Origin of the sequence: Bacillus sp. Marseille-P3661 (assembly GCF_900240995.1) — a bacterium.
GTDB lineage: Bacteria > Bacillota > Bacilli > Bacillales > Bacillaceae_J > OESV01.
Genome location: NZ_LT965953.1, coordinates 1,038,088 through 1,095,758, shown reverse-complemented (window position 1 = coordinate 1,095,758; position 57,671 = coordinate 1,038,088). Strand labels below are relative to the sequence as shown.

General features: G+C 35.1%; 64 protein-coding genes, 2 pseudogenes and 1 riboswitch (2 of these 67 only partly in view). Of the genes and pseudogenes, 9 read left to right on the top strand and 57 right to left on the bottom strand.

Annotated features, from left to right (window positions below; translation table 11 throughout):
- The 12 genes from C1724_RS05135 to C1724_RS05080 all read right to left on the bottom strand — a co-directional run.
- Positions 1 to 520, bottom strand: partial view of a SpoIIIAH-like family protein gene (locus C1724_RS05135; protein WP_102345637.1) — the 5' portion only. Its footprint begins 50 nt before the window's first position; the window shows 520 of its 570 coding nt (coding positions 1-520); the start codon lies at positions 518 to 520; the stop codon falls past the left edge of the window.
- Positions 521 to 523: 3 nt separating this feature from the next.
- Entirely contained in the window at positions 524 to 1,189 is a 666-nt protein-coding gene (gene spoIIIAG / locus C1724_RS05130) for a stage III sporulation protein AG (protein WP_102345636.1), read from the bottom strand.
- Between the two features lie 2 nt (positions 1,190 to 1,191).
- Positions 1,192 to 1,815, bottom strand: a complete 624-nt coding sequence (gene spoIIIAF, locus C1724_RS05125; RefSeq protein ID WP_102345635.1) for a stage III sporulation protein AF — start codon at positions 1,813 to 1,815, stop codon at positions 1,192 to 1,194.
- A gap of 4 nt (positions 1,816 to 1,819) precedes the next feature.
- Positions 1,820 to 3,028, bottom strand: coding sequence for a stage III sporulation protein AE (spoIIIAE, locus tag C1724_RS05120; protein ID WP_102345634.1), 1,209 nt, complete (start codon positions 3,026 to 3,028; stop codon positions 1,820 to 1,822).
- 35 nt (positions 3,029 to 3,063) lie between these two features.
- Positions 3,064 to 3,453, bottom strand: coding sequence for a stage III sporulation protein AD (gene spoIIIAD / locus C1724_RS05115; RefSeq protein WP_258000358.1), 390 nt, complete (start codon positions 3,451 to 3,453; stop codon positions 3,064 to 3,066).
- A gap of 36 nt (positions 3,454 to 3,489) precedes the next feature.
- Complete coding sequence (gene spoIIIAC / locus C1724_RS05110) at positions 3,490 to 3,693, bottom strand: stage III sporulation protein AC (protein ID WP_102345632.1); 204 nt, start codon at positions 3,691 to 3,693, stop codon at positions 3,490 to 3,492.
- A 20-nt stretch (positions 3,694 to 3,713) separates the two neighbouring features.
- Complete coding sequence (gene spoIIIAB, locus C1724_RS05105; RefSeq protein ID WP_102345631.1) at positions 3,714 to 4,226, bottom strand: stage III sporulation protein SpoIIIAB; 513 nt, start codon at positions 4,224 to 4,226, stop codon at positions 3,714 to 3,716.
- Complete coding sequence (spoIIIAA, locus tag C1724_RS05100) at positions 4,223 to 5,137, bottom strand: stage III sporulation protein AA (protein WP_102346743.1); 915 nt, start codon at positions 5,135 to 5,137, stop codon at positions 4,223 to 4,225. Before spoIIIAA ends, spoIIIAB begins: the two co-directional genes overlap by 4 nt.
- Before the next feature lie 154 nt (positions 5,138 to 5,291).
- Positions 5,292 to 5,573 carry a YqhV family protein gene (locus tag C1724_RS05095; RefSeq protein WP_102345630.1) on the bottom strand — a complete coding sequence of 94 codons (282 nt, stop codon included), beginning with the start codon at positions 5,571 to 5,573 and terminating at the stop codon, positions 5,292 to 5,294.
- 223 nt (positions 5,574 to 5,796) lie between these two features.
- Positions 5,797 to 6,354: an elongation factor P gene (gene efp, locus C1724_RS05090; RefSeq protein WP_102345629.1), complete on the bottom strand. Its 558-nt coding sequence runs from the start codon at positions 6,352 to 6,354 to the stop codon at positions 5,797 to 5,799.
- A gap of 85 nt (positions 6,355 to 6,439) precedes the next feature.
- The gene (locus C1724_RS05085) at positions 6,440 to 7,501 is read right to left on the bottom strand and encodes a M24 family metallopeptidase (RefSeq protein ID WP_102345628.1); all 1,062 of its coding nucleotides are present in this window, start codon (positions 7,499 to 7,501) and stop codon (positions 6,440 to 6,442) included.
- Between the two features lie 172 nt (positions 7,502 to 7,673).
- Positions 7,674 to 8,180 carry a YqhR family membrane protein gene (locus tag C1724_RS05080; protein WP_102345627.1) on the bottom strand — a complete coding sequence of 169 codons (507 nt, stop codon included), beginning with the start codon at positions 8,178 to 8,180 and terminating at the stop codon, positions 7,674 to 7,676.
- Positions 8,181 to 8,663: 483 nt separating this feature from the next.
- On the opposite strand from C1724_RS05080, the gene C1724_RS05075 reads away from it, so the two are divergent.
- The gene (locus C1724_RS05075; protein ID WP_102345626.1) at positions 8,664 to 9,071 is read left to right on the top strand and encodes an SA1362 family protein; all 408 of its coding nucleotides are present in this window, start codon (positions 8,664 to 8,666) and stop codon (positions 9,069 to 9,071) included.
- A 14-nt stretch (positions 9,072 to 9,085) separates the two neighbouring features.
- Here the strand turns inward: C1724_RS05075 and C1724_RS05070 are convergent, their stop codons facing one another.
- From C1724_RS05070 to C1724_RS05045, 6 genes and pseudogenes are all read right to left on the bottom strand, one after another.
- Positions 9,086 to 9,982, bottom strand: coding sequence for a patatin-like phospholipase family protein (locus C1724_RS05070; RefSeq protein WP_102345625.1), 897 nt, complete (start codon positions 9,980 to 9,982; stop codon positions 9,086 to 9,088).
- Between the two features lie 175 nt (positions 9,983 to 10,157).
- Positions 10,158 to 11,183, bottom strand: a complete 1,026-nt coding sequence (gene splB, locus C1724_RS05065) for a spore photoproduct lyase (RefSeq protein WP_102345624.1) — start codon at positions 11,181 to 11,183, stop codon at positions 10,158 to 10,160.
- 208 nt (positions 11,184 to 11,391) lie between these two features.
- A pseudogene (locus C1724_RS05060) lies at positions 11,392 to 13,158 on the bottom strand (vitamin B12-dependent ribonucleotide reductase); the annotation flags it as partial.
- Positions 13,159 to 13,428: 270 nt separating this feature from the next.
- Positions 13,429 to 14,313 (bottom strand): hypothetical protein, encoded by an 885-nt coding sequence (locus C1724_RS05055; RefSeq protein ID WP_180994123.1) that lies wholly within the window; start codon positions 14,311 to 14,313, stop codon positions 13,429 to 13,431.
- Positions 14,314 to 14,411: 98 nt separating this feature from the next.
- Positions 14,412 to 15,206, bottom strand: a pseudogene (locus C1724_RS05050) (ribonucleotide reductase N-terminal alpha domain-containing protein); the annotation flags it as partial.
- Positions 15,207 to 15,572: 366 nt separating this feature from the next.
- Positions 15,573 to 16,409: a lipoate--protein ligase family protein gene (locus C1724_RS05045; RefSeq protein ID WP_102345621.1), complete on the bottom strand. Its 837-nt coding sequence runs from the start codon at positions 16,407 to 16,409 to the stop codon at positions 15,573 to 15,575.
- 273 nt (positions 16,410 to 16,682) lie between these two features.
- On the opposite strand from C1724_RS05045, the gene C1724_RS05040 reads away from it, so the two are divergent.
- Positions 16,683 to 17,060 (top strand): rhodanese-like domain-containing protein, encoded by a 378-nt coding sequence (locus tag C1724_RS05040; protein WP_102345620.1) that lies wholly within the window; start codon positions 16,683 to 16,685, stop codon positions 17,058 to 17,060.
- A gap of 60 nt (positions 17,061 to 17,120) precedes the next feature.
- On the opposite strand, the gene gcvPB is transcribed toward C1724_RS05040, so the two are convergent.
- From gcvPB to gcvT, 3 genes are read right to left on the bottom strand one after another with little or no spacing between them, the layout of a single operon-like run.
- On the bottom strand, positions 17,121 to 18,602 hold the full coding sequence (gcvPB, locus tag C1724_RS05035; RefSeq protein WP_102345619.1) for an aminomethyl-transferring glycine dehydrogenase subunit GcvPB: 1,482 nt from the start codon (positions 18,600 to 18,602) through the stop codon (positions 17,121 to 17,123).
- The gene (gcvPA, locus tag C1724_RS05030) at positions 18,595 to 19,941 is read right to left on the bottom strand and encodes an aminomethyl-transferring glycine dehydrogenase subunit GcvPA (RefSeq protein ID WP_102345618.1); all 1,347 of its coding nucleotides are present in this window, start codon (positions 19,939 to 19,941) and stop codon (positions 18,595 to 18,597) included. The genes gcvPB and gcvPA overlap by 8 nt, the downstream gene beginning before the upstream one ends.
- Before the next feature lie 11 nt (positions 19,942 to 19,952).
- On the bottom strand, positions 19,953 to 21,056 hold the full coding sequence (gene gcvT / locus C1724_RS05025) for a glycine cleavage system aminomethyltransferase GcvT (protein WP_102345617.1): 1,104 nt from the start codon (positions 21,054 to 21,056) through the stop codon (positions 19,953 to 19,955).
- A 271-nt stretch (positions 21,057 to 21,327) separates the two neighbouring features.
- Positions 21,328 to 21,446: riboswitch (glycine riboswitch) on the bottom strand.
- Positions 21,447 to 21,577: 131 nt separating this feature from the next.
- Here gcvT and C1724_RS05020 point away from each other — a divergent pair.
- Positions 21,578 to 23,263 carry a DEAD/DEAH box helicase gene (locus C1724_RS05020; protein WP_102345616.1) on the top strand — a complete coding sequence of 562 codons (1,686 nt, stop codon included), beginning with the start codon at positions 21,578 to 21,580 and terminating at the stop codon, positions 23,261 to 23,263.
- Positions 23,241 to 24,032 (top strand): YqhG family protein, encoded by a 792-nt coding sequence (locus C1724_RS05015; protein ID WP_102345615.1) that lies wholly within the window; start codon positions 23,241 to 23,243, stop codon positions 24,030 to 24,032. The genes C1724_RS05020 and C1724_RS05015 overlap by 23 nt, the downstream gene beginning before the upstream one ends.
- Before the next feature lie 70 nt (positions 24,033 to 24,102).
- Here the strand turns inward: C1724_RS05015 and C1724_RS05010 are convergent, their stop codons facing one another.
- From C1724_RS05010 to comGA, 15 genes are all read right to left on the bottom strand, one after another.
- Positions 24,103 to 24,672 (bottom strand): 4Fe-4S dicluster domain-containing protein, encoded by a 570-nt coding sequence (locus C1724_RS05010; RefSeq protein ID WP_102345614.1) that lies wholly within the window; start codon positions 24,670 to 24,672, stop codon positions 24,103 to 24,105.
- 1 nt (position 24,673) lies between these two features.
- Positions 24,674 to 24,937, bottom strand: a complete 264-nt coding sequence (locus C1724_RS05005) for a chaperone NapD (RefSeq protein ID WP_102345613.1) — start codon at positions 24,935 to 24,937, stop codon at positions 24,674 to 24,676.
- Positions 24,938 to 25,012: 75 nt separating this feature from the next.
- Positions 25,013 to 25,435, bottom strand: a complete 423-nt coding sequence (locus C1724_RS05000) for a nitrate reductase cytochrome c-type subunit (protein WP_102345612.1) — start codon at positions 25,433 to 25,435, stop codon at positions 25,013 to 25,015.
- Positions 25,436 to 25,447: 12 nt separating this feature from the next.
- Positions 25,448 to 28,000, bottom strand: coding sequence for a nitrate reductase catalytic subunit NapA (gene napA, locus C1724_RS04995; RefSeq protein WP_102345611.1), 2,553 nt, complete (start codon positions 27,998 to 28,000; stop codon positions 25,448 to 25,450).
- Between the two features lie 57 nt (positions 28,001 to 28,057).
- Complete coding sequence (locus C1724_RS04990; protein ID WP_102345610.1) at positions 28,058 to 28,654, bottom strand: 4Fe-4S dicluster domain-containing protein; 597 nt, start codon at positions 28,652 to 28,654, stop codon at positions 28,058 to 28,060.
- A gap of 313 nt (positions 28,655 to 28,967) precedes the next feature.
- Positions 28,968 to 29,162, bottom strand: coding sequence for a twin-arginine translocase TatA/TatE family subunit (tatA, locus tag C1724_RS04985; RefSeq protein WP_102345609.1), 195 nt, complete (start codon positions 29,160 to 29,162; stop codon positions 28,968 to 28,970).
- 184 nt (positions 29,163 to 29,346) lie between these two features.
- Complete coding sequence (gene moaA / locus C1724_RS04980) at positions 29,347 to 30,402, bottom strand: GTP 3',8-cyclase MoaA (RefSeq protein ID WP_102345608.1); 1,056 nt, start codon at positions 30,400 to 30,402, stop codon at positions 29,347 to 29,349.
- Between the two features lie 108 nt (positions 30,403 to 30,510).
- Positions 30,511 to 30,696, bottom strand: coding sequence for a YqzE family protein (locus C1724_RS04975; protein ID WP_102345607.1), 186 nt, complete (start codon positions 30,694 to 30,696; stop codon positions 30,511 to 30,513).
- 90 nt (positions 30,697 to 30,786) lie between these two features.
- Positions 30,787 to 31,176: a competence type IV pilus minor pilin ComGG gene (comGG, locus tag C1724_RS04970; protein WP_180994122.1), complete on the bottom strand. Its 390-nt coding sequence runs from the start codon at positions 31,174 to 31,176 to the stop codon at positions 30,787 to 30,789.
- Between the two features lie 96 nt (positions 31,177 to 31,272).
- Positions 31,273 to 31,662 carry a ComGF family competence protein gene (locus C1724_RS25435; RefSeq protein ID WP_180994121.1) on the bottom strand — a complete coding sequence of 130 codons (390 nt, stop codon included), beginning with the start codon at positions 31,660 to 31,662 and terminating at the stop codon, positions 31,273 to 31,275.
- Positions 31,663 to 31,690: 28 nt separating this feature from the next.
- Complete coding sequence (locus C1724_RS04960; protein ID WP_102345604.1) at positions 31,691 to 32,023, bottom strand: type II secretion system protein; 333 nt, start codon at positions 32,021 to 32,023, stop codon at positions 31,691 to 31,693.
- Positions 32,007 to 32,450 (bottom strand): competence type IV pilus minor pilin ComGD, encoded by a 444-nt coding sequence (gene comGD / locus C1724_RS04955; RefSeq protein WP_102345603.1) that lies wholly within the window; start codon positions 32,448 to 32,450, stop codon positions 32,007 to 32,009. Before comGD ends, C1724_RS04960 begins: the two co-directional genes overlap by 17 nt.
- A gap of 2 nt (positions 32,451 to 32,452) precedes the next feature.
- Positions 32,453 to 32,764 (bottom strand): competence type IV pilus major pilin ComGC, encoded by a 312-nt coding sequence (gene comGC, locus C1724_RS04950; protein WP_102345602.1) that lies wholly within the window; start codon positions 32,762 to 32,764, stop codon positions 32,453 to 32,455.
- 75 nt (positions 32,765 to 32,839) lie between these two features.
- Positions 32,840 to 33,883 (bottom strand): competence type IV pilus assembly protein ComGB, encoded by a 1,044-nt coding sequence (gene comGB / locus C1724_RS04945; protein ID WP_102345601.1) that lies wholly within the window; start codon positions 33,881 to 33,883, stop codon positions 32,840 to 32,842.
- Positions 33,870 to 34,934 (bottom strand): competence type IV pilus ATPase ComGA, encoded by a 1,065-nt coding sequence (gene comGA / locus C1724_RS04940; RefSeq protein ID WP_102346741.1) that lies wholly within the window; start codon positions 34,932 to 34,934, stop codon positions 33,870 to 33,872. The genes comGB and comGA overlap by 14 nt, the downstream gene beginning before the upstream one ends.
- 262 nt (positions 34,935 to 35,196) lie before the next feature.
- On the opposite strand from comGA, the gene C1724_RS04935 reads away from it, so the two are divergent.
- On the top strand, positions 35,197 to 35,895 hold the full coding sequence (locus C1724_RS04935; RefSeq protein WP_102345600.1) for a helix-turn-helix transcriptional regulator: 699 nt from the start codon (positions 35,197 to 35,199) through the stop codon (positions 35,893 to 35,895).
- 158 nt (positions 35,896 to 36,053) lie between these two features.
- On the top strand, positions 36,054 to 36,299 hold the full coding sequence (locus tag C1724_RS04930) for a DUF2626 family protein (protein WP_102345599.1): 246 nt from the start codon (positions 36,054 to 36,056) through the stop codon (positions 36,297 to 36,299).
- 109 nt (positions 36,300 to 36,408) lie between these two features.
- Here C1724_RS04930 and C1724_RS04925 read toward each other — a convergent pair whose 3' ends face one another.
- Positions 36,409 to 37,527, bottom strand: coding sequence for a class I SAM-dependent methyltransferase (locus C1724_RS04925; protein ID WP_258000357.1), 1,119 nt, complete (start codon positions 37,525 to 37,527; stop codon positions 36,409 to 36,411).
- A gap of 163 nt (positions 37,528 to 37,690) precedes the next feature.
- Positions 37,691 to 38,326 (bottom strand): MBL fold metallo-hydrolase, encoded by a 636-nt coding sequence (locus C1724_RS04920; protein ID WP_102346739.1) that lies wholly within the window; start codon positions 38,324 to 38,326, stop codon positions 37,691 to 37,693.
- Between the two features lie 250 nt (positions 38,327 to 38,576).
- On the opposite strand from C1724_RS04920, the gene C1724_RS04915 reads away from it, so the two are divergent.
- A complete protein-coding gene (locus C1724_RS04915; RefSeq protein WP_102345598.1) occupies positions 38,577 to 38,762 on the top strand; it encodes a DUF2759 domain-containing protein in 186 nt (61 codons plus the stop codon).
- Positions 38,763 to 38,943: 181 nt separating this feature from the next.
- Here the strand turns inward: C1724_RS04915 and C1724_RS04910 are convergent, their stop codons facing one another.
- The 13 genes from C1724_RS04910 to C1724_RS04850 all read right to left on the bottom strand — a co-directional run bounded on the left by C1724_RS04910 (position 38,944) and on the right by C1724_RS04850 (position 50,832).
- Positions 38,944 to 40,062 (bottom strand): hypothetical protein, encoded by a 1,119-nt coding sequence (locus C1724_RS04910; protein ID WP_102345597.1) that lies wholly within the window; start codon positions 40,060 to 40,062, stop codon positions 38,944 to 38,946.
- Between the two features lie 205 nt (positions 40,063 to 40,267).
- Positions 40,268 to 41,455 (bottom strand): M14 family metallopeptidase, encoded by a 1,188-nt coding sequence (locus tag C1724_RS04905; protein ID WP_102345596.1) that lies wholly within the window; start codon positions 41,453 to 41,455, stop codon positions 40,268 to 40,270.
- 57 nt (positions 41,456 to 41,512) lie between these two features.
- Positions 41,513 to 42,478, bottom strand: a complete 966-nt coding sequence (locus C1724_RS04900; protein ID WP_102345595.1) for an ROK family glucokinase — start codon at positions 42,476 to 42,478, stop codon at positions 41,513 to 41,515.
- An 85-nt stretch (positions 42,479 to 42,563) separates the two neighbouring features.
- Positions 42,564 to 42,776: a YqgQ family protein gene (locus C1724_RS04895; RefSeq protein WP_102345594.1), complete on the bottom strand. Its 213-nt coding sequence runs from the start codon at positions 42,774 to 42,776 to the stop codon at positions 42,564 to 42,566.
- Between the two features lie 171 nt (positions 42,777 to 42,947).
- On the bottom strand, positions 42,948 to 44,432 hold the full coding sequence (locus C1724_RS04890; protein ID WP_102345593.1) for a spore germination protein: 1,485 nt from the start codon (positions 44,430 to 44,432) through the stop codon (positions 42,948 to 42,950).
- Positions 44,433 to 44,483: 51 nt separating this feature from the next.
- Entirely contained in the window at positions 44,484 to 46,013 is a 1,530-nt protein-coding gene (locus tag C1724_RS04885; protein ID WP_374703421.1) for a rhomboid family intramembrane serine protease, read from the bottom strand.
- Positions 46,014 to 46,021: 8 nt separating this feature from the next.
- Positions 46,022 to 46,750 (bottom strand): HAD family hydrolase, encoded by a 729-nt coding sequence (locus C1724_RS04880; RefSeq protein ID WP_102345591.1) that lies wholly within the window; start codon positions 46,748 to 46,750, stop codon positions 46,022 to 46,024.
- A 269-nt stretch (positions 46,751 to 47,019) separates the two neighbouring features.
- Positions 47,020 to 47,205, bottom strand: coding sequence for a hypothetical protein (locus tag C1724_RS04875; protein WP_102345590.1), 186 nt, complete (start codon positions 47,203 to 47,205; stop codon positions 47,020 to 47,022).
- 144 nt (positions 47,206 to 47,349) lie between these two features.
- Positions 47,350 to 48,363 carry a ThiF family adenylyltransferase gene (locus C1724_RS04870; protein WP_102345589.1) on the bottom strand — a complete coding sequence of 338 codons (1,014 nt, stop codon included), beginning with the start codon at positions 48,361 to 48,363 and terminating at the stop codon, positions 47,350 to 47,352.
- A gap of 9 nt (positions 48,364 to 48,372) precedes the next feature.
- Positions 48,373 to 49,137, bottom strand: coding sequence for a DUF92 domain-containing protein (locus C1724_RS04865; RefSeq protein WP_258000356.1), 765 nt, complete (start codon positions 49,135 to 49,137; stop codon positions 48,373 to 48,375).
- Between the two features lies 1 nt (position 49,138).
- On the bottom strand, positions 49,139 to 49,708 hold the full coding sequence (locus C1724_RS04860; protein ID WP_102345587.1) for a 5-formyltetrahydrofolate cyclo-ligase: 570 nt from the start codon (positions 49,706 to 49,708) through the stop codon (positions 49,139 to 49,141).
- A 73-nt stretch (positions 49,709 to 49,781) separates the two neighbouring features.
- Complete coding sequence (rpmG, locus tag C1724_RS04855; RefSeq protein ID WP_102345586.1) at positions 49,782 to 49,931, bottom strand: 50S ribosomal protein L33; 150 nt, start codon at positions 49,929 to 49,931, stop codon at positions 49,782 to 49,784.
- 133 nt (positions 49,932 to 50,064) lie between these two features.
- Positions 50,065 to 50,832, bottom strand: a complete 768-nt coding sequence (locus tag C1724_RS04850; protein WP_258000279.1) for a hypothetical protein — start codon at positions 50,830 to 50,832, stop codon at positions 50,065 to 50,067.
- A 277-nt stretch (positions 50,833 to 51,109) separates the two neighbouring features.
- Here C1724_RS04850 and C1724_RS04845 point away from each other — a divergent pair, with 277 nt between their 5' ends.
- Both C1724_RS04845 and C1724_RS04840 read left to right on the top strand, forming a co-directional pair.
- On the top strand, positions 51,110 to 51,346 hold the full coding sequence (locus C1724_RS04845; RefSeq protein ID WP_102345585.1) for a hypothetical protein: 237 nt from the start codon (positions 51,110 to 51,112) through the stop codon (positions 51,344 to 51,346).
- A 31-nt stretch (positions 51,347 to 51,377) separates the two neighbouring features.
- Complete coding sequence (locus tag C1724_RS04840; RefSeq protein ID WP_102345584.1) at positions 51,378 to 51,923, top strand: endolytic transglycosylase MltG; 546 nt, start codon at positions 51,378 to 51,380, stop codon at positions 51,921 to 51,923.
- A gap of 64 nt (positions 51,924 to 51,987) precedes the next feature.
- Here the strand turns inward: C1724_RS04840 and phoU are convergent, their stop codons facing one another.
- The 6 genes from phoU to C1724_RS04810 form a co-directional block, all read right to left on the bottom strand.
- The gene (phoU, locus tag C1724_RS04835; RefSeq protein WP_258000278.1) at positions 51,988 to 52,641 is read right to left on the bottom strand and encodes a phosphate signaling complex protein PhoU; all 654 of its coding nucleotides are present in this window, start codon (positions 52,639 to 52,641) and stop codon (positions 51,988 to 51,990) included.
- A 42-nt stretch (positions 52,642 to 52,683) separates the two neighbouring features.
- Positions 52,684 to 53,517 carry a phosphate ABC transporter ATP-binding protein PstB gene (pstB, locus tag C1724_RS04830; RefSeq protein WP_102346737.1) on the bottom strand — a complete coding sequence of 278 codons (834 nt, stop codon included), beginning with the start codon at positions 53,515 to 53,517 and terminating at the stop codon, positions 52,684 to 52,686.
- 99 nt (positions 53,518 to 53,616) lie between these two features.
- Entirely contained in the window at positions 53,617 to 54,501 is an 885-nt protein-coding gene (gene pstA / locus C1724_RS04825; protein ID WP_102345582.1) for a phosphate ABC transporter permease PstA, read from the bottom strand.
- A gap of 1 nt (position 54,502) precedes the next feature.
- Positions 54,503 to 55,432 carry a phosphate ABC transporter permease subunit PstC gene (gene pstC / locus C1724_RS04820; protein ID WP_102345581.1) on the bottom strand — a complete coding sequence of 310 codons (930 nt, stop codon included), beginning with the start codon at positions 55,430 to 55,432 and terminating at the stop codon, positions 54,503 to 54,505.
- Between the two features lie 129 nt (positions 55,433 to 55,561).
- A complete protein-coding gene (locus C1724_RS04815; protein ID WP_102345580.1) occupies positions 55,562 to 56,584 on the bottom strand; it encodes a PstS family phosphate ABC transporter substrate-binding protein in 1,023 nt (340 codons plus the stop codon).
- Between the two features lie 239 nt (positions 56,585 to 56,823).
- Positions 56,824 to 57,671, bottom strand: the 3' portion of a protein-coding gene (locus C1724_RS04810; protein ID WP_180994119.1) for an MFS transporter. Its footprint extends 451 nt past the window's final position; only the last 848 of its 1,299 coding nucleotides appear in the window; its start codon lies off the right edge, out of view — the gene reads right to left on this strand; the stop codon is at positions 56,824 to 56,826.

The following is a 57,671-nucleotide window of genomic DNA, read 5'->3' as shown; positions in this document are numbered from 1 at the left end:
CACGAACAAGTCGCATAATATCATTCGCATCTTTCTGTGTACTTTCTGCAGCTTTTACAATTACACGGACCTGATCTTCTTCTGCTTTAACAAGTGCATCAGCAAATTTGTCATTAGCTAGAATCATTGTTTCTAATATCGCTTCTTTTGTTGCTAGAGCATGTAACTCTTCCATTTTATCTAATGCTTCACTTCTTTTTTCAGCGGTTACGTCACTAGACGCAGCGATAGCCTGCAACTCTTCTTTTTCCATCGCTCTTTGATCGTCAATTGCCATGCGTAATGCTGTAAACATACCATCTGCAGACATACCAGTTTCAATCGATTCTTCCATTTCCTCAATTGAAACTTCCATTCCCTCCATATTTGTTTGACTTTCTTCTTCTTCAACATTCTGTTCATTTGTCATTAATGCATAATCATCTGTAGGTTTATTTGGCGAAGTAATATAGTACACTGATAACACAATCACTAAGCTTAACATTGTTAATAACCATACTGTTTGTTTTTTTAATAACATTTATTATTCCCCCTTGGTCTTTTTTGGTAAAACAGATACTCGATGGCTTGGTACATCCAACACTCTAGTAACAGCCTCTACAACCATTTGCTTAACTTTTAAATTATCAACTCCCTTAGCCACTACCAGAACTCCTCTTATCGCAGGTTTTTCGGTTTTTATAGTAATAGGAGTTTCTTTTTCACCATTTCTAACTATCACAACCTGTTCATCACGAGACATATCTTCTACGTTTCTTTTTCCCCCTTCACGATCAACCTCTTCTGTTTTTTGGGTCTGTACAACAGTATTTTTTTCGTATACTTTTAATTCTGTTGCATCAAGATTAACCATGACTGTCACATCTTCTACCCCAACAACACTATCCAGTGTTTCTTTAAGTTGATTTTCATACTCTGCTTCATAATCTGCTATGGCGTTAGAACCTTCAGTACTTTTTTGTCCGAAGACAGGTTGTTCATTATCGTTTGATTGAGCGGCATCAAAAACCGGAACGGCTGAATCATCCTTTTCGTTTGAAGGTAAGAGGTTGCTAATTAGCATAAAGGCAATTCCAATTCCTAATATTAGTAATACATAATTTGAATATTTCTTATCTTTAGGCTCTTGATCTGATTTTTTCAACAAGCCTTTAAGCCAAGTAAAAAAATCTTTATTTTTTTCGTTCATTACTAAGACTTCCCTCCCTCCATTACGACTTCAACTTTTTCTCTGTCAATCTGCCAAGTTTCTGATAATAACTCCTGGACACCTGTCAGAGACTTAAGATCAATTTGGGTAAGCGGCTGAGATGTATCTATTTTTATTTCATTGATCACTGGAATACTACTTTCAGGCTGAGATTCTGTATCTACCTTATTTATGAACACTTTAACTGTTTGAAGGTGTTCTTGTGTTAATTCTTCTTCTCCCTCCTCAAATTGTAGTTGAACTGTATCAATTTGATAGCCATGGTTTACCATTAATTCCTCCTCTACAATTGATTTCATATGGACAGCCATTTGTTCTAAAATATATGCACGTTGTGAGGCTTGTATTTCTTTTTTCTTATTTTCTATCAAATTTTCTACTTCTTTTTTTTCTTGAATACCTGGAAGCTGTATCGAACTCAGGATATTTTCCATATCTGTATTAAATACTTTCAGAATTGGATTTAAAATAATGATAATTAATAATAAACCAATTACCATTTTGGTATATCGCTGGATATTCGAGTTAGGTAGCAACAAATCAATAATGATGGCTAATAAAACAAATAAGATTATATTTGTAATCCATTCATATAAGAATTCCACTTCATCACCTCATCATCATTGAAATATTGCCAGCGCTAACAATGATAGTTATCGATAAGAAAAACATTAAAGATACAATAGCAAGGGCAGCAAAGATATAAATAACACTTTTGCTTATAATGTCTAAGCATTGTATCACGGGTCCGCCACCCAACGGCTGCAGTAATGCTGCAGCAATTTTATATATAAATGCAAGTGTTAAAACTTTAATGGCTGGAAAGATAGCCATAATTAACAAGATAGCTACACCTACAAGACCTATGGTATTTTTAAGTAAAACTGATGCTCCTAAAACAGTGTCTGCTGCGTCTGTTAATGTTCTACCAAAAACTGGGATAAAGTTATTAGTAATGAACTTAGCTGTACGCACTGTAAGTCCATCAGCAACAGATGCAGTAGCTCCTTGTACTGAAATAACCCCTAGGAATATTGTTAAAAAAGTACCAAGCATCCAGATTGAAATATTTCGGAGAAGCCCCGCCAATTGAGTAACTTTATAATGGTCCGTTAACGTACTTACAATAAATAGGATGGCCGACAAAAATAGTAATGGTAATGTTACATATTGAATTAGTAACCCACTAGTATTTACCAAAAAAATGATTATAGGATGAAAAAAAGCTACTGAAGCAACACTGCCTAGAGATGCAATTAACGCTAACAATAAAGGAACAAGTGCAATCATAAAGTTAATCATATTTTCAATAGCATTTTCTGTATAAGAAATAGCTAGATGAAAGCTATTTAATGCGATTATTATCAACACCATGTATACCATTGCATAAGCTACTTTACTAACTGCATGTTGCTCGAATGCCGTTTGGATCGATTGCAATATCATGCTAAATACTGTTAGCATGATTAAGGTACCGAGAAGTTTTCCGTTTGCCATAAGCTCGTACAACAAAAATTTTACAATACCATTTAACCATTCTTGTACGGAAAACTGCTTGTCCCCCTTAACAAAATCTATAAAACTACCTTTTTGACTTTCAGGTAGGAAACCCCCATATTCATTGACAATTTGATCCCAGAACCGCTTAACATTATCGATACCTAAATCTTCAATTTCCTGCTCAACAAAGCCTTTATCTAAGTCAGTAGCCGTTGGAGATGCTTGTACGATTAATGGAAAAAGTGAAAATGACATACAAAGAACGATGAATATTACTAAACGGTTTCTTAATTTTTTTAGTTGTCGGAATATGTACATTTATATCCCCTCGGCTTTCTCGAACAAGGAACCCTCTATGAAGGTATCAAAGATACAATTGTCTCAATGATAACTGTTAATATTGGAATAGCCATGACAAGTATTAATATTTTCCCAGCTATTTCAATTTTAGAAGCAAGCGCTCCTTGTCCAGCATCCTTTGTAATTTGGGCTCCGAATTCTGCAATATAAGCGATTCCTATTATTTTTAAGATTGTTTCTAAATAAACCATATTTACGTTAGCATGGATAGCAATTCTTTCTAACATTCGAATTACTTCATAAATTTGGTCTATTAAAAATAAAAATATGACGATGCTTACAAATACAACTAACATAGAAGAAAATGCAGGTTTTTGTTCTTTAATAATCAGCGAAAGAAATGTTGTAATAAGTGCAATTCCCACTATTTGCAAAATTTCAATGATAGCCCCCTCCTATCTACAACAAATGTTTCCAAGCTATTGAAATAAAAATACACCTTTTATTTTTGTAAATAAATCTTGCAGCTTGGTAATCACCATAAATAGGATATAAATGAAAGCTACCAAAGTAACCCAGTGGGCAAAATCCTCCTTTCCCATTTGCTTTAATATCGTATGTAGGAATGCTATGACTATTCCAATACCTGCTATATGGAAAATAATACTCGGATTGAATTCCATCTATTTCTCCTCCTAAAGAACTACATCAATAATATTACGATAAGCAATCCTGATAAAACCCCTAAACTTTTGACCATTTTTTCATAGCGTTGTTGTTTTTCTCTCGCATCATTTTCTTCACGATCTAAATGAGAAAGTGCTAACCGTATATGTTTTTGTTGGTGTTCGCGATCATGCTGACCAAGTGTTTCTCCAAATTGACGTAGTACCTCATACTCACCTTGTCCAAATGATGTCATGCTCCATATTTCATCTAGGCTATCCACCCATGCCTTATTTACAGAGGTTTCACCATGAATAAGCCGTTTTGAAAATTGATCAAAAAACCATGATAACGGTTTATTTATTTGTTTTGCCAGATTAGCACTAGCTTCGCTTAAAGGTGAGTGCCCAAACATAATTTCTGCTTCTAATGATTGAAGAGCAACCTTTAATTGCCTTAATTGCCTAGGTCTTTCTGCTAATTTTTTTGCCGCCTCAAACCCCGACCATGTTGTAGCAATAATTATAAAAAGAGCACCTAGTAATTTCATAGTTGTTTCACCCTCACTTTATTTAGGATGTCCTCTCCACCTTGGTTACGAATAGCAGCAATAGTACCAGGTCCATTTTGTCTAGACAATTCGACAATTCTCTCAAAAACTTCTAATTTAAGCAGAGGTTCTATTGTAGGCCGTTTATAAAGGTCTGATATCGTATTTCCGTGTGCAGTTACAAAAATAGTAACACCTGCGTTTATTGCCTCTAATATTGCCTCGGTATCCTCCTTACGGCCAATTTCATCAACTACTAAAACGTCCGGACTCATCGAACGAATCAACATCATCATACCTTCAGCCTTCGGACATGCATCAAGTACATCAATCCTAGGCCCAAGATTATGCTGTGGGATCCCTTTTATACAACCAGCTATTTCAGATCTCTCATCAACAATTCCAACTTTTGAAGATGGAACTCCACGGTCATAATCACCCATACTAATTTTCCTAGCAATATCCCTTAGCATGGTTGTTTTCCCTGTTTGCGGAGGCCCAATAAGTATTGTATTTTTCCATCTTCCGTCAAATAGGTAAGGAATAATAGGCTCACTAACTCCGATTTTTTCTTTTGCGATCCGTATATTGTATGAGGTGATATCTTTGATTACCTTTACTTGCCCTCGTTCAGTAATTACCTTTCCAGCAATACCGACACGGTGACCACCACGGATCGTAATATAGCCTCTTTTTAATTCCTCTTCCAATGTATAAATTGAAAAGTCACTTAGCTTATTGAGCAGTTGAATACCATCCATTTTTGTGACAATATATCCGTTTGGATAGTACGGTTGACCTTCAATAATTAACTCAAGAGGTCTCTCAATCCGGATACGGATTTCCTCAATTTTATGAACCACGGGTTCAGAATACTGGCGAATTCTTTCTTCAATTGTTTTAGGCAGCATCTCATAAATATAGTCGTTCACCAGTTCCCTCTCCTTTTCTACCTATGCTTGTCTATATGGATTAACATAAAATAAGACACCAAATTTTACATTTCTACTCTATTACTCTCAATTTATGCAGGCTTGGACATAATATGACTATTTTGATAGAACTCTATTTATATATTCCGAATAGTATTAGTCCAACACCAGCACCTATAAACAACAACTTACGAAATGAAATTTCATCTGCTAAACTGATTAACCCGATACTCATTGTAGTTATTAAAATAACAGGGCCAACCACTGCTAATAATGCATTAATCGCTAAAGCTTTCCGAACATCATTAAATAGCAACATGGCTATTGCCGCAGACAACTCAATTAATGCTGAGATTATTCGTAATCCTGCCATTGAAGCGACACTAGTATCAAGTAATGAAAGCCAACGTTTCAAATCTGTATCCCCTCTCCTATTTGTCCATCTGCTAAAAATGTATGATAAGTCTGGAGTTTTAGACTAAAAATTTCATTGATTTCGTTTGGAATAAGTTCAACTATATTAGCAAAGCGGAACGAGCGTTCCGGAAAGTAGATACAATTTCAAACTATCTTCTTTTGAAAGCAAAAAAACAGAGGAACACATAGTGTTCCTCTGTCTTGGATGAAGGATTATCATATTAAGCTCTTGATACATATTTTCCTTCAGCAGTATTAATAATAAGTGTATCCCCTTCATTGACAAACATTGGTACTTGTACAACTAATCCTGTTTCAACAGTTGCATTTTTTGTTACGTTTGATGCAGTATCTCCTTTTACTCCTGGCTCGGTTTCAATGACTTTTAACTCTACTGTATTTGGTAATTCAACACCTAACGTCTCACCTTGGAAAGTCATGATATGTACTTCCATATTTTCTTTTAAAAACTTAAGCTCATGTGACAATTGAGCAGCTTGTAACTCAATTTGTTCATATGATTCATTGTCCATGAATGTATGTACATCACCGCTTGCATATAAATACTGCATTCTACGATTTTCAATATGTGCTTTCGACACCTTTTCTCCAGCGCGGAATGTTTTTTCTTGAACTGCACCGGTACGTAAATTGCGTAATTTTGAGCGTACAAAAGCTGCCCCTTTTCCTGGTTTTACGTGTTGGAATTCAATTACTTGCCAAATTCCTCCATCTACTTCAATCGTTACCCCAGTTTTAAAATCATTTACAGAAATCATCAGAAAAATCCTCCTAAGTATAAAGATATGTTTTATAACAAACCCGTAAGAATTTGCTTAAAAGTAACATTAATATGTAATAGCCTTACAAAATTAATAATTCCTTTGTAGAATGTGTCAATGACTCATTACCCTTAGTTGTAATAACAATATCATCTTCAATCCGTACTCCACCAAGACTTTCTATATATATACCCGGCTCGACAGTTACAACCATTCCTGGCTCTAATTTAATATCAGATTTGATGGATAATGTGGGCCCTTCATGGATATCTAAACCGATCCCATGACCTGTTGAGTGACCAAAATATTCGCCATATCCCTTCTCTGAAATATAATCGCGGGTTAGAGCATCCGCTTCCTTCCCAGTCATACCAGGTTTAATGCCTGTCATACCACGGAGCTGTGCTTGTAAGACAATATCATAGATATTTATTAACTCATCACTTGGTTCTCCAACAGCTACAGTTCTTGTAAGATCTGAACAATAACCTTTGTAGAGAGCGCCAAAATCAAGTGTTACAAGCTCGCCATTTTCAATTACTTTATCTGACGCTACACCATGTGGCAATGCAGAACGATATCCCGATGCAACGATTATATCAAATGAAGATGCTGTTGCCCCTTTTTTTCGCATGAAAAATTCCAATTCATTTGATACTTCAAGTTCAGTAAGCCCTGGTTTTATAAATTTGGTGATATGCTCAAATGCAGCGTCTGCAATTGCTGCAGCTTCTTTAAGGATAGTTAGTTCGTCCGTTGTTTTAATTAATCTAATATTTTCAACAACACCTGATATCGGAACTAACTCACTTTTAATGATATTGGTATACATCTCATAGGTTCCAAAGGTAATATGTTCTTTTTCAAATCCTAGTCGCTTAATTCCCAATTGCTGAGCTAGATCAACTACCTCTTCATGTATCGGACGTTTATGTTGGATAATGTCAAAATTCTTTACTTGCTTATTAGCTTGTTCAACGTAACGGAAATCAGTAATGAATTTTGCTGCGTTTAATGAGATTAATACCACGCCAGCTGTTCCTGTAAAACCAGTCACGTAACGCCTATTTTGGCCATTTGTTATTAACATTCCGTCGATATCCAAATCCTTAAGTTTTTCTCTAATCCTATTAAGAAGATCCATTATAACATCCTTCCAAATTATAATGTTCGTGAAACCTAAACGCGATCTTTTGCCACTTTAAAACTTTTATAAAATATATACAATAAAGGAGCCTGGTAGACGAGGTAATTACTCTAAGCTGGTAACAAAGACCACTATATTCTACCATAGGAACTCCTCTTTGAATAGCATATTACGATTGTGGCACATCATTTGCGTCATAGGAAATAGAGTAGCCTACAAAAACGCCATATAAGATATACAAACAAATTGTAGTAATAATTGTATTCCGTTTAAAGTCCTGTACCTCTTCTAAATCAGGAAAAATTGGATTCAGAAGATAAAAAACAATAATCCATAAGGCTACTCCAAAAAGGATACCAGGCCATAACTTTTGAAACTTACTTAGAAATGCATTATAAAGTAATGCTGCACCGATCGAAATAATTCCAATGACCAATATACCAATAAAATGACCCATAAAATCGTTTTTCCAATCACCAATAGCCCAGGGTTGAAGGATTAATGCGGGCCCTAGTTCTGTAAAATTAAAATAATGAGCAATATAACCTATTAAACTCCAGAAAACACCACCAAAGAAACCTGTTACAATAACTTTTTGCATATGGGACATAGGTTGATCCTTTTTATTTTGTTCCAGTTCTTTATTATCTCTTGGTTTTTCTTGATTTTCTGCCATAATTCAACACCTCCAATTCTAGTATGTCCTAAACAGGAAAATGAATGAATTGAATTTTATAATGTCTTAAAATTTCCTAAGAAGGTAATACTATTTATGTATAAATATAGGAGGTTTAAAACCCTATCTTGTAGAATATATATTATGTAAAGAATGATATTCCCTTTTGGTAAATAAGAAAACACACGATCAAGACCCCAGAGGGACAGGCGGTGATGATTGATTATAATTTGTCAAGTATACGTTCTAATATTTCTAAGGATCTTTCTTAAAATTTCTTAAAATCAATAGCATTCTTAGTACAATTATTAAATTGTAATATAGTATTTACTCATTGTTTTTACAATTTACATTGGCTTTCAAATTGGGAAGTCCATTATAAATACATGCGAATATAATAATAAAACAGCATTCAACAAGGGCTATGTAGAATGCTCAGCTTAAGAATTGCTACTACTATCTTATTTTAGGGAGGTGAACCTCTTGTTTAATCGTCCTTCTGTTCATCCTTTAATAATGGTCATAATAGGCTTGGCTGGCTTTGGTTTATTGTATCGACTTGTAGTTAACCCCGTAGGGCTAATTAAGGAAATACTGATTGCAGCACTTGTTATCGGGATTATTTTTCTGATCTATAAACTTGTTATGCAAAAGAGATTCGGTGCCACTGGACACCTTAATTCAAAGTATAAAAGAGCTGTACGTCAGTCAAAAAAGCTATATAATGAGACTTCAACTCATACGACAAAGGTAAGGGGTTTATCACAGCAGTCTGCTATCAAAAAGCCCTTACGCTCAGCACACACGCATAAAAGCAGTAAGAAACGAGAGCATAATTTTACAGTTATCGATGGAAAAAAAGGAAAAAAAAAGAATCGAGCCTTTTTTTAAAGCTTGATTCTTTTTTATTTTCTCCATTCTCGTTTTTTTGCTTTTAAATATATCTCCGCCTTTAACCTGCCTATTTCAATAAGCTTTTCTTTCTCATCTGACGTAATGTCAAACTTTACAAAACTGATAATGTCTACTGGTATAAAAATTATACGGTCCGCAATTTTCTTTGATATATATCGATCATCATGAGCTCCCATCATAGTTTCAAAAATAGCTTGGAACATTCCAAATGCGTTATTTATTTCATTTGGCGGTATATTATCTAGCTGTGGACTTAATCTTAAGCCGACAACAGGTCTTTGCTTTTCGTTATCAAATAACCAAATTGGAAAATTGCTAAGTACAGCCCCATCCACTATAACCGCTTTTTTTGCTTTTCGATTGTAAATTTTCACAGGTTCAAAAAAATAAGGTATCCCCGCACTCATCCGAACAGCTTTTCCTATTGGAAAAGCATTAGGGTTTATACCATAATTAACTAAGTCATCCGGTAAGACAATAATTCTCCCATTGGTTAAATCTGAAGCAATTATTTTTAGTGAACATGGTGGCTTAATATCTCCAAATGTTCTTATTCCTTTAGTTGCTAATATTTTTGTAATCCACCGTTCAAAAACATCCCCTTTATACAAGCCTAGCCGCCAGTATACGCTAATCCACTTCATAACTGGAAAAAAAGGGAGCATCGTTTTAGGTGCATCTAGAAAATCACTAAAATCTACATCACCAATGATCGATTTAATTTCACTTGCTTTAAAGCCAGCACTAATTAATGCTGCAATGATAGCACCTGCACTGGTACCAGCAACATTTTTAAAAACAAACCCTTCCCGCTCAATTATCTCGATAGCTCCGACGAAGGCAATAGCCTTCATACCACCACCTGAAAAAACACCATCAATATCCATTGAGGAGCCTCCTTAAAGTATAAATGAATACATAAGGCCATTGCTATTAAATATGGTACAGAAGTGGAAACACACCATTAGCCTAGAAGGAGCATAACAACGATTTTTCTTCTACTATAATCCATATATGTAAATCGTGATAGTAGAACAAAAAAACATCCGCAAATGCGAATGTTTACGTAAAATATAAAATTTTAGCGTGTGGAAAAAACTTCATAATATAATCAGAAACTGTTTCTTTTAATGCTGCAGCTTCCTCGTCAGGATAAACATACTTTCCTATCCCATATCGACCCCATTTATATTTTCGTTTTTCCTCATCCATTTCCAGTTTGCTCTTTGGATACCTTTTTTGGATTACATTTTTTGCAGGCTTAGTAAAACGATGCTGAATAAGTTCAAAAGAAAGCTCCTGTGGCATACATTCGGATAGTTGCTTTTCTAGCTTTTCAAACAATTCATAATAGCCCTCTTCCCAACCTTCGTGCATATAAATGGGGGCCACGATAAACCCTAGTTTATAGTTCGCTTGAGCAACTTTTTTAGCCGCTTCAATTCTTTCTTCAAAACTCGAGGTTCCAGGCTCAAAGTTTTTAATTACATAGCGTGAATTTATGCTAAATCGAAAATCGGTTTTACCGTTATGTTTAGCATCCAGCAAGTGGTCTACATGGTGAAATTTCGTTACAAACCGTAACAGACCATATTCTGTTTCTCCTATAAATTCAATCGCTTTTTTTAGAGAATGTGTTAAATGATCAATCCCAACAATATCTGAAGTACAGGCCGCTTCAAATCTAGTAATTTCTGGTTTGCGCTCATCCATATATTTTTGTGCTTGATTAAATATTTCCTCTAAATTTACGTATGTTCGTATATATGGTTTACTACCGAGCGTTGTTTGTAGATAACAATAATGGCAATGCCCCATGCAGCCTGTAGCAAGAGGAATAGCGTATTCAGCAGATGGCTTTGAAGTATCAAACTTTAATGTTTTACGAACCCCAACTACAAGCGTTGATTTTGCATTTCGATATTTTTGATTTTCAGTGTCTCCCGGAATATTGCGCACTTGATTATGGGAGGTTGTTTGTCGTACTTCTATACCAAGTTTTTGAAACTTTTCCTGTAGCTCAACTCCTAATGGATATTCTAATGCACCAGGCTCTATATATACTAATTGCGGTATAAATGGTTCCATACTTTCCCCCTTAATGCCATAGCCATCTACCATTATTATGTGTATCATCGCATTTTGTAGCATCGGGAAAGTTATCCGTTTTTTTTAACATTTACCAAAACAAAAAATTCTAAGTTTATTTTGTAACAAAAGTAGAGATGGACTGTTGTCCATCTCTACTTTGTTGTATTATTTAAGTTTCCTATCTAGTCTAGTCTAATCTACGCTTTTACAATCCACATTTAAGCTGTGCATTACAATTCGTACAAGTGTTACAGCCACCAATTTCCTTGACCTTACCTTTACGACATACTGGGCAAGTGTTACCTACCTCTGAGCCAATCGTAACGTCTGTTGATCTTAAATCATTAATCGTATCAACTAAAACAACATGTGGCTGTTGGTGAGGAACTTTGTCAAATTCTACATCGTCAAAAGAATTATCCTCAGCCTTTAACGTAAGAACTTGTGCGTCACGGCTTCCATCAACGTATACCGTGCCACCTTTAGCCCCACCGCGATACAGTCTTTCATAAACTTTTTCAACTTGCTCAACTGAATAGCCTTTTGGTGCATTAACTGTCTTACTTATCGAGCTATCCACCCAGCGTTGGATTACACATTGAACATCCGCATGTGCTTCTGGTTTTAAGTCCATAGCAGATACAAACCACTTTGGCAGGTTCTCCGGATCAGCACCTGGATGTTTATCTAAATATTCTTGTAGAATATCCGCTTTTACTTCAATAAATCTGCCTAAGCGGCCGCTACGGAAGTATGAGAATGAGAAATACGGCTCAAGTCCTGTTGATACTCCTACCATTGTTCCTGTACTTCCAGTAGGTGCAACCGTTAATAAGTGTGAATTTCTAATACCATTTTCAATAATCTGCTGTCTTACGTCCTCAGGCATTTTTCTCATATAGCCTGTATTAATAAAGGCATTACGTAAGCGATTTGTTTCTTCTTGTGTATCCCCTGTTAAGAATGGGAAACTTCCTTTTTCTTTTGCTAATTCAATGGAAGCCTTATATGCCTCAACAGCAATAACTTCAAAAATCTTATCAATTAGGACATTACCTTCTTCTGAACCATATTCTGTTTCACAGTAGATAAGTAGATCGTGAAGTCCCATTACACCTAAACCTACACGGCGCTCACCAAGTGCTTGTTTTCTATTTTGCTCTAGGAAATATGGTGTTGCGTTTATAACATTATCCTGCATACGGACGCCAACACGAACAGTTTGTTTTAGTTTTTCAAAGTTAACTTGTTTATTTTCTTTATCTGCCATTTCAGCTAAGTTCACAGCTGCTAGGTTACATACACTATATGGTGCAAGAGGTTGTTCTCCACACGGATTTGTTGCAACCACTTGTTGACCGTATGCTTTTGCATTTGTCATGTCGTTCGCATTATCGATAAAGAAAATACCAGGTTCTGCTGAATACGTTGCACAAATGTTGATCAGGTTCCATAGTTCCTTTGCGCGAATCTTACGATATACTCTTACTTTATGACCAAGTTTTTCCCACTCACGGACGTCGCCAACCTTGTGCCATTCTTCATTATATATTTTCATTTCGTCTTGATCATAATTTTCAACATCCGGAAACTTTAAGTCGTAGTAGTCATCATTTTCAACTGCATCCATAAATTCTTTTGTTAAACAAACAGATATATTTGCACCTGTCAAAAATTCTGAATTATGGACGCTAAAGTGACCGCCAACTTCTAGTTTTTCTTCGGCTTCCTTAATTGCTTTAGCAGTAAATCCACCAAAACTAGGAATATTTTTATAGTTTACGATTCCTTGATACATATCTCTTTCCACTTCAGAAAGTGGCGTAAACTTTAATTTTTCTTTGGCAAGCTTTTTAATTGTTTCATCTTCTGTATTTTCAATCAGGAAACGCAAAATTCTAGGGTTTTGCATTTTAGATATAATAAATTCAATTACATCAGGGTGCCATGAAGATAGCATTATCATTTGAGCCAAATATATGTTACGTTGATTCGCTAAATCAACTCTTTAAGTCACCTTAAAGTTCAGACCATATCTTACATCATCTCACATACTAGATAATGCCCTCGCACTTCGGGATCGCTTGACCCCTACTCTACTCCCTTTCGTTAAAAAAAACGCGGTTTCGATGGTCGTTGAACCTTCTCCATTGGAAGTCCTTTAGGAGCTCGGCTGCTGATTGTCTTTATCCGCTTATGATTTTCAGGCCATCACATTCGTTATTTCTAACCATGTTGTGGCTCATAAGCCATATATAATGCTTTTTAACTTACTTATAACAAAGTCTCTATTATTAAGAATATCGAATTCCCAAAACCGCACAATTTTATAGTTATTTTTAATGGCGATTTCGTTTTTTTGTTTATCAATTTGTATTCTTTCTAATTGCCAATCTTTAGGACTAGGATAAAACTTTGGATTTGCATGCCAATAGTCACCATCACACTCAATTATTAATTTTTGACTTTGGACTAAAAAGTCATATTGTCGATTCTCGAGAATAAATGAATAGGTGTATGTTACTCCGAGCTCTTTAAGTATGATTTCCATTAACCTTTCAATCCTCGTTTTCCTAAACGATTGGTTTTCCATTTGTTTTAAAGTTGCTAGTCGTATTTTTTGAATTGTTTCTTCACTGTAGATTCCTGTTTTTCCGCTATTCCAAGAAGGTGTTTTATTCTTTTTTCGTGTTCTTGATGTTTTTCTGATAATGTTTCCAAAGTGGTTTTCTTTTTGTTGTGTTGACATCTTCTGATGCCAGCTTTTTATTTTGCTTGCTTTAAGTTGTTTTGAACAACTTAGCGAACACGTTTTTATTCTAGTATCTTCATTGGAAAATTTCTCATTGCAAACAGGGCATATTTTTGCCTTATCTTTTTTTTGTGCACACTTACTACTACAATATTGGTTTGGTTTGCCGCGTCTTAATTTCACAATATTATTACAACCAAATCCCTTACAAACTAGGTCACTTTGTTCATAGTAGTAACGTACTAGATAATCATGCAATGAAAGATCATGCTCTTTTTTTAGATGTGAAGTAAACAATCCCTGTTTGTTGTGCAAATAAGTACGACCACACAACTTACATATTAGAGACTTTGAAGCATTATATGGTTCCATCATAAACACCTCTTCAATGACATCTAAATGCATATTCTAAGGTGTTTTAAAACCAAAAGAGTTTCCAGCAATTCACGAGGTTAAGAGGCACTCAATTATTTACCTCTGCGGCTGCCGCCCTGTTCAACTAGATGTGTTAGCTTAGCAATATCATCCAGCCATGATACTGAACCTGAAGATTTACCATTCACGCCACGAGCTAACGTATTGCGTGGTCTTAACGTTGAACCATTTGTACCAACGCCACCGCCGCGGCTCATGATCTCCATCACTTGCTTGCGATGTTCAGAAATACCTTCTCTTGAGTCCTGAACAAAAGGCATTACATAACAATTGAAGAAAGTGACAGCTGTGCTTGAGCCTGCCCCATACAGCACGCGTCCAGCTGGGATAAAGTTAAGGCTAGCTAATTCCTCATAAAATTTATTGAACCAACGATCGCGCTGTTTTTCTGTTTCTTCCACTTGCGATAACCCTGTAGCTACACGTTTAGCAATTTGTTCATAGAAAATCTCAAGTGGCTTTTCAATTACATCTAACGATCGATTGATAACACCAGTTTCTCTTTCTTGCTCTGTTTCTAGCGCTCCACGATATTCATCATCAACTTTAACTGTAGCTCGATTACGTTCACGGTCTAGCTCGATAATAAATCCAGTACCTCTAGCAGGAAACTTTGGATCTTCTTTTATGGTTAAGACAACAAAATCCCCCACCGTTAACGTCAGTTTTTCTGTGTCTTTAAAAGCGTAACGGTCAAGCATAACAAGTCGTGAAACACCACTGTGTGTCATGTTCATATCATCGCTAATTTCATGTACCTGCGGGAATAAGCTAATATCCTTATTTAGCCTTGTTATATTTACTTTCATATTCTCGGCGGTCGCCGTCACCATCTTCATCTCTCCTTATTCAAATGGGATTGTTCTTTTTGTATGTTTTCGATGTTATTCATAGTAAGCTTGTCTATGTTATTAGCATATTCTTACCGTACCACAAAGAAAGATATAATTCAACATATAGTATCTCAATTCCAAAAGATAATACTACATATTGATTAGAGTTAGATAAACTTGCATTTTGTCAAACTAGGAATTTATCAAAAAATGGAGATTTTTGAAGAAAATCTATTTATTTCCTTGAAAAATCAGGCATTAAGAAGAATTTCATAACTTGCAAAACCCGAAGCCTGTCAAAATAACAATTAAAAAAATAAGCAATAAAAAATGTGGCTAAAGTACCACATTTTTTGATGCACGATATTACTTTCTGAAGTTCCATTCCTGTTTAAGGTATTTATCACTTTCAATCTTTGCGATCACATCATTTTCTTCCTTACTTAATATATAAGGCTCGAGGTGAATATTCAAGCTTTTTTCAAAACCAGATTTAAAGGCCTCCATAGCATTTCCTATTGTTACAGGAGTTTTAGTTAAATTATTTATAGCAACAGCTTTATTTTTAAAGCCTGCTTTCATTCTCTCTTTTATACGTTCATTTTTATATTTAAATAAACTAAATAACTTTTCTTCATCCAAATCTAATAGAATAGAACCATGCTGCAAAATGACTCCTTTTTGTCGAGTTTGAGCGCTTCCCGCTACTTTTCTACCTTCTACAACTAATTCATACCAAGAAGATGCGTCGAAACAAACAGCAGACTTAGGATTCTTTAATGTCTGTAATTCACTTTCTGTTGTCGGTACAGCGAAGTATGCATCTAGACCTAATTGTTTAAAGCCTTCAAGTATACCTCCAGAAATAACCCGATAAGCTTCAGTTACCGTTTTCGGCATTAAAGGATGTGATTCTGAAACGATCACACTATAGGTTAATTCTTGGTCATGCAGTACTGCTCTTCCTCCTGTTGGTCTTCGCACAAATCCCAATCCATGTGATTGAACTGCCTCCATATTAATTTCGTTTTCAACTGTCTGAAAGTAACCAACAGAAAGAGTCGGAGGATTCCATCCGTAGAACCGAATCGTCGGACCTATTTTCCCTTCACTATGCCAATTAAGCAACGCTTCATCTAATGCCATATTATAACTTGGGGGGCAATTCCCTGAATCAATAAAATTCCAATTCTCCTTATTCATCTTGTTCTCCTTCTAATGTTGAATTGATCATAGTCTAACAAAATAACTTCACGATATAAAGAAAATAGTAATGACTTTATTTTGTGTCCAAAAATTATATTCATTTTCCTTTGCATCTCCGTTGAATCCTTTATATAATAAAATTTGTGATCTATTAATGTTCTTTTATAGAAAGGAATCCTTCCAAAAGAGATACTATAAAAATAGTACCGTGTTAAAAAATACTATAATAAGTAATCTGCAGCGAAAGGATTAAGAGAGGGGTTTTGGGAGATGTGGTATTTATTAATAACACTAGTAGTAATCATTGCATACATCGTTGGAACTAGACTATATCAAAAGCGGTATCTAAAAGAACTAACAGAAGAAGAGTTTAGAGCTGGGTATCGAAAAGCGCAGCTTATTGATGTCCGTGAACCAAATGAATTTCAAGCTGGCCATATTTTAGGCGCAAGAAACATACCGTTAAGCCAAATTAATGCTCGCAAAGCAGAAATTCGCACTGATAAGCCAGTTTATCTATATTGCCAAAGTGGAATGCGTAGTGCTCGGGCAGCCGGTATTATCAAAAAGTTAGGTGGAGAAGATATCAGCCATTTAAAAGGCGGATTTAAGAAATGGTCAGGGAAAATCAAAACAAAAGCAAAATAAAGAGTTGTGTCCATATGAGACACAACTCTTATTTTTTAAAACTATCCTTCACATTAATGATCACAAATTATCGGTGGCTGCATGCTCTTTTACAAATCTTAATATTGGTTTTCTTGCTGCAGTCGTTTCATCTAACCGTTTCACCACAGTATGGTGTGGGGCGTTTTGTACAATCTCTGGATTTTCATCTACTTCTTTTGAAATCTGAATCATCGTCTCGATAAATTGATCTAGGGTGTCTTTCGATTCTGTTTCTGTTGGTTCAATCATCATACATTCCTCCACATTATGCGGAAAATATATTGTAGGTGGATGATACTTGAAGTCTAAAAGACGTTTTGCCATATCTAATGTACGTACACCTAACTTTTTTTGTCGAGCTCCTGATAATACAAATTCATGCTTACAATATGAGCCATACGGTAGGTCAAAATACGGAGCTAAACGTCTCATCATATAGTTTGCATTAAGAACAGCATATTCTGATACAAGCTTTAAGCCGCCTGCACCCATCGTACGAATATAGGAATATGCCCGAACATTTATACCAAAGTTACCGTAATAGGGTTTCACTCTCCCAATTGTCTTAGGTCGATTATACTCAAAAGTGTAGCGGTCGCCTTTTTTAACAACTATAGGCATGGGTAAAAATGGACTTAATTCGGCCTTAACACCTACCGGACCTGAGCCAGGTCCACCTCCCCCATGTGGACCTGTAAAAGTTTTATGAAGATTTAAATGAACTACATCAAAACCCATATCTCCTGGACGAGCTTTACCTAATATAGCATTAAGATTAGCTCCATCATAATAAAGCTTTCCTCCAGCAGCATGAACTATATTAGCTATGTCAACAATGTGACTTTCAAAAAGCCCTAAAGTATTTGGATTGGTTAGCATTAGAGCTGCTGTATCCATTCCTACAACTGATTTTAAATGCTCTAAATCTACTAATCCATTACTATCTGAGCGTACAGTTACTGTTTCAAATCCTGCAACAGTTGCAGAAGCAGGATTTGTACCATGTGCGGAATCAGGTACAATAACCTTTGTTCGCATAAAGTCGTTTCTAGACTCGTGATAAGCCCTTATCAGCATCAACCCCGTCCACTCACCATGTGCACCGGCAGCTGGTTGTAATGTGACCATATTCATGCCTGTTATCTCCTGCAAATCACTCTGTAGCTCATGCATTAATTGTAATGCACCCTGTACCGTCTCCTCGGATTGATAGGGGTGAATATAACTAAAGCCAGAAAAACGGGCAACTGTTTCATTTACTTTAGGATTATATTTCATCGTGCATGACCCTAACGGATAGAACCCAGAGTCAACGCCATGATTTCGTGTGGAAAGTGCAGTATAATGTCTCATGATATCTAGTTCTGAAACCTCAGGAAGCTCTGGACCTTCCTTTCGGATATATTCACTTGGAAACAATTCTTCTATATTTATTGAAGGGACATCTATGGTTGGTAAACTATAACCAATGCGATCCTTCTTGCTAATTTCAAAAATTAGCGGTTGATCTAGTTTAGCCATCGTATTCCCCCATTCCACTGACAAGCATATCAATTTCAGCTTTTGTTCTTAGTTCAGTTACTGCTATTAACATGTAATTTGAAAAACCTTCATAAGCTTGCCCAAGATCATATCCACCTATAATACCCTGCTTGTAAAGATGTTGATTTACATTTTTTACAGGATATTTACAATCAATGACAAACTCATTGAAAAGCGGTCCTGAAAATACCATTTCAAAGCCTGATTGTTTAAAACACTTAATGGCATACTGCGCTTTCGAAATATTTTGATAAGCCATTTCCCGTATTCCTTTTTTTCCAATAGCTGACATAGCAACAGCTGCTGCTAATGCGTTCAAGGCTTGATTGGAGCAAATGTTAGATGTAGCTTTTTCACGGCGAATATGCTGTTCACGGGCTTGAAGAGTTAAAACAAATCCTCGCCGTCCCTCTTCATCAACGGTCTGACCAACTAGCCGCCCAGGGATTTTTCTCATTAACTTTTTGGTAACCGCAAAAAAACCACAATGTGGTCCACCAAATTGAGGTGGAATACCAAATGGTTGTGCATCTCCTATAACAATATCAGCACAAAACTGTCCAGGTGGGGTTAATATTCCAAGTGCTAGTGGGTTGCATGACACAATAAACATCGCTTTTTGTCTATGAACAACCTTCTCAATTTCTTGTAAATATTCGATTTGCCCGAAAAAATTTGGATATTGAACAATAAAACAAGCACTGTCATTATCTATATTGCTTTCTAGATCCTGCAAATTTGTAATCCCATTTTTAATTTCAATTTCAACAATTTCTAATTGTTGGCCCTTTGCATATGTCTCTAGTACGAGTCTGTATTCAGGATGAACGGATTTAGAAACCAGAACTTTCTTGCGTTTAGTGTGAACAGAACTTAAAACGGCAGCCTCTGCAAGAGCTGTTCCGCCATCATACATTGATGAATTAGCTACATCCATCCCCGTTAATTCACATATCATCGTTTGATATTCGAAAATCGCTTGTAGCTCACCCTGAGAAATCTCAGGCTGATATGGGGTATAAGCGGTGTAGAACTCTGACCTAGAGATAACATGATCCACAATCGTAGGAATATAATGCTCGTAAACACCTGCACCTAGAAACGAAATATATCTTTTAATATCGGAATTATTAGCAGCTAATTTTTGTAGTTTCTTTAGTAATTCAGGTTCAGATAAGGAAGGAGCTAATTTCAATTCTCCCTTAAAACGGACTTCATCAGGAATATCTTCAAACAATTGATCAATTGAGTTTACACCAATAGTTTGCAACATATGATGTTTGTCTTCTTCAGTCATTGGTAAGTACCGGAATTCCATATGGCCCCTCCTTATTTACGACGTTTATAGAATGGTGTAGAAACAACCTTTGCTTTTGCAAACTTGTTTGCCCTGATTTCTACAAACATCTCTCTTGCTAAATCAGAAAACTCAGTCTTCACCAAAGCCAATCCTAAAGGTTTATTATAGGTCGGTGAGTGCGTACCAGATGTTATATGACCCACAACTTCTTCACCAACATATACTTTATAGTCATTTCTTGGAATACCGCGATCAATCATTTGAAGACCTACTAATCTTCGCTTAACACCTTCTTTCTGCTGAACTTTTAGGGCTTTTTTTCCGATAAAATCCACAAATTTATCTGTTTTCACAACAAAATCCAGTCCTGCTTCTAAAGGTGATATATCAGCTGTCAATTCATGACCGTATAAAGCCAGCTTCGCTTCAAACCTTAAAGTATCCCTTGCCCCAAGTCCGATGGGTAGAATATTAAATTCCTCCCCAGCTCTTAAAATACTAGTCCATAGCACCCTAGCTTGATTAGCATCACAATAAATTTCAAAACCATCTTCGCCGGTATAACCAGTACGCGAAACGATGCATTCAATTCCATCAATATTCACTTTTTGTTTAAACTTAAAAAATTTAATCTCGCTTATATTTTCAGTTGAAATTTTTTGTAGTATTATTTCTGCGAATGGACCTTGAAGAGCTAATTGAGCAACTTGGTCTGATAAATTAACTAATTGAACCGCTTCTACATTATGATTCATTAACCATTCATAATCCTTTTCAATGTTTGCCGCATTGACAACTAATAGAAATTCCTCTTCCGCTAGTCGATATACAATTAAATCATCCACTGTCCCACCATTCTCATAGCACATCGCTGTATACAATGCCCCACCAATCGTTAACTTTTCAATATCATTCGTCATCATTTTTTGTAAAAATTTTAAGCTATTTTCTCCTTTCACACTAATTTCGCCCATGTGTGAGACGTCAAATAAACCAGCTTTTGTACGGACTGCAACATGTTCCTCTTTAATTGTTTTAAATTGAACAGGTAACTCCCAACCTCCAAAATTGATCGTTTTAGCACCGTAATCCTTATATAACGGGTATATAGGTGTCCTTTTTAGCCAAGCCAATATAACCCCTCCCTGTGTTTTTCAATGAATTGACTAGTATATTAAAATTTATTCCACTTTGTTAATGGTTATATCCAAACTACAATAATCTATAATTTCGCCAATTAACCTGGAATTGAGATTTTGTTTAGTAACGTGAATAGTAAAAAAGGACAGGGGAATGTAAGAAACTGTACATTCCCTGTCCTTTGACCTGAAAGTTTTTCAATGATAATCTCAAATTATCATTGAATCCTCGTTGGTGGCTTATTAAAAGCGCTCTCCAGAGTTGCGTCCAACAAGAGTCTTTTTGCCTGAGAGATTCGCAGAATTTACTACTTGCTCCTTCGGCGCCACTTTAACTAATAGATAACTCTTTAACTAAGCAGTGGTCTCTCCCCTTGTTTTCATTCGCATATATATTTTTTTATAAGTTGGATATACTGAATTCTAGATTACTCTCTTTAATTTCTACCTAATTAATAATTATGACTACAATAATTAAATTATACTTAGATAACTAAAAAGAAAGGATCGATTCCATGCATGTTGATATCGAATTTGATCATACATGGCAAGAAGACTTCTTAGAAAAAGTGGAAAGCGATGGGCCATGGGCCAACTGGGAGCTATACAAGCTTGCTTATGAAATTGAAGAACATATGGTCATCCCAGAGTTTGAAGGATTGATTGCACCAAAACATCTACCACATTTAACTCCCCTAGCCCATCAACTCGAAGCTGCCCAAACTGTTCTTGAACAAATGAATGGAAAAGCAATTTTAGCAGACGAAGTAGGGCTCGGAAAAACTATAGAGGCTGGACTTATTTTAAAAGAATATATGATTCGAGGATTAGTCAAAAAAGTATTAATCCTTGTACCCGCTTCCTTAGTTTCACAATGGGAAACTGAGCTAAATCAAAAATTTTTTATTCCAGCTATTGGCTTTCGCAAAAGTTATGTTTGGGAGCAATGTGATATCGTAATCTCATCCATAGATACTGCCAAGCGCAATCCACATCGAGATATTATCTATAATCAAAACTATGATATGGTTATCATCGACGAAGCGCATAAATTAAAAAACAACAAAACAAAAAACTACGAATTTGTCCAAAATCTAAAGAAAAAGTTTTGTCTGCTATTAACTGCTACACCAGTGCAAAATAAAGTTGAAGAAGTATTCAATTTAGTTTCATTGTTAAAACCGGGCCATCTAGGAAGTCAATCTAATTTTTCAAAAGCTTTTTCTGCAAAAGATAGAAAAGTAGAAAATAATGAGTACCTAAAAGAGCTTATTAATAAAGTAATGATCAGAAATAGACGTGGAGATACCGATATTGAATGGACTAAGCGCCACGTTAAAACTGTCCCTATTACGCTATCTAAAGAAGAACAAGACCTTTATGATGCCGTTTTAGCATTAAAACATAATAATTATCTAAATAAAAGTCAATTTTCCTTGATCACTCTACAAAAAGAGGTATGTTCCAGTCGAGAGGCTGCTTTCTTCACGTTAAATAATATGTTAAAAAAGGAACTAGTAAGTAGTGCAGTTCAACAGGTCGTTCAACAGTTAGTTGAAAAAATAAACCTTATTACTAAAAACTCTAAAGCTGAAAAAGCATTAGAAATTATAAAAAACGTTAATGATAAGGTAATTATTTTTACTGAATATCGCGCAACACAGCTTTATTTACAATGGTTTTTAAAACAACATGGCATTACCTCTGTCCCATTTAGGGGTGGTTTCAAACGTGGAAAAAAAGATTGGATGAAGGAATTATTCAAAAATAATGTCCAAGTGTTAATCGCAACTGAAGCTGGCGGAGAGGGGATCAACCTCCAATTTTGTAACCATATCATTAATTACGATCTACCATGGAATCCTATGAGAATTGAACAAAGAATCGGTAGAATCCATCGTCTAGGACAAGAAAAAGATGTTATGATTTATAATTTTGCTACAAAAGGAACGGTAGAGGAGTATATACTACAACTACTTTATGAAAAAATAAATTTATTTGAACGTGTAATTGGTGAACTTGATGAAATTCTTACATCATTAGATATTATGAATATTGAAAATCAGATAGAAGATATTCTATTAAATTCTGATAGTGACGGGGAAGTTAAAATCAAAATGGACAACTTATCTTCAATAATTAATTTTCATTCAACTTTAAGTAGAGAGGAGGCCCAGAATGCAGCAGCAAGATATTCATAATTTTTTATATCGTTATTTTGTTAGTAATGGTTGTGACATTATCGAACAATCTGAAGGACATTTAATTGCACAATTAACGGTTGATCTCGATAAACAACTCATGAACCGCCCCTTCTATTGGCATTATGTTGAAAAAACAGGTGGCCAGCCACAACCGATGAAACTGACATTAATAACAGATCAAAATAAAGCACCGAATACAGTTCAAGGCATGAATATTCACTTTGGCTCACCCCAGCTACACCAAATTTTTGAATCAACCAAACGTATGGCCGCTACTATTCGTATGTATGAACTAATAAAACCAAACGGTCAAAATGTTGCACTACACCCTTGGTTGGTTCTCAATACTAAAATTTCATATCAGTGTGATCGAAAGAGAGATCTATTTATATCACTTGGGCTTAATCTAATTAACGGAGTAATTCTGGACCGCTTTCATAACAAGCTCTTAAAAAAGAAATTGACTCCTAAAATACCAGACTTTTGTTTTACCTTGTCACCGTTAATTAAACCGAAAAGCGGATTATTAAGAATCGAAAATGTTATCAAACAAATGATTGAAAGTGATGATCATACATGGGCAGATGAAGCTAGGATAAGATGGAAAAAAGATCAAGATTTATTAGATCATTTTTATGAGGACAATGATGAAAAACCTGAAAACTATGTTATAGAAAAACAAGCTATAGAAGATCAGTATAAACCTAAAATCAAAGTAAATATTATAAACGGCGGACTATTTTACTTATCACAGGAAAGTTTTTAGAAAACCTTCCTGTGATTTTTAATAGTGAAATACCAATTCCCCTCCACAAAAGCGTGGATTTAATTTGGATTTAATGATTATGACTTATTGCTTTAATATACAAACCTTTAGATTTGGGTTGAATACATGATACAACACATTGACCGCAACCGGTGCACAAATTTTGATCAACCATAGGTTTTCCACTTTCTAATGACAGCGCACCCGGTTCTGGGCAACACCTTATACAATAATCGCACATTACATCCTTAAACGCTACACAATTTGTGCTAATAACTTTAGCTAAACCAATTGATGGTGTTTTGTTTATTTCCGACATCACTAGTGCGTCTGTTGGACAATTATACACACATTCGTAGCAGAAAGTACAAGCTATTTCATTAGGATTTAAAAATGGCGTTCCCGCTAATTTGGCACCACTTTCAATATTAAATAACTGAATTGTTGAAACGGGACAAACATCATTGCAGATCCCACATCTAGTGCAAGAAGTAAGAAACACTAATTCGTCTTGGGCTCCAGGCGGACGGATAAATGTCCGCTCTTGGTCGAAAGTTGGTAAGATCATTTGTCCGAAGAGACCCAGTACTGACTTAAAATTCCCCATTAAAAACTCTCTTCGGTTTAATCGATCATTCATACTAGGAACAAACCTTAGCTGCTAATACTTCTTCGGCTTCCTCACAGTTGTAGTATACAACATTCACACCCAAAACACCCGGTACTTTTTCAAGCCTTTTACCAGTTTTATAGCTTTTCTCAATAGACTTCTGCTCTAGTGTAATCACAATTTTATTATTATCTACAACCTGGTGCACCTCTACACCGGTTATTTTTTCTACTTCAATCGCAACCTTGTCCGCAAGACCTTTTTTAGTTGAAATTAAGATGCCTGAAATCATCATTATGACTATTCCTCCCTTAGTTCCCTTAACAAATGCAGTATCGTATCCCCCTAAAAACCAAAATGATAAACACTTCTATTGGGCATTAAATGCTGGCTTTGTATCATTTTGTGTTGCATGGCATTGGATACAAGAATCGCGGAATATTTCTCCACCTGGTTCACTATTGTAGTAATGATCTGCTGTTGGCTGCGGTGCCCCAGTTTCAGGTGTTGCATGACATACTAAACAGCTTTCTTGTCTCAATTCTCCATTCCAAAAAGAACCGTGATCATTTGGCATAGTTGGTGGTGCATTTAATAAAACCATTGTGGATGATTGTTCACGTCCTTCTGTGTCAAGTTGTGGTACTGTTTCAGCTGTTACTGCTTGTGGCTTTTCTGTAGCAGGAACCTCTTCGGGTGCAGCATCTTCAGAAGTTCCAGTCTGTGAACACCCAACTGCAGTGATTATTACAAGTAGAAAAGCAAGAACATAAAGTAACTCTTTTCCTCTCACGTAAATCCCCTCCTACGCCTTTACAATTTTAACAGCACATTTTTTATAATCTGGCTGCTTTGATAGCGGACAATAAGCATCTAGTGTGACTAAATTAATTAAAGTTTCTTCCGCAAAAAATGGGACATATACCATATTCTTAGGCGGTTTTCCTCGGCCTTGCATAGTTGCTTTTATCTTGCATTCACCGCGCCTAGAAACTACTTTCACCCAATCGCCTTCTTTAACACCTAATTCAGCAGCAGTGTCAGGATGGATTTCACAAAGTGCCTCAGGAACAGCTCTGTGTAATTCTGGAACACGACGTGTCATGGAACCACTGTGCCAATGTTCTAACACACGGCCTGTATTTAACCACAATGGATACTCTTCATCAGGAATTTCAGCTGCATCCTCAAAAGGACGGAAAAATACAGTTGGCTTGTGATCAGCTGATTTATAGAAATCAATGTTATCGTATTTCCCTACTTCACCAAACTCCTCTACACCATATTGGTCAAAACCTTCTTCTTGTTTACCATGTGCATAGCGCCAGTTAGTTTCAATCCATTGACCATTTACTTCACGAACAGGCCAGCAAATTCCATGTTGCTTGAAATACTCCTCATATGGTGCCATTTGTTTAGCCTTTAACTTTAACTTTTTGCCTAATTCTTGAATCTTTGGATTATCACTTTCATGTGGGTTTGTAAATGAACGATACTCAGCCCATAATCTGCTATTTACTTCGTGCTGATCAGCAATTAAATCATTCTTTTCTTTATCCCAAATGAACCCAAATAAAGTATCAAATGCATCTTGATCACCAATTTTCTTACCATCTAACACCCGTTTTGCTACTTGAATAAGTGCCCAAATATCCCACTTGGCTTCACCTGGTGGCTCTGCACATTTCTCAAAAATACTTGTCCGTCGTTCAGCATTTCCAAATTGACCTTCCCGTTCAACCCACATTGCAGCTGGGAAAACAACGTTAGCTAATTCAGTTGACCTAGTTGGATAAACTTCCGAGACAACGATAAATGCATCAAGGACACCTTTTCCGTCTGGATCATTGCCACGGAAACGATTTAATTTCGGTAATGTTTGACCCCAGTTATTAGACATACTCCAGAGGAACTTAACATTGCCTTTCCCTAGCTCACGGAACATTTTAATCGTATGGAAACCAGGTTTTTCAATCGCATCTAAATAGCCTTCTGGCACCTTCCATACTAATTCTGTATAACGGCGATGATCCGGGTTATCCACTGTCATATCGGCTGGCAAGCGGTGACTAAATACGCCAACCTCACGCGCAGTACCACATGCACTTGGCTGACCTGTTAACGAGAATGGACCGCTTCCGGGTTTACTGATCTTCCCGGTTAATAGGTGAATATCGTATATAAGATTATTCATCCAAGTACCGCGGGTATGCTGGTTAACACCCATAGTCCAGAGGGACATAACTTTCTTACTTGGATCTGCAAATTCCATTGCTAAAGCTTCAATATCGGCCGCTGGAACACCAGAAATCTCTTCTGCCTTTTCTAGTGTATAGTAGCTAACCTTTTCTTTTAACTCATCAAAGGTAATGGTCCAGGCTTTACCAGAAGATGCACCGGGTTCTGTTACATCATAGTCATCTTTTAATGAGTGTCCTAAGTTCTCGGTACCAGCCTTAAATTGACAATGTGTTTCAACGAACTTTTTATCATATTTTTCATTTTGGATTAAATAATTGATAATTGCATTCGCAATCGCCAAGTCACTTTGAGGTTTAAACACCATTAACTTGTCAGCAGTTTCACTTGTCCGTGATTCACGTGTTGTTAAATCGTAATGCTTAACATTTGTTCCGCTTAATTTACGCGCTGTTAAGCGAGAGTATAAAACTGGATGCATCTCTCCCATATTTGCTCCCCAAGTAACAAATACATCTGCTAAGTCTAAATCTTTATAGGATCCCATTGGTTCGTCAGATTGGAATGTAGTCATAAAACCTACAACTGCACTGGCCATACATAAACGCGCATTTGGATCAATATTATTATTCAACAGACCTGCTTTCCAAAACTTAACAGAAACATAGCCATCCATTATTGTTTGTTGTCCTGAACCCCAGAATGCAATGGACTTTGGATCCTTTTCCCAGTTTTCTTTCAGCTTTTTCGATACTATTTCTAGAGCTTCCTCCCATGAAGCTTCGCGAAATCCTTCCATCGTTCCTTTTTTACTATTATCTTCACGAATTAACGGTTTTGTTAGACGGTCTTTTCCAAATAGGATTTTAGCAACATAGTAACCTTTAATACAATTTAACCCACGACTTGACCGGTTATCTGGATCGCCTTTAGCAGCAACAACTTTCCCATTTTTCGTTCCAACAAGAACTCCACACCCTGTACCACAAAAACGACATACTGTACTTTTCCATTCTTCCGGTTCAATACTCTCTACCTGTTGTACTGCTATTTCTTCTTCTGGTGCCGGTGCATTGGATTTTTTAGAAGAACATCCAGCGGCAGCAAGCGCTGCAGAAATGGCTGTTGCTTTTAGCAAACTTCGTCTTGTTAAATTCATTGCTAATCCTCCCTTTATCCTATCGGATTAAAATTTATGAAAAAACAACATCAAACTCTAAAATAGTTCCTGAACCTCACGAGGCTTTATCTTTATAGGCAGAGGGTTGTCCATTACGCAACGTTGCACACAGATTCCACATCCTACGCATTTTTCCGGATTTATTACCGGTGCAAATATAGCATGAGTATTGTCACCTGGCCTTAAATGGTATTTAATCATAATCGCTTCATCAATAAGTGGACATACTCGATAACAAACTTCGCAACGCATACCCTGATATGCAATACACGTTTTCTCATTTATAACAGCAATCCCCATTTTGACATCTTCTTTTTTTTCAATTCCAGATAAAGCCTCAGTTGGACAAACAGCTACGCATGGAAAGTCAGCACAAAGCATGCAAGGTATATCTCTAGCATCAATATAAGGGGTACCTAATCCAAGACCAAAATCTTCTTTCCCCATTTTGATACTATCGTAAGGACATGCTAGATTACATTTTCCACAGCGGACGCATAGTGCAAGAAACTCGTCTTCATCTACAGCTCCTGGGGGACGTAAAGCAGATTTGCTGCCAGGTTTCATCATGTTAAGTAACTCATAGGCAGCGAAACCACCAATTAATACCCTGAGTAGGCTTAGTCCTTTCATACCACTCCCCGCTCCCTTAGATATTAAAATCCACACAAGTTTTTGAAAACTTAGATCTATGTAGTATTCAAATTCTTGTTGTAAACAGTGTTTAAAAGATCGATCTTTAATTGAGAGTATATTCCAAGCAACTCTTTAAGAAGTGTGATAAATGTCACATATTAAACCGTTATATAATGACACTTTTGTGACTAAGATCACTTTCCTTTTTTAATAAAATGAAAAAATAGACATAAAAAAAAACACAAGGAGTTCCTTGTGTTTTTTGAGGTCTTTGGTAGCTACGGAGGTCTAAAGATTATTAAAGACCTTATTAGCTTTTATTTTCAATAATTTTATCTTTTTCATCTACTGAATCATCCTTAGTTAATTCGCGTGCAGAATTTTTAAACTCTCTTAAGGTTTGACCAGTAGCCTTCCCGATTTCAGGTAGTTTTTTTGGTCCAAAAACAATAAGTGCTAATAGTAAAATGAGGATCAACCCTGGAATACCAATATTTGTTAACATTGTTTCATCCTCCCGAACGTACTTGATAACAGTTTCTATGATGCAACGCCATTTTATCAAAAACTTCTAATTTTAACAGTGATATTTTTCACAATAATAGTGACAATATGTTGAAATTCAATTCAATATAAATGGTTTCTTTTACGAAAATATCAGGTATATGAAGTACAAAATAAACCTAATATTAACCACCAATATATGACATTTCAATTTTACTTTTTCTTTTTGAGTTATTTACCGTATGTTCTTTACGTTCATCAGAATAACGATCCTTCCTATATGTCCATTGATGACTAACTGATTTTAATAGCAGTTCATCTGTAACTCCGTCTCTGATAAGTTTTCGAAGATCAAATCCTTTTTCTGCAAATAAACATGTATATAATTTACCATCAGCAGAAAGCCTTGCTCTTGTACAAGAAGAACAGAAGGAATCTGTAACAGATGAAATAACTCCAAACTCTGCGTCAGAATCAAGATAGCGGTATCTACTAGCAACCTCACCAAAGTAATTTGGATCAATAGGTTCAACTGGGATTTCTGCAGCTATCTTTTCTACTATGTCCTTTTTTGAAACTACTTGTTCTAAATTCCAACCATTGGTATTTCCTACATCCATAAATTCAATGAATCTCAAAGTAATGTTTTTCTCTTTAAAAAAGCGTGCCATAGGCAAGATTTGATCATCATTCATACCTTTTTTTACAACCATATTAATTTTAATAAACAAACCAGCATCCTGGGCGGCCTCAATCCCTTTTAAAACGGCTTTCACTTGAACATTTCGACCATTTATACTTCCAAACAGCTTATCGTTAAGCGCGTCAAGACTTATATTCACACGATTTAATCCCGCTTTTTTCAAGGCAACAGCATGTTTCGGAAGATGCACTCCGTTTGTCGTTAACGCAATATCATTTATACCCTCTATTGAATTTAACCTTTCGATTAATGTTGGTAAGTCCTTGCGAAGAAGGGGTTCTCCACCTGTTAAACGGATCTTTTCAACACCTAATTGCGCAAATGCTCTTGTTAGTCGATCTATTTCGTCAAATGAGAGTAATTCCTGTTGTGGAAGAAAAGCATAATCTTCTCCAAAAACTTCAGCAGGCATACAATAATTACAGCGAAAATTACATTGATCTATAACAGAAATTCTTAAATCTCTTAATGGGCGTTCTAAAGTGTCAAGCAATTGTGTAGTTTTAGAGGTCAAAATTATCACTCCTACTAATCTCATTAACAAAACTCTATCACATTAGTAACACCCTGTAAAAAGAAAAAAGCTCCAATTGATCATTAATTTCAAATAAATGAAAATAATCTCCTCAAGATTTCAATACTATATCTATTTTTTCTTTCTTTGATTTACAATTAACATAATTGCTAAAGGGATAATTCCGAACATTCTGGATAAAAATGGACCTTGTTCAGATTTCTTAATTCTCTTTTGATTAATTCTTTCTTCTTTTGAGCTATTTGCATATTTTACAAATTGTTCTGTCATATACTTAATATAATCATTCGAAGACATTTAGCACACACCACCTATACATAAAAATTAGCATCCCCTTTTACAACTTTTTAATACATAGACATACACACCGTAACTCATTTAACTACATTATCCTTCTACCCATTTTTCTATATGTTTATCCGTAATTCTAATAATTGTAATAATATTATTTTGTCTTTTTTTTAAAGTAATTGCCTTTGCTTGAATAATAACGGAATCAATATCATACATTTCAAGCGAGTACATAATATTACCATTTGGGTAAATAAAATTACCCGTAATCGTCGTTGTAATTGGAGTGTTATCAAGTATAGAAACTATGTCAATTAATCCTAACTGGGTAATACTTTGAAGCTGGAGCAATTCCTCTTGCTCTTCTAAGAAAAGCAATTCGGCTTTATACTGATCAATTGTACTTAATACAAAAAATGGAATGATTATACTAAACACAATTGCTAATGGATATATCATCCCATTTTGATTTAGTTGCGGAACCAATTCTTTCACCACCTTACTTTGTTTTGTATTAGCAATTAACATTAAATATAGAGGAACTGGATAGTTCCTCTATATTTCCAACTTCACCATAAATTTTTATATAAGAATTGGAGCCAATGAAAGTCTTTTTTTCTTAGCTTTATGATCTTGTGTAATTGAAATAATAACCCCGTTGCTGACTAACTCATATGAAACATGATCCACTCTTTGTATTAATATTTCATTACCAGCCCCATTTACCCTTCTACGGATACTGCTATCATATAATTCATAGCTCACCTTACTAGCGTCCCCCATTATCAATATCAAAGTATTATTGTTAACCTCCAGTCCTTTTGCTGTAACAATTTCCATCCGCAAATGCTCATAGAAAATATCTATTTCAAATGCTGAGTTATCTTTTTGATCTGCCATTAACCCAATCACAATCGGAAAGAAAGTAACTAGTAATAAAAAAATAGAGAAACTAAATAGGAATTCTAACATTGTAAAACCCTTTTCTAATTCACCTATCTTACGGTTTAACGAATGTACATGTTTGGCCTTGTTCAGATAAAAACGCCTCCCAAAAAATACATAATTCAACAAGGTTTCCCTTTCTCTCTGCTGTAAAATGGAATTGTTTGTTTCCACTGAGTAGGTCTTTAGCTTGAAGAACCTTCTTATCATATAAATATGTTTCTTTTTCATTGTGCAACAATAGGAGTGCATCTCTTTTATAATCAAGAAAGTATCGCTCTTGAGATACATTCATAAAAATCGGGACTATAAATGACGTAACCATGAGAAACAAAGCAAACGAAACCAACACTTCTACAAGGGAGAAACCCTTACAATTTACTAACATATGTTAGCCCCTTTCCAAATAAAAACACTACTGAGTACATGTCTCCATGGTATTTAATATACATACGTCCTGATTGAATGATGTTTCCATTATAAGTGAACCTTACAATTGTAGGTAAAGTAGCAAATTGTAAATCTATCTCTGAGGAATACTGCCTGCTAACTATATTGTTTTGAATACCACCGGTATACACATAATATTTATTTTGAGTAGGAAAAAATGATATATTAACATTGGTGTGATGACTTATTGAATATATTTTTGCATATAAAACATCAGTTTGGAGCTGTTCAATGAAATGGTCAATTTTAATTTGGCGATATAGAGGTTGTAAAGAAATTAACGTAATGCTAATGACTATACAAAATAGAGAAAAAACAACGATTGTTTCCAGTAAAGTAAATCCTTTTTCACGACTAATTTTCATAATTATCCCTCAGATAGAGGAGGTGCAGAAGTTACTTCATTGCCTATATATCTTAGTTCATCCCCATTTGGACATTTAAGTGATTTTATATAGTTGCCATCCACAAGAGGTTGCAGATCCGTTATTGTTTCTCCCTTTTCAATCTCATAAGCTTGAATCTGTGCCTCAACTAACTTTACTAGCGCTTCACATCCTTTATCCTTAACGACTGTATTATTTTTTGTCACATTTGGAATCGTAACGAGCAGTAGTGTTGAAATAACCATAAGTACAACCATCATTTCTACTAATGTAAAACCATCCTGTTTCTTCATAATTTTCTTCCTCCATCTACTAATCTATTTTTGGTTTACCTTTATTACCTTTAGCCCAAATACTCAACAACTAGATTATAACGTTTGCATCATTCCGTATAAGGGCAGCATAATAGCTAAATACATAAGAATAACGAGTAATCCTACAAAAATAATAACCATAGGTTGTAATAAACGGAGCCATAATTTAAATGATCCCTCTAATCGGTCAATCACAATTTGGCTATAATCTAATAGTTCATTCACTAGCAGCCCATTAGCCTGACCATGAATAATAATTGTCGAAAGCTCATCTTCATAGTAAGGAGTAACTTTTAAGATTTTTTCTAGCTGTTCACCCTCGAGTAAAAATTTTCTTATTCTCTTTGATTCCGCATTAAAAAATAATAGATGATCTTGCTCTTCGAAAACTGAAAGTGCATCATTTATAGATAAACCACTTCCTAACAGCGTCCCAAGGTGAAAAGAAAAAAAGTATGTGTTGTATTTGCTAGTAATTTTACGAAGAACTGGTAATTTACAAAGGAAAAGTTGCTTTTCAATTGGTTGCTTTCTTCTAAAATAAAACCAGTAAAAGGTAAATAAAAATAAAGAAAAAATGAGAATGGCGAGCGAAATCTGTGCAAAATCTAATTGAAGTAGCATCGCGGTATTAATAATTCGAGACTGAGGAAGATCATCAATAGACTCTTGTAGACTTATAAATTGTTGTAATAAAATGTCCTGCATTATTGCTAAAAGAATGCCTACAAAAACTAATAAAAATAATGGATAACGCATTACAGCTACTAATTTATTTTTATACGCGATTTTTTTATCAAGGAATTCACCTGCTTGTAATAGACCGGTTTCTAAGTCTCCATGCTTTACTGCGAAGAATATATAACTGAGCGCATCACTAGAAAAGCCTAAGAAACTCAATACGTCGAAAAAAGGTGTTCCTTGTTTTAAATTTAATACTATTAATTCTAAATCATCCTTCCTATTTCGCGATTGATATAGCTTTAAAAATTCTATAGCTGTTGAAAGAGTATACCCCTTTTGCAATAGGTAACTTAAGCGTTTTAAAAAAATAGCTTGATCTTTAACTGGCCACTTCCCACGATTACTCTTCCACATAGTGTTCTCCTATACATTCATCAGATAAATAGCCAAGCGCAATTCCTTTCTTTTTTAAATCAAGGAGTGTGCGATAGTTATAGATTGCTTTTTCACCTTTTGCTTCTTTTATAACCCCATGTAAATTACTGCCATATAACATCTCATATATACTTAACCGATTAACTTTCCTTAATTGCAAACAATATGGGGAACACCCATCTTTACAGTACGGACACTTTAAATTTACAAGTCGTTGTGCAGTAGCACAAACCAGTGTTTGTTCGATATCCTTGATTGGTATGCCAAGGTCCATCAAACGATATATAGCTCCTCTCGCATCCTTTGTATGCATAGTTGATAGAACAAGATGTCCAGTTAAACCGGCCCTAATAGCTGCCTTTGCTGTTTCTTCATCCCGGATTTCTCCTACCATGATAATGTCAGGATCATGTCTTAAAATGGCTTTAAGTCCGACTGCATATGTAATCCCGGCTTTTTCATTGACTTGTACTTGGATACATCCAGTATCAATTTGTTTTTCAATAGGGTCTTCTAATGTAATAATATTACAGTCCAATGTTTGTTGAGCAGCATGTAAAAGTGAATAAAGCGTAGTTGTCTTTCCAGAACCTGTTGGACCTGTTAAGATTATCAAACCAGTTGAATTTAATGTTAAAGAGAATAGTTTTTGAATAGCTTGCGGAAATAAAGACAATGTAGATAAAGAAGTTTTCTCATTTTGGGGCAAAATTCGGATAACCAAACTTTCCTGGAAAATAGTGGGCAGTGTTGAAAGACGTAAACTTACAGGGTTTTGACCAACAGTTAACTGAATCGAACCATTTTGCGGCCTTCGTTTTTCTCCGATGTCCATCCCTGCTAGAAATTTGAAGTGGGAAATGAGTTTTTCACAAACATTTTTGGATAATGTCTCTACTGGTAGTAGCTTGTGTTGAATTCTAAACTGAATCAATGCATCGTTTTGTCGTGGCACAACATGTACATCAGAAGCCTTAAATGACGTGGCAACTTTAAGCAACGTATCTGCGCGAGTCTCTATAACACCCAATGTATCACCTTCCTTCTTTTGTTGATTTATATATTCTGCACCAATCGACAAACACCTTCTTTCTTCGTCTATTTTTTTATTTTTAATTAAATATAATTCATATAACACAGTACAAACCTGATTTTTTCCTTTTCATATTTTAAATGTGACCAAATTAGGACAATTTAGTTTCTACTATAGAAATCATTCCAATGTACAATTCCAATGTACAATAAACTATACTATAATGGTTGTAGTACTATTAGGCTAGGGGTGAATTTGGTTGGAACAAACCTTAAAAATAACAAACGTATTATCAGATCCTACAAGGTTCTCAATTTATCAATATATCACTAAATACCATAGTGAAGTAACCGTACAAGATATTGCAGATTCATTTAACATTCACCCGAATGTTGCAAGATTACATCTTACGAAACTGGAAGATGTAAACATGTTGATATCTGAAACTAAAAAAACAGGTAAAGGTGGAAGACCTAGTAGATTATATCGTTTATCAGACGATGTAATCCAGCTTAACTTTCCTTTCCGTGATTACCAGTTACTATCAAAAATAGCAATTGAAACCCTTATGTCCCTTGGAGACATCGGTGAACAAGCATTAATGGAAACTGGAAAGAAATTTGGAAAAGAAATAATTGAAAAGGAACTTAAGAGAAACAATGATAATCCGCTAACTTTTGATGACAAATTTAATCTTCTAAAGGACGCAGCTGGCTTGTTAGGATTTTACCCTGACTTTGATCATAATTCTGATCAAACAAAAATTTACTTCAAAATATTCAACTGTCCTTTTAAGGAAATTGCTGTTAAAGATGAAGGCACAGTATGTAAAATGCACTTTGTTTTTATAAACGGTATGTTCGACACATTATTTGATAACGTGGAATTGATTGAAGAAGAGAATATGTTAAAAGGCTGTAGCTCTTGTAACTATTTAGCTTTAATTGATGAGAAATAGTAAATAATAACTTGGACAAATTGGTAATTGATCTGATTGGTTTTGACAAAATAACTTTCTTCAGTCATTTACACCACCCAATTTGTCCATTATAATAGGTAGAGTAATTATTTACTCGCCTTTTGATTGGTATGTTGATGTAAAGGAGGGGATACATAATGGGTAACATGTATCGCGTTATGGCGTTTTGGACTGCCATATTCAGTATTATGTTCTACTTAGGGCATATGCCCACTACATCTCTCTTATTTTTAGGGATCACAGGATTTCTTTTAGCCGTAGGATTCTTAAAATTATCTGAGCGTATGTATGTCTATATATTTGGAGCCTTTTTAACACTTTTCTTCATCGGCTTCACATACTGGACTACGTTTATGATGCCATTAGGATCAGGCGGTCATTAATCTAAAAAGTATGGTTACATATATAGGCCGTAATTTAACCTATTAGCATGAAAGAAGACGATGCAATTTTAAGTTGCACCGTCTTTTTTTTATTTACTATATATAGCGATTAATTGAAAGCATCATAAGTTAGAATATCCGTTATTGATAAATCTAGCTTCTTTTGCTGAATAATCACTGTGAAACTTGAACTTATATCAGTATCGGACAATAGTGTACGAATCGCACGATTTTGTTTACTGATTTCTGAAAATGGATTTGGGTCATATGTATCTTGAAGATATTGCATAATTCCAGCACGATATAGAAATTGATTTTGCTTTAACATTTTAACATATTCTAACCCGACTTTTTCTCCAATTTTTATTATCGCGTCCAAGTGTACATGTGTCGTTAGATCCATCTCTCCAGAATGGAGAAGGGGATTTTTTATCAGCTGATGTTGAAAATAGCCCCTTAAACTGCCTTCAGAATGATATCCTTTAACAACTTCATCATTTGTGTATCCATAATCAATGGTAAACATAATACCTTTATCAAACCAATGTTTTGTCTCATAAATCCACTTTGTCATCGCCAAAGGTATTTCGATTCGATGCCCTTCCGGTATTTGTAATCCGCTTTGTTTTAACCAATTTAGTATTTCATCATTGGAACACACTTCGAACACTTCGATTAAATTTTGTTGACTATCCAAACTAATTCGAACCTCATTAATCTCTCCTTGAACTTGTTGAACAACATGTACAGGAAATGCATCAAATAATTCGTTTGAAAACATAATCCCTGTTAACTTACTTCTTTGATCAATAAGCGCTGAGATTGTTTCATATTGTTGAACTTTATTGATACATTTAATTTGTTCCTTTTGTTGAGCTAAGTGGTACGGACTCGATTCAACAATTAGATACTCCATTTCATTAAAACTATCTGGGAAATTATTTTTCCATTCTTCTATAATTGAATTTGCCAGCTTACCAGTACCTGCTCCGATTTCACAAATAACCGGTGGCAAATAGTTTTTCTCCACTAATTGAGCAAAAACACGACATAATAGTTTACCAAACACAGCATGTACATTACTAGTTGTATAAAAGTCACCACTTTTACCGATTTTCGCTCGATCTTTCATATAATAACCATTCACTGGGTGATATAAAGCCATTTCCATATATTGTGCATAGCTTATGCTAAAGTTTGGTGATTCTCGTATTAGCTTCACTATCATTTCTTTCAATATTATCCATCCCTTTTCAATAAACACTATTGACATAGTGTTTAATTTATAATATAGTTTACTTGTAGCTTTTAATAATTCCCATCCCATTTGAACAATTTAAAACATACCCCCAAAAAAACCCTTTCGCTGAAAGGGTTTTTTTCTTTTATTTTTAAAATCCGTTTAAAAAAGGATTTTCATTCATTTCAATTCCAATCGTTGAAGTTGGACCATGACCAGGTGCTACTATTGTTTCTTCAGGCAATACTAGTAACCTTGTATGGATGCTTTCGATTAATTGTTTATGCGAGCCACCACGTAAATCAGTTCTACCTATACTTCTAGCAAACAATGCATCACCCGAAAAAACGACCGATTCATTCTCTAAATAATAACTCACACTTCCAGGAGAGTGTCCAGGTGTTTCAAATACCTTAAAACTAAAAGTTCCAAGCACTAATGTCTCTTCCTTTACTATTAGATGATCAGCTGAGCGAGCTTTTATTACCTCTTTAAGTCCAAAGTGTTTCGAACCATTTAAAGATGGCTCTGTTAACCAATCTTGTTCTTTTTCATGTATGTAAACTGGGATATTCCATTTATCTCTTACATCGTCTACTGCTCCTATATGATCAAAATGGGCATGTGTTAATAGAACCGCTAATGGATTTAATTCTTTTTCTTCAATTTTTCTAATAAAACGTTTTGCTTCACTACCAGGATCTATAATAATACATTCCTTATTTTCATTTTCAATAATATACGCATTTGTTTGAAGAGCCCCCAATGGCATTTGTCTCCAATTGATTTTCACGATACTAACCTCCATTTACTCTATTCCATTATATTTTACACTATTTGGATAGGATTTCCTATAAAGATCCACTACCTAGAAGAATATTAACACAACCGCCTTATTTTTGCCCTCGACAAAACAATAGAAAACGATTAAAATAATCTACAGATGTATTAATATCTTAATTACATAATAAGAATGCACAATTATTCGCTAAGAAATTGGGCATATTATGACTATTATTTTGTAAGGGGGTAGAATTGTGGGTGTTATAATAACTTTTGCATTAGTTACACTGCTATGTATAGCTGGTACTTTACGCTCTTTGAAAAACAAGAATTTCCTAGCTACTGCTATGTCGGCAGCTTCTGTACTTGTATTCGGCTGGTTTACAGTAATGACTATAATCGGCGTGCTAGGCGGACATGGAATTCCTGCTGGTCATTAATAAAAAGTGCAATTTTACCAGCTCCAAATTTATATTATTTCCAAAAAGGCATTGTAGCTTTAGAAACTACAATGCCTTTTTTAAGTTTATTTGGTTTTATCAAGTTATTGTACGACGTTATCTTCTAATCTAATGATAGCTACAGACCTTAACCGGGTAACCACTCATTATGAAGTCTTTATTACTCTAATAAATTTAAGACTTGTTTACTAGAGAGTTGAATAATTTGTTCAAGCTGTTGTCCCATTAATAAATAACTACCATCTGGTGATAGCTTAATTGGTACATTATTTTCAACTGTAGTTAGTACCTCTGTTTTATCTTCATGTATGGAGATAGTCTTTAACTGATAACCTTCATTATATTCACTTATATCTGCTGCATATTTTGGTTCCAGATAGTAAAACAGTTTTCGATTTCTATCGAAGTCATAGCTTGGTATCCACCAAGCCTCTGAAAAGGTATTCAAAATAGGGATATATATATCTTTTATTTTATTCCCTGTTTCTCCATCATAAAAAGAATATAAGGAGTGATCTAATTTATCTTCGTCTACTGAAATTGTAACAACTGTATTATAAAGTGAAAAAAACATAATACATTTCTCAATCCATATTTGTTCAACTGATGTATTAAGGTCTACAATATAAAGTGGTGCGTAAATACTCGGCTCATTTTGATTCCAATTTAGATAGCCTATTTTACTTTCATTAATCCATTGGACAAATGGATTCTTAACAGGAATTTGTCTGCTTTCACCATTATTAATATCAATTGCAATTACTTCAAATTGTAAAAAAGGTAAAAAGGTGGTTAGGATAACTTCGTCTGATTTATACGGATTCCATCTATATTGAATTTCATCTACAAGCTCTGACCATGAATATACAATATTCCCTAAACTATCTAGTATTGTTAAGTTTGCTTTTCCACTATTCTCAACCGTGTGTACGGCAAATCGACTATTGTCATTATTTGCTTTTATACTAATTAAAAAATTTTCTGTTTGATAAAACAGATCCTTTTGACCTGTATGAATATTGTGTAGATATAAAGATGTAATTCCATTATCTCCAACCGAATAGATGATCGTATGGTTATTATACCATTCGTTAACTCCATAAAACTCCCCTTTATTCATTGAAATACCTTTAATGGAGCCTTCTTCAATAAAGTGCTTGGATATACTGTTTTTCTTAACAAGTTTTACCTTTGAGGGGGGGGCTTCGTTAACCACTTCACGGGGTGATGTACAACCAACGATGAAAATACATACAACTATAATTAGAGCCTTTTTCATTATTTCACCTCAAGAATGGTCTTACTTTGATTATGAATGGTGGCTATCAAGAATACAATATGCAAAATTAGAGAAACACGCACACATACAGAACTACAAATCTGCTTTAACAAAATTAGTTATAATACCTTGTTAAATTAAATTTAACACAACTATTTTTACTATGTAAGTTGAATTGAAAAAGAAAAGCTGTCATATTGACAGCTTACATATACAGACCTGCTAAAAATATTCCGATACAGTCATGATAGATTTCCGGAAACTGACTGATTGGTAACGGATTTACACCTTCCCCAAGTTCAATTGTGTAGCCCGGCTTCTCCCATACATAAATAAACCAATCCTTATATCCGGCATAACTATCTAAATTTCGTATTGGTTGATATCCACTTACTTTAGCAAACTCCTTAACAATTGTTTCTGCATATTCCGGTTCCCTTTGAGCAAAACCCCAATAAATTTCCTTACATTGAGTATGGAAAGCTAAAACTCGGTCAAATTGCCTTTTATGCGTTAAATTTGCCATTGCAATTGATTCCGGTTCTGACAAAGGCTTATCTCCAGGGTAGTCTCTTGGTGAAGGTGCTTGCGGCTTACGGGGTTTCTCCAATTCCCACAATGCCGGAAATTGGTTATTTAAATCTACACCTCTAATATTAGCTTTCCAATTACTAAAATCTCGATTACCTTTATTTAACTCTAACACATATTGATTATAATAAGGATCATTAGGCGGTCCATTTAATACTAGATCTACTCCATCGGGATTAACCATAGGAACAACGGATAAAGTGGTCGTTTGGTAAAGTTCTGCTGTTTCTATTCCATTTAATGTGGTTTGATTGGTCAAGGACAACAAGTAGTCATTCAACAAAGTCATTAACATAGCTGTCGTAATCCACTCATTTGCATGAAATGAGCCATTCATGTGTACTAGTTTTTTGCCATCACCAATAATCAGTTCATGTATCTCTTTATTTAGAGTAGAATTCCCAACCACATTTTTCTTCATAAATGGATAAATCTCACATAAACGATTAATATCATCAATCAAGGACTTATAATCATAATTTTTTTGAGCTTGAACAATTGGTTTAGCAAGTTTTAGAGGTATAACAATCTCCCGCTTTAGTGAATGTGATAAGTCAACAAAGCCGTTTACTATTTCAATAGCATCCACGGATATATTATACGATTTCGCTATACTCCAAATCGTCTCAGTTTCCTTTATATCATGATGGCCAGTAACATAACCAGGTATGAATATCTCTTCATCCTGAAAATTACTGCTCGGTGTTAAATGTGGATTAGAATCAATAATTAACGGTAGTGGAACACCAAAAATCTGGCTATAATATTTAAAAGAATCACCAGCCCGACCTTTCAACTTCATTCCAAAACACCTCCCAACAATTACTATTAATAATTTATGAGAAGGTTGCCATATTGGTTATTTGATTAGTTTATTTTTTACTAACCATGCGCCACCTATCACACCTGCATCATTTCCTAGGGTTGCCACTGATAGATCTGCCCGCTCAAACACACGCTTTAATGCAAATTTTTGAAAGTGTTTCTTTATGGGACTTAACAACAGTTCTCCAGCACTTGACACTCCACCACCAATGATTATTTTTTCCGGATTCAACACATTAGCTATATTAGCAACTGCTAATCCAAGATAATAGCAAGCTTGATCTATAACTTTTTTGGCATATTCATCACCATTCATGGCCGACTCAAAGATTATTTTAGAATTGATCACTCCATGTTTTTTGAGCTTTTCATTTAATAAGCTTTGTGGATAGACACTAAGTGAGTCCAGCGCTAATTTTACCATTCCATTTGCGGATGCAACTGTTTCAAGACAGCCTGAGCCCCCACAATTACAATTCTCCCCACCCTCAGGTATTACTTTGATATGGCCGATTTCACCTGCCATTCCGTTTGCGCCATGAACAATCTTACCATTCGTAATAACACCTCCACCGACACCAGTTCCTAAAGTAATGCAGATAATATTTTTAGCACCAACACCTGCACCTTTCCACATTTCACCAATCGCGGCGACATTCGCATCATTATCAACAACAACAGGCAACTGTATATGACCTTCTAAATTTGTTTTTAAATCAAAGTTTTCCCAACCAATATTTACAGCTTGATAAACATAGCCAGTTTCAATCTCCAAAAAAGCCGGTGCCCCTATTCCAATACCCAATAGTTTATTTTTCTCAACCTTTAATTCTTCTAATTTTTTATTAATAGCTGTTGTAATATCAGAAATGATATTATCCCCGTTATTTGTAGTATCAGTAGCAATTTGCCACTTACATAATATCTCACCTTCTTTTGAAATAAAGGCAATTTTAATTGTAGTTCCACCTAAATCGACTCCGACAAGCCATTTGTCCATTGCTTTTCATCCTTTGCGCAATCAGTTTAAGCTTTCGTAAAATGATTAGTAAACATGGTGTATTTATGCGGATTGTAAGAATTAGTTAATGTAGATTCTCGCGTTTCAATTTTTCATTTTCAATTTCCTGTCTTAGTATTAATAATGCCATTTGATAGTCCTTAATATCTAAGAATTGTGATTTAAAAAGCTCTCTAACTTCATCCTCCATTAATTGAAGGTCCGCAATACGGTCACCCACATAAATAAACGTACCAAACCGCTTTAATAACTGCTGAATATCGTATATTGATCTCATATATCCCATCTCCCCATCCAATAAACAGTTTTCTTAAATTCAGTATAGTAAATTATCACATTATCTGCCACTTAATCAGATTATAAACAAATTTAGCTCCCGCTTACCTGAGCATAAAGCGGGAGCCACATTAATTTAAGTTCTGTTTTATTCTAACTACAAAGTTTATCATTAACGATCTGGATCTTCGGGACTCAATATTTTAGGTCGACGCTTTTTAAGCGGAATAGGCGAACGAAGTAAAACGTCTTTTAGGGCCCAGTAAGAAAACGGAATAAATGGCCAAAAGTATGGTGTTTGGAAAGACTTCATTCTAGCCATCAAGAATATCCATGCAACAATAGCAATGACATAGCCGGCTACTCCAAACAAACCAGCCATTAATAAAAAGACTATTCGTACGAGTCGATTTGCTAAGCTCATTTCATAACTTGGAGTCGCAAATGTACCAACGGCTGCGATTGATATGTATAATACCGTTTCATTCGTAAATAACCCAACTTCAACTGCTACTTGACCAATCATAATAGCAGCAACTAATCCTAGGGCAGTTGCAAGCGATGATGGGGTATGGACGGCAGCCATTCTCAACATATCGATCCCTAACTCTGCTAGTATAAATTGAACAATTAACGGTATTTTTCCTGGATCATTTGGACCGATAAATTTTATACTCTCTGGAACTAATTCAGGATTTTGAGCAAGCAAATACCATAGGGGTAAGATAAATAATGAAGCCCAAATTGCTAAAAAACGAACCCAACGTAAATAGGCACCCACAATTGGCTTTTGCCGATATTCCTCAGCATGCTGCAAATGATGCCAAAACGTTGTCGGTGCAATCATAACACTTGGAGACCCATCAATGATAATAATCACATGGCCCTCAAACAAATGTGTTGCAGCTGTATCAGGTCGCTCTGTATAGCGAACAATCGGATAAGGATTCCAATGTCTGCCTCCAATAAATTCTTCAACCGTTTTTTCGGCCATCGGTAAACCATCTGTATCAATTTTGGACAGCGATTCTTTAATTTCTTTAACTAGATCAGGATCTGCAATATCTTCAATATAAGACACACATACATCTGTTTTAGAACGTCTGCCGATTTGCAAATATTCCATCCTTAGAGTTCGGTCACGTACTCTTCTTCTAGTAAGTGCAGTGTTAAAGACAATTGTCTCGACATAACCATCTCTAGCTCCTCGAACAACTCTTTCTGTGTCAGGTTCCTCCGGCCCGCGAACAGGGTATGTTCTGGCATCGATAATAATCGCTTCATCAATACCATCAACCAATAAGACTGTTGGACCAGCTAGGACAGTATCAACAACTGCATCTAAATCCTTTTGCTTTTCTACTTCGATATAAGGAACGTAGGTTTTCACCATTTGATCAAGTGATGCATTTAACAAATCTTCAGGTTTTAAATTCGCTAAAAATTTTTGCAATAAGTGGAGAATATCGTCTTTGGCGAATCCATCGATAAGGAACATCGCCATCTTCCGACCAGCGTACTCTAGATCTATTTGAATGACATCAAAGCTTTTATCAACACCCAATTCTTCCCTTAAATATTTTACATTAGGCTCTAGATTTCGTTGAACCGGATGTTTAATTTCCTCTTTATTAGACAATGTATGTCCTCCTAACATTGGCAATCTTCTAAATTCCATCATTAACCAATGTCATTGAAAACATACCTATCAATTATCAGGTTCTAGCTGTTTATATAAAAATTGATAATCTTGATCATCTGGGTTTAATACAATCGCTTTTTCGATAGCAACACGTGCCTTATCTACTTCATTTAATTCAGCATAGACAAGTGCTAAATTGTAGTAGGCCTCGTGAAAATCCTTTTTCCCTTGAATGACTAATTCTAAATGTTCAGCTGCTGCGAGTAGATCACCTAGTTTAATCTCTGTAAATGATAGAAGAAAATATACTTCTGGCAGAACCTCTTCTTGCTCGCTAACTAGATTTGATAAAAGATCATTAGCCTTTTCAAAATCACCCTCATTAATTAATTGTTGAGCTATCTGAGCAGTAACAATTGGGTCAACCGATCGATCTGCATAGAAATAACCATAATGCAGTATTCCTCCCGAGAGTAGAACAAGAAATACTATTCCAACCAGTTGACGTTTTATCACCTTATGATTAGGCAAATGAACGAACGCTGATGCAAGAAATCCTGCAACCAACCCACCAATATGCGCACTATTATCAACCATAGGAACAGCAAATCCAATCACTAGATTTAAGATAACTACGAAAATTACGTTCATCCCCATTGTCCTAAAAAATAATGAACGGTGCACAACACCAAAATAAAGCAACGCACCAAAACATCCAAATATTGCTCCCGATGCTCCTGCTGATACTTGGTTAGTAAAGGCAAAACTTGCGATAACACCTACAATACCCGAAATTAGATAAACTAAGAAAAATCGCCAAGTACCATATATCCTTTCAACAGATACTCCTAAATAATATAAGGCAACAGTATTCATAAATAAATGAAAAATTCCAATATGTAAAAAGACGGGCGTAATAAACCGCCACCATTCACCGTCGTAAATAGCAGGATTGAACTTGGCACCAAACCTAATTAATGTAGTTGTATCTGTACTAGAGCCAAACCACTCTAATAACAAGAACATTACTAGATTAATGGCAACAAATACATATGTCAAAAATGGTTTACTAGCAAAAAGTAATTTTTGCTCCTGTTGTTTTTGGTTTTTATCAAATGTTTGAATAGAACGGATAAGCTCAAAAATATTCTGACCTTCTAAACCTATAGGAAAGGTCGGCACTGGGAAGTGTAAATCATTAAATAACGCCGTAATCTGCTCTTCACTATTTCTACTATCAATCAGGTATGTTTTGATACCTGCCGTTAATTGAGAATCTATTCGATGCTCCCAATCATCTACTGGCGGATATGTAGACAAATAAATGTTATATACAATGAAATTCTTTTGAAGTGATTGTTTTTTTAATTGACTCACCGTCTTAGCAACTTGGTGGATATCGTTAATTAACCAATTTCCCCAATCCATATCATAACGAATTAATCTAAGTAATTTGCCGTTCTTTCGATCAATTGATTCAAGCCATGTTTCACCACTTTCATCTAAACGGATAATACGGTATTCTTTACTAATAATTAGTTTATGGACGATCCGCCAATATAAAACATCATGCTCTAAAACTGTTGTCAAAGGCACACCCCTTTCTATGTAAATAGTAAATCTTTGACTTCGGATATTGATAAACATTCACCGATCGGCTGATGTGAGGTACTTGGCTGTTTGTTTCTAGTATTAAAATAAATGGTATCCCAGCCTGCATTCATGGCCCCTACTATATCTAGCTCCCATGAATCCCCAATATATAGTGAAGGTGCCGAAGAGCTATTTAAACGCTGATGAGCGATATTAAAAATATGCTGTTGTGGTTTAGCTGATCCGCATTCACTCGAGATAAATATTTGCTCCTTATGAAACAAATGACTTAGGCCAATTTTATGTAGTTTTCGATTTTGAAGCGCTGCATCTCCATTTGTGATAATACCTAATGGGATTTTCCTTTTTTTTAATTCTTCTATAAATGAGTAAACTCCTTCAAAAGGCTCTACAAATTGATGAACATTTGCATAAAAATAGGCTTGAAATTCTTCCGCCTTGTCACTATCTGTATTTACTCCAAAATGATTTAATGACAATATAAATCTTTTTTCTCGGTACTTTTGCTTTGTCCATCTTTTTGTTTCAACCTCTTTCCATAACTCATCGCATAATTTTTTAAAAATTATAAACCATTCTCGATGATCTATCACTTTATCTAATTTTGAGGATTCCCCATAAAAAAAATGCTTAAATGTGAAATACATCCCTTCTTTAAATGCCTTCTCATAATTAAGTAGTGTATTATCTAAGTCAAAACAAATACAACCCCAATTCATGAAAAACCACCATTCTATACTAAATTAACTTAATTTGCCGACATTATTTTGCTTAGGGGAGTGGCGGTGAGCCACTTAGCGCTTGATTTGGTCACTCGGGATATCCCACAGGACCCTCACAACTTCCGCTCTAAACAACACAGTTAAAAAGCAACAACCTTAAGCTTTATTCCAAACTTTAAAAAAGGGCGTTGGCATGAAACCAACACCCTTTAGAACCATAAATTAAAACAGATTATTGGTGACTCACAAATCAATCTTCTACAACATTATTGGAATCGAAACATTTGTCCTGCCATACGATCTCTAACGAACGGAATATTCATGAATAATCTAACAGCTATTCTCCTCATCCATTGGTTACTTAGAATATAATTGACCATTTGGAATCGATAGCGATAAACAAATGTAGAGCTTATGACCACTACCACTAATCGCAACAAGGAACTTATCATTTATATCCCCTCCTGCTATTAGGTTCTCTAATTTGATTAATTATTATCCTTAGAAATAGCTGGCATTGCCTTTGATAAAACGTGAAAACTGCCCCTATTTTGAATAAATCCTATTACTTCCATTATCTCCTTATATTAAACACCCTACAATCCAATGTACCTGGAGTACAAAGTTTTGGCTCTAACCATATCTTCTGTTCCTTGCACAAGCGTTCTTCCATCTGGAAATAGCACAAAGCGTTCGCCTTCTGGCAGTTCGACTTTTAGTAAAAACGGTGTTTTTTGAACTTTTCCAACTTGATCTAACCGCTCTGCCCATATACTTAAGTCAAAACGCTGTTGAGATTGAATTTGTACAGTCTCACGGCCACACAGCACTGTCATTAATTCCGTTTCTGCTATTCTTAAGGCAGGGTATTCCTTTTTTTGACAGGTTGGACATTCTTCCCTAGGTGATGAAAACTTTAATTCATATCGGTAATTATTCCAAATATCTAAAGTTAATATACTTTTCCTTACATTAGCATCTCCTACAAGATACTTTAACACTTCGGTCACCTGATAGGATGCTACAATGTCAACAATCGGAGAAATAACGCCTATAGTATCACACGTTTGTCCCCCTTGATCAGTGCTTGAGATAAAACAACGCAAACATGGAGTTTTCTCGGGAATAAAAATTGCCGACATACCGCGTGCACTAACAGCGCCACCGTACACAAATGGAATTCCCTGTTTATAGCAAGCATCATTTAATAAAAATCTGGTTTGAAAGTTATCCGTTCCATCCACGACAATATCGATTCCTTCTAAAAGTTCATTAATATTATGAACCGAAGCATCTGCAACATGAGCCTCGATTTCAATTGAAGAATTAATTTTTTTCAGTTTGTTTTCAGCAGCTATTGCCTTTGGCAGCGCTGCTGCTACATCGTCTTCATCAAATAGCATTTGGCGTTGCAAATTACTTTTTTCAACATAATCGCGATCGACAAGTCGGATAAACCCTACACCCGCTCTTACTAAATGATTGGCAAGAGCGGTTCCTAACGCACCCATACCAACAATAAGAACACTACTGCTACTTATTTTTTTTTGACCCTTTTCACCTATTGGGCTAAACAACATTTGTCGGGAATATCTAATTAAATCACTCATTCTTTCACCTCAATAAAATATTAGAACTAAGATTGGTGCCAACGTTATTGAAATAAAGTTAACCATTTCATTATTAAACGTTAAATAACCAGTTTTGTGAGTCGTGTATGTATTACAATGCATTCTTTTCTCAGTCACAAGCTGGCATTCTGAACAATAAAAAGTTGCTTGAACAGTTGCTCCTAAAATGGTATCCAGCAGGTTCCCAAGAAATCCAAATAAACCTAACAATATCGCTAATTTTAATGATACCTCGCTCCACAAAAAATAGCTAACGATTGTTATGAATATAGCCCCCAAAAACGCTGAAACTGTTCCTACTAAAGACACAGCTCCTGATGTACCCGCATCCACTTGTTTAAGTGTTAGAATATGAATAGGTTTGCGTCGACTTAAAGGACCTATTTCCGAAGCCCATGTATCCGAATTCGCGGCCGCAATTGCAGCAATAAACATAAATAACATAATATCTTCTTGAAAAAATATATAAAGAATACTCATAGTGGCCGGAACACTTCCATTAGCTAGTACCTGCCATGCATCCCGTTGACTACTTTTATCATTTTTTTCTTCTGTAATCTGCTTTTTATCTTTTTTATATTTACTCCAAATACTAGAAGTGATAAAAAATCCCGCTATAAGAATTAATCCTTTAATCCCACATCCAAACACAATAGCAATCCCAATAATAATAGTCGCAATCGAGCCACTTATTGATAATGCTTTCATTTTATATCCTTCTCTTACGCCAATTAAAAGGACAATTAGTAACATACTATTTAACATTGCATTGAATAACCTTTTCGTTGGTAATAATTAAATTTACAGGAAGATCATGCTGTTCTATTGGTATTTTTTGAACAATCTGAGGTTTAAAAGCAAGTGCTATAGTCATGCCATTATAACCTGCTAAGTAGCGATCATAATAACCTCCTCCAAATCCTAACCGATATCCGTTTTCATCAAATGCAAGACCAGGAATAATTAATAAATCAATGTTTTCTTGCATGATTGGATTTGTGATCGATTCTATAGGTTCTTCAAGTCCATAATATACAACTTCTAACTGTTCAAAGTTAGTAATTTCTCTAAAGGTCATTTTTTTAATTTTAGGATGACATTTTGGAACGGCCATCTGTTTTTTTTCTTTCCAGCCTTCCTCTATGATTGGCTTTGTCAATATTTCCTTTTCTCTTGATATTGTAATTCCAACGGTTTTTGCTTCATGCCATTCCTTTAAATTAAATAAATGATTTGCTATTTGAGTAGACCATTGAACATGTAATTCTGTCGGTATTTTCTGTATAACATCCTTCATCTCTTTACGAAACAACTCTTTATTCATCGATAGCCCTCCAACTAATTGGAAAATAACAAATATTTTTATGTAAAAAAAACAGTAGGAAAATTCCTACTGTTTACTTTGTTTCACGATGAACTGTGTGTGTTTTGCAAGTTGGGCAATATTTTTTAAGCTCAATACGCTCAGTATTATTGCGCTTGTTTTTTGTAGTAATATAGTTACGGTGTCCGCTTTCTGTGCAAGCTAAAGTAACATTTACACGCATGTATATCCCTCCAGACCTTCATTTTCAAAGATTCATGTTTTCTTCTTTATCCATCATATTAAGTCCACATTCATATAATATGACGTTTATTCAGACTTAAATATAATATCAAATACCAACAAAATATTCAACCCTATTTGCCGATATAACAATGTTTTAAACTAGTATTTTTTTGACCAATATATTCCTGTATAAGCCATTCAGGATTATTTTTCAATGATGAATTAACTCCATTAACTTCTTCCAGACTATTACCTATGATCATCCAGTAATATACGTTTTTTATTTCAAATGGTAATATTGATGTTTCTAACGAAAAAACACTTTTAACCTGCCCAGATGAAATAGGATTAAAAGACAATTTGCCATTTTCAAGATTTACTAAGGTCTTTTCATTACTCAAACATGTCGAACATTGTACAATTCCTATATTATCAATGCTACCATTAAAAAGAGTATAACGCCCCTCATTCTCATGATATACACTTCTTTCTCTTAAACTATACACAATTGTTTCATTAGGGGTCCCATAAAAATCTTGTTCAAAGAAAAGTTTAAATTTCTGTTTATGCCTAGATTCACTATTAATAGTAAGTTTTCTTAAATATATTTTTTGATCTGAATGAATAAAATCTTCTACATTTAAAGATAACTGATATTTTTCACTTTTAGCTTGAGCATACAGAGATACATTTTCTTGGTTAAAATAACTAGGCTTATTCCAATTTAAATGGTTTAGCCACTCAAGCCCCTTCGTTTCACTCCAAATACCCATTTGATGTTTACAGGCTTTATAAGATGGAAACTCGCCATTTCCACCAGTAATGGATAAATTACTTATTGCTAAAGATTGATCAAATTCAATTGTCATTTTATCATTTTTTAAAATTATCGGCTTCATCTATTACACCCTTAGTCTTTATATTTGTTTAATAATTCAAACTATCAATAATATTCAATTTATTATACTTTTATGATAGCATCTAGCCATAACTTGTATCAATAAGGTGATTTTGTCGAAACCGTTTGTTAATTGGGAGAGTAATAAACAAAGTTTATCACTATTAATTTTCGACATTTGAATATACTTTTTTCGGGAGATTACTTAGCAATATCCTACAAAAAAAGCTATAATGAATGAAAGTATGCAACAAATTTGAATTGGAGTGAAAACTAAGATGATCACACTTGAGACAGCCATTATTGGTCTTTTCTCATTTTCAATTGTTTTATTAGTTCTATCTTTTTTAAAAAAAGACAAATACAAGGACCTTGAGGTTCAAATAGAAAATTTAACAATGACTGTAATGCAAGAAAATTACTTATTAAAGAAAAAAATGAAGGTATTAGAAGAGGAACTTTTAGGAAACGAACATTATACTGTTCCTATTAGTCAAAGAAACCATAATGAGTGATGGGAATAAATTATAGAAGAGGATGAACCGAATGGCAAATAATTCACTTAGAAGCTTTGCTTCAGGAATGATTATCGCTACTTCGATTTTTACAGGGGTCTACTATTTTCAGCCAACAGAATCAGAATTGATAGTAGAACAACGTAAGGTAACCGATGCTGACGTCAAACAATACTTAACTGATAAAGGCCATGTCTCGATCCCTAAAGAGCAATATGATGAGCTGCTCAACATTAAAAAGCAAGCTACATCAACAGACACCCCTAATATTGATAGTACAACCAACTACAAACCTACTTCTGAAACGCAGGAAATTACAAAAAAAGAAACGCAACAGTCTGATTTAGTAGAACAGGAAAATGAAAAAAAATTATATACACTTGAAATTAAGAGTGGAATGAATAGCATCCAGATTTCAGAACTCCTTCAAAATGAAGGTATAGTGAAAAGTAGTAAAGAATTTGAACAATTTCTAGTAAAGCAAAATTGGAATCGTTCCGTTCAAATTGGTACATATAAGCTAAATAGTGAGATGTCTTACGAGCAAATAGGCCGAATAATAACGAAAAATAATTAAAAAAGCCAACATAGTTGGCTTTTTTGTATCATATTTTACATTTACACCATCTAGCTTGTGATGATTAATTGTTTAAATCGTAGCGTTTCCCTTTTACAACATATAATATCTCTTCCGAAATATTGGTGGTATAATCGCCTATTCTTTCAATAAAACGAGCAACAAACGATAATTGAGAAACTTGCAATACCAGATCAGGACTACTAACTAATAATTGCAGAAAATATTGGATTGTTTCACTGTATAACTTATCAACTTCATCATCCATACTTGCAATTGTTCTAGCTAAAGCAATATCCTCATTAATAAAGGCCTCTAAAGACAGTGAAAGCATTTTTTTTACAAGTTGAATCATTTCATGTAATGATTCCTTTGAAATAGCATACTCATTCGTTCCAATCCGAATGGCAGATTTGGCAATGTTAACTGCAAAATCTGCTACACGTTCAAGGTCAGAGGAAATTTTAATAGTCACAATAATCCTTCTTAAATCAACGGCTACAGGTGATTGTTTCGCAATTAACAATATTGCCATATCATTAATATCCTCTTCAAGTCGATTGATTTCAACATCACCCTCAATGACCTGCACAGCTAAATCCAGATCCTGTTTTTCTAGGGCTGCCACAGCTTTGGATAAAGAAGCATCAGTTAACTTTCCTAACTCCAGTACTTTTTCGTTTAAGTTCTTCAATTCTTGTTCATATTTTTCACGCACAACCGATCTTCCCTTCTGCTTGATAAGTCTGTTTATCCCCTTTTATCCAAAACGACCTGTTATATAATCTTCTGTTCTTTTATCTCTTGGGTTAGAAAACAAACGATCCGTGTCATCGTATTCAATAACTTCTCCGTTTAAAAAGAATGCTGTTTTATCAGAAATTCGGGCAGCTTGTTGCATATTATGTGTAACAATGACAATGCTGTAATTTTGTTTTAGTTCTTGGCACAATTCCTCAACTTTTAATGTTGATATTGGATCTAACGCGGAAGTCGGCTCATCCATTAATATTACTTCTGGCTCAATTGCTAAGCAACGGGCAATACAGATACGTTGTTGCTGACCTCCTGATAAACCATACGCATTTTCTTTTAAGCGGTCTTTTACCTCATCCCATATCGCAGCACCACGTAAACTTTTCTCAACAATTTCATCTAATATATTTTTATTTTTAATCCCGTGAATTCTTGGGCCGTATGCAATATTATCATAAATAGATTTTGGAAATGGATTTGGCTTTTGAAATACCATTCCTACTCTTGTTCTAAGCTCTTCGACCCGGTATGCCTTGTCAAAAATATTTTTACCTCGATAAAGTATTTCCCCAGATGTTCGAACAATTGGAATCATTTCGACCATGCGATTTAATGTTTTAATATATGTTGATTTCCCGCAACCGGAAGGGCCAATAATTGCAGTAACTTCATTTTCATAAATAGAAAGATTTAATTGTTTAAGAGCATGATCTTCACCATACCATAGGTTTAAATCCTTGGTATCATATACAATATTTTTGGTAGTCTTTGTTACAGTATTTGCCGTTGATTCATTCACACGAACAGAAATTGTACTCTTTTCATTTTGAGTTGACATTTTCGATCCCCCAACGTTTACATTCGATTCAGTCGGTCGTTCTACAACTGAGATCGATGGTCTTTCTTTTGTAATTGGCATTGAATCTTCCCCCTCAAACTAATATCTTTTTTGAAATTTATTTCGAATTAAAACCGCTATCGAATTCATTACAAATAAAACTAAAAGCAATATCACAATTGTAGCTGCAGCCAGGTTAGCATATTCAACTGTTAATACAGAATCCAACGTCCAGTAATATATTTGGATAGGTAATACAGAAAAGTTATCCATAATAGAATCAGGAACAGGTAATATCAATGCTGGAATTCCTAATACAACAAGCGGTGCTGTTTCACCAATTGCCCTCGATAATGCAAGAATAACACCTGTTAATATGCTAGGCAGCGCTGCAGGCAGAACTACATTTTTAATTGTTTGCCACTTCGTAGCACCCATGCCATAGGATGCTTCTCTCAAAAATTGAGGAACAGCTCGAATGGCTTCTTGACTGGCTACCACAATTATCGGCAAAACAAGAAGTGACATTGTCAAACCACCAGCCAAAATACTTGCTCCTAAACCAAACATCCTTGAAAAAACAGTTAAACCTAATAAACCAAAAATAACGGAAGGTACGCCTGCTAAGTTTGTAATATTTGTTTGAATAAACGATTGGACCTTCCCTTTTTTGGCGTATTCTTCTAGATAAATGGCTGTACCTACTCCTAGTATCATCGATACTGGTGTAACAACTGCCATCAGCCACAATGTACCAACAAGTACACCCTTAATGCCGGCTTTTTCTGGAAATATGGACAGTTTATTACTTAAAAAGTCCATGTCAATCCATCCGATACTTTGAATAATGACTCGTGCTATTAACACGCCTAGGATAACTAATGCAAAAAGCGTCGATAAGAAAAATAATTGTTTAACTAGTTTATTAATTAATAAACGACTGTTTATCCTTTTTTGAACATTACTTTCATCTAAATATTTCATTTTAATATGCCTCCCTAAACTTACGAGAGATATATTGAGCTAATAAATTCATTAATAGAGTAAACACAAATAGTGTCATCCCTACAGCATACAAACTATAATAGCCTACTGTTCCACTACCAGCATCTCCACTTGTAAACTCGACGATATATGCCGTCATTGTTTGCATAGGCTGTGTAATATCAAATGTAAAGTCCTTTGAACTACCACTTGCAATCGTGACAATCATCGTTTCACCTATTGCTCGTGAAATGGCTAATACAAAGGATGCAACAATTCCCGAAATTGCTGCAGGAATGACGACTTTCATTGTTACCTCAAATTTAGTCGCTCCTAAGGCGAGCGCTCCTTCTCTCATTGCATTCGGAACCGAACTCATAGCGTCCTCTGATAGTGAGGCCACAAGAGGAATAATCATGAAACCCATTACAATTCCCGGACTTAATGCATTAACTGGTTCTAATCCTGGAATCACTTCTCTTAAGATGGGGGTAATAAATGTATAAGCAAAAAAGCCATATACAATCGTTGGTATTCCTGCCAAGACTTCAATTAATGGTTTGAGCCTTCTTCGGACTTTATCTGATGCATATTCACTTAGAAAGATTGCGATTGTCAATCCTATTGGAATAGCTACAATCATTGCAATAAAAGTCGTGATAATTGTCCCATTAATTAAAGGGAGAATACCAAAGGAGGGGTTTGCTCCTAGTGGATTTAATTCTGTACTTGTGAAGAATTCAATAAAGGGTACTTCCTTGAAAAACAAAACAGTTTCAAAAATTAAAGTAAATAAAATACCAATCGTGGTTAAAACAGAAATAGACGCTAAAGAAAACAGAAAGATTGGTATTGACTTTTCAACAATACGCTTTTTTGTAGCGTTTTTACGGTTTTCTATAAGTTCTCTAACACTTACAGCTCTTGCCATGAAAACTCTCCCTCTCTACCTTACATTCTCAATCATTGACATTTTTATTTATCTATTTCTAATGCAAGAAGATGAGAATCTCTCCTCTCATCTTTTGCATTAAACTGTCAAATGTATTACTTGTATTTCTTATTGAATTGTATTTAATTGCTCTAAATAACCATTTAATGTTTCTTCAGGAAGTGGAGCAAATCCAGTCTCACCCGAAAAATCATCCGCCATTGTTACAACATACTTCGCAAAATCTAGTACTTGTGGTTTCTCCGAAGCATATTTAGCATTTAGGTATGTGAATACTGGGCGAGTAAACGGTGCATATGGTCCGTCTTCACTAATTGTATCTAAACTCGGTTCAACAGGTCCGTTTCCAAAATCAATCTTTACAGCTTGTAGCTTATCTGTATTGCTCGCATAATAACCATAACCAAAGAAGGCAATGGCGTTCTTGTCTTTTGAAACTAAGTCCACTAAAGTTGAATATTCTTGTTGTAGGTTTACTGTTGATACTAAATCTTGCTCATCTAGAATTGTTTCATAGAAAAATTCATATGTGCCGTGGTTTTCGTTAGGACCATTAAATTTGATTTCTTCGGCAGGCCATTCTGGTCGAATATCAGACCATAAAACTTTGTCATCTTCTTTGTACTTTCCAGAAATAAACATATTTACGATTTCCTCTTGAGTCATTTCTGTAGCCCAAGTGTTGTCCTTGTTAATAACGATTGTTAATCCATCTAATGCAACTTTAAATTCAAGAACATCTTCACCAAACTTTAAGTCTTGCTCTTCAAGCTGTGCAATTTCTTCATCTTTTATTTTTCTTGATGCATCTGAGAAATCTGTTTCACCTGGAATAAATTTCTTAAATCCTGCTGATGAACCAGCCCGGCCTACTTGAACACTTACATTTTCTTGCTCAGTTGTCATATATTCTTCAGCAATACGAGCCATTAATGGATATACAGTACCCGAACCATCCACAATTACCTCTCCTTCAAGCTCTGCTGTTTCCTCAGTTTGTTGTTCTTGAGTTTCTTCCGTTTGATTTTCCTCTGTAGGTGTTTCGCTAGCTGCGTCCCCACCACAAGCTGTTGCGATCATTAGTAATGCTGCCATTACTAACATATACATCAGGTTTTTCAATTTTTTCATTTTTACTTCCCCCTAGATTTGAATGGTCCAAAAATTGTTATTTAAATTCCTTTTTCCTACTAATTGATACTCAAACACATTCCTCCTAAATCAAATGGTTTGTCTTGCTCTTAATTCCATAATAGAGGGTATCTGTTAATACCGTTTGAATAAAATGTAAAGACTTTGTAAATAAGTAAGCCAACATAAAAAAAAAATAAGTGTGAAAAAAGGGTTCCTTTTTTCACACTTATTACTGCTTAAACAGTCGATTCATTTTCGTCATCCATAAGACCTCTTCCAGGTAAAATCGCTTTGCGATTTTCTACTGTATCTCTTCCACTTTCTTTTATTTCAATATTTCTAATAAAAAAGTAAATCATTAAATGGCCGACTCCGATTATGGAGAGAAGTATTGGGATCCCTCGGTCTTCATTTAGAACTTTAACAAAGCCTAAAAATAAGAGAATAGATGTTGTTCGACCTGCGTTCAAATAAACTTCTCGTACTACAATATACTCAATTCTCATTTCCGCTGCCTTCCAAGCCCTTCCAATAACATCATATGTCAATGAAATATAAGGTACAAGGAGGATAGGATACGCAATCGCAATACATACCGCGTAAATAATAAGCCTAGGAAAAGTTAAATCAAAAATGATTAAAAAAATTGAACCATAAAGCATTAGCCCACCAAGTAATATAGACTTTTTTCGATATCGTGGTTTTATAAACCTTGTCGCCAAAAAGTAGAACAAAAATGCAACTGCTGAATTGACTAATCCAAACGTACCTAAAGCTAATTCACTATTGGTAGTAACAAAAACCCAAACCGAAATGACAAAAATAAAAGATCCCTCTCTTAGTCCTTGAAAAAAATGAGCATGCAATATATTCTTCCAATCATGATTATTATGCCGCTCGGATAATATTCGTTTAAATTCAAAGTTCCCATCGGCAGGCCTTCTCTTTAGCATAAAGCTAAGTAAAACAGCACCTAAAAATAAACCTAATGATACACTAAAAATAACAGTATATCCTGTAAACGCCCTTAAACTAGAAATGATATAACCCGCACATATGGGTCCAATCATACCGGCAAAGGATG

Excerpts from the sequence above, each read along its gene's own strand:
- C1724_RS05015 (WP_102345615.1), top strand. The coding sequence starts at position 23,241 with ATGCAGCAGCAAGATATTCATAATTTTTTATATCGTTATTTTGTTAGT.
- pstA (WP_102345582.1), bottom strand. The coding sequence starts at position 54,501 with ATGAAATATTTAGATGAAAGTAATGTTCAAAAAAGGATAAACAGTCGT.
- pstC (WP_102345581.1), bottom strand. The coding sequence starts at position 55,432 with ATGGCAAGAGCTGTAAGTGTTAGAGAACTTATAGAAAACCGTAAAAAC.
- comGD (WP_102345603.1), bottom strand. The coding sequence starts at position 32,450 with ATGAAAATTAGTCGTGAAAAAGGATTTACTTTACTGGAAACAATCGTT.
- C1724_RS04895 (WP_102345594.1), bottom strand. The coding sequence starts at position 42,776 with ATGAGATCAATATACGATATTCAGCAGTTATTAAAGCGGTTTGGTACG.
- C1724_RS05010 (WP_102345614.1), bottom strand. The coding sequence starts at position 24,672 with ATGAATGATCGATTAAACCGAAGAGAGTTTTTAATGGGGAATTTTAAG.
- C1724_RS04975 (WP_102345607.1), bottom strand. The coding sequence starts at position 30,696 with ATGTCTTCGAATGATTATATTAAGTATATGACAGAACAATTTGTAAAA.
- spoIIIAA (WP_102346743.1), bottom strand. The coding sequence starts at position 5,137 with ATGCTGCCTAAAACAATTGAAGAAAGAATTCGCCAGTATTCTGAACCC.
- C1724_RS05020 (WP_102345616.1), top strand. The coding sequence starts at position 21,578 with ATGCATGTTGATATCGAATTTGATCATACATGGCAAGAAGACTTCTTA.
- comGC (WP_102345602.1), bottom strand. The coding sequence starts at position 32,764 with ATGAAGAAACAGGATGGTTTTACATTAGTAGAAATGATGGTTGTACTT.
- C1724_RS04900 (WP_102345595.1), bottom strand. The coding sequence starts at position 42,478 with ATGGACAAATGGCTTGTCGGAGTCGATTTAGGTGGAACTACAATTAAA.
- C1724_RS04840 (WP_102345584.1), top strand. The coding sequence starts at position 51,378 with ATGGCAAATAATTCACTTAGAAGCTTTGCTTCAGGAATGATTATCGCT.
- C1724_RS05085 (WP_102345628.1), bottom strand. The coding sequence starts at position 7,501 with ATGGATCTTCTTAATAGGATTAGAGAAAAACTTAAGGATTTGGATATC.
- C1724_RS04890 (WP_102345593.1), bottom strand. The coding sequence starts at position 44,432 with ATGTTAGGAGGACATACATTGTCTAATAAAGAGGAAATTAAACATCCG.
- C1724_RS04990 (WP_102345610.1), bottom strand. The coding sequence starts at position 28,654 with ATGAAAGGACTAAGCCTACTCAGGGTATTAATTGGTGGTTTCGCTGCC.
- C1724_RS04865 (WP_258000356.1), bottom strand. The coding sequence starts at position 49,137 with ATGTTACTAATTGTCCTTTTAATTGGCGTAAGAGAAGGATATAAAATG.
- C1724_RS25435 (WP_180994121.1), bottom strand. The coding sequence starts at position 31,662 with ATGTTAGAATTCCTATTTAGTTTCTCTATTTTTTTATTACTAGTTACT.
- C1724_RS04870 (WP_102345589.1), bottom strand. The coding sequence starts at position 48,363 with ATGAGTGATTTAATTAGATATTCCCGACAAATGTTGTTTAGCCCAATA.
- C1724_RS04910 (WP_102345597.1), bottom strand. The coding sequence starts at position 40,062 with ATGAAAAAGGCTCTAATTATAGTTGTATGTATTTTCATCGTTGGTTGT.
- rpmG (WP_102345586.1), bottom strand. The coding sequence starts at position 49,931 with ATGCGTGTAAATGTTACTTTAGCTTGCACAGAAAGCGGACACCGTAAC.
- gcvPA (WP_102345618.1), bottom strand. The coding sequence starts at position 19,941 with ATGGAATTCCGGTACTTACCAATGACTGAAGAAGACAAACATCATATG.
- gcvPB (WP_102345619.1), bottom strand. The coding sequence starts at position 18,602 with ATGGCTAAACTAGATCAACCGCTAATTTTTGAAATTAGCAAGAAGGAT.
- tatA (WP_102345609.1), bottom strand. The coding sequence starts at position 29,162 with ATGTTAACAAATATTGGTATTCCAGGGTTGATCCTCATTTTACTATTA.
- C1724_RS04880 (WP_102345591.1), bottom strand. The coding sequence starts at position 46,750 with ATGAATTGGGGTTGTATTTGTTTTGACTTAGATAATACACTACTTAAT.
- C1724_RS04815 (WP_102345580.1), bottom strand. The coding sequence starts at position 56,584 with ATGAAAAAATTGAAAAACCTGATGTATATGTTAGTAATGGCAGCATTA.
- C1724_RS05055 (WP_180994123.1), bottom strand. The coding sequence starts at position 14,313 with ATGATGGAACCATATAATGCTTCAAAGTCTCTAATATGTAAGTTGTGT.
- C1724_RS04930 (WP_102345599.1), top strand. The coding sequence starts at position 36,054 with ATGGGTAACATGTATCGCGTTATGGCGTTTTGGACTGCCATATTCAGT.
- C1724_RS05040 (WP_102345620.1), top strand. The coding sequence starts at position 16,683 with ATGTGGTATTTATTAATAACACTAGTAGTAATCATTGCATACATCGTT.
- splB (WP_102345624.1), bottom strand. The coding sequence starts at position 11,183 with ATGGAACCATTTATACCGCAATTAGTATATATAGAGCCTGGTGCATTA.
- comGB (WP_102345601.1), bottom strand. The coding sequence starts at position 33,883 with ATGTGGAAGAGTAATCGTGGGAAGTGGCCAGTTAAAGATCAAGCTATT.
- C1724_RS04860 (WP_102345587.1), bottom strand. The coding sequence starts at position 49,708 with ATGAATAAAGAGTTGTTTCGTAAAGAGATGAAGGATGTTATACAGAAA.
- C1724_RS05070 (WP_102345625.1), bottom strand. The coding sequence starts at position 9,982 with ATGGATATTGATGGTGTTTTTTCAGGTGGTGGTATGAAGGCTATTGCC.
- pstB (WP_102346737.1), bottom strand. The coding sequence starts at position 53,517 with ATGTCAACTCAAAATGAAAAGAGTACAATTTCTGTTCGTGTGAATGAA.
- spoIIIAG (WP_102345636.1), bottom strand. The coding sequence starts at position 1,189 with ATGAACGAAAAAAATAAAGATTTTTTTACTTGGCTTAAAGGCTTGTTG.
- C1724_RS05005 (WP_102345613.1), bottom strand. The coding sequence starts at position 24,937 with ATGATGATTTCAGGCATCTTAATTTCAACTAAAAAAGGTCTTGCGGAC.
- spoIIIAE (WP_102345634.1), bottom strand. The coding sequence starts at position 3,028 with ATGTACATATTCCGACAACTAAAAAAATTAAGAAACCGTTTAGTAATA.
- moaA (WP_102345608.1), bottom strand. The coding sequence starts at position 30,402 with ATGAGATTAGTAGGAGTGATAATTTTGACCTCTAAAACTACACAATTG.
- C1724_RS04875 (WP_102345590.1), bottom strand. The coding sequence starts at position 47,205 with ATGATAAGTTCCTTGTTGCGATTAGTGGTAGTGGTCATAAGCTCTACA.
- C1724_RS04850 (WP_258000279.1), bottom strand. The coding sequence starts at position 50,832 with ATGAAGCCGATAATTTTAAAAAATGATAAAATGACAATTGAATTTGAT.
- spoIIIAB (WP_102345631.1), bottom strand. The coding sequence starts at position 4,226 with ATGAAATTACTAGGTGCTCTTTTTATAATTATTGCTACAACATGGTCG.
- efp (WP_102345629.1), bottom strand. The coding sequence starts at position 6,354 with ATGATTTCTGTAAATGATTTTAAAACTGGGGTAACGATTGAAGTAGAT.
- C1724_RS05045 (WP_102345621.1), bottom strand. The coding sequence starts at position 16,409 with ATGAATAAGGAGAATTGGAATTTTATTGATTCAGGGAATTGCCCCCCA.
- C1724_RS04845 (WP_102345585.1), top strand. The coding sequence starts at position 51,110 with ATGATCACACTTGAGACAGCCATTATTGGTCTTTTCTCATTTTCAATT.
- C1724_RS04960 (WP_102345604.1), bottom strand. The coding sequence starts at position 32,023 with ATGTTAGTAAATTGTAAGGGTTTCTCCCTTGTAGAAGTGTTGGTTTCG.
- spoIIIAC (WP_102345632.1), bottom strand. The coding sequence starts at position 3,693 with ATGGAATTCAATCCGAGTATTATTTTCCATATAGCAGGTATTGGAATA.
- C1724_RS04925 (WP_258000357.1), bottom strand. The coding sequence starts at position 37,527 with ATGATAGTGAAGCTAATACGAGAATCACCAAACTTTAGCATAAGCTAT.
- napA (WP_102345611.1), bottom strand. The coding sequence starts at position 28,000 with ATGAATTTAACAAGACGAAGTTTGCTAAAAGCAACAGCCATTTCTGCA.
- C1724_RS05080 (WP_102345627.1), bottom strand. The coding sequence starts at position 8,180 with ATGGCAGAAAATCAAGAAAAACCAAGAGATAATAAAGAACTGGAACAA.
- C1724_RS04905 (WP_102345596.1), bottom strand. The coding sequence starts at position 41,455 with ATGAAGTTGAAAGGTCGGGCTGGTGATTCTTTTAAATATTATAGCCAG.